53 protein-coding genes (2 of these 53 only partly in view) are annotated in these 56,459 nt (G+C 59.9%); 20 read left to right on the top strand and 33 right to left on the bottom strand.

The annotated features are described in order from the left end of the window. Positions 1-217 carry the 5' end (the start) of an alpha/beta fold hydrolase gene (locus AC1DM5_RS07050; protein WP_477818888.1) on the bottom strand. 620 nt of this gene lie to the left of the window's left edge, so the window shows 217 of its 837 coding nt (coding positions 1-217); it begins with the start codon at positions 215-217; its stop codon lies beyond the left edge, outside the window. Between the two features lie 505 nt (positions 218-722). Between AC1DM5_RS07050 and AC1DM5_RS07045 the strand changes: the two genes are divergently transcribed. Continuing rightward, positions 723-1,448, top strand: a complete 726-nt coding sequence (locus AC1DM5_RS07045) for a response regulator (protein WP_477818543.1) — start codon at positions 723-725, stop codon at positions 1,446-1,448. 21 nt (positions 1,449-1,469) lie between these two features. On the opposite strand, the gene AC1DM5_RS07040 is transcribed toward AC1DM5_RS07045, so the two are convergent. Both AC1DM5_RS07040 and AC1DM5_RS07035 read right to left on the bottom strand, forming a co-directional pair. After that, positions 1,470-2,651, bottom strand: a complete 1,182-nt coding sequence (locus AC1DM5_RS07040; RefSeq protein ID WP_477818542.1) for an adenylate/guanylate cyclase domain-containing protein — start codon at positions 2,649-2,651, stop codon at positions 1,470-1,472. Between the two features lie 142 nt (positions 2,652-2,793). Beyond that, positions 2,794-3,195, bottom strand: a complete 402-nt coding sequence (locus tag AC1DM5_RS07035) for a response regulator transcription factor (RefSeq protein ID WP_477818541.1) — start codon at positions 3,193-3,195, stop codon at positions 2,794-2,796. A gap of 764 nt (positions 3,196-3,959) precedes the next feature. Here AC1DM5_RS07035 and AC1DM5_RS07030 point away from each other — a divergent pair. The 3 genes from AC1DM5_RS07030 to AC1DM5_RS07020 all read left to right on the top strand — a co-directional run bounded on the left by AC1DM5_RS07030 (position 3,960) and on the right by AC1DM5_RS07020 (position 7,067). Next, a complete protein-coding gene (locus AC1DM5_RS07030) occupies positions 3,960-5,444 on the top strand; it encodes a cyclic nucleotide-binding domain-containing protein (RefSeq protein WP_477818540.1) in 1,485 nt (494 codons plus the stop codon). 68 nt (positions 5,445-5,512) lie between these two features. After that, a complete protein-coding gene (locus AC1DM5_RS07025; protein WP_477818539.1) occupies positions 5,513-6,439 on the top strand; it encodes a LysR family transcriptional regulator in 927 nt (308 codons plus the stop codon). Between the two features lie 148 nt (positions 6,440-6,587). Beyond that, the gene (locus AC1DM5_RS07020; RefSeq protein WP_007825658.1) at positions 6,588-7,067 is read left to right on the top strand and encodes a carboxymuconolactone decarboxylase family protein; all 480 of its coding nucleotides are present in this window, start codon (positions 6,588-6,590) and stop codon (positions 7,065-7,067) included. Positions 7,068-7,199: 132 nt separating this feature from the next. Here the strand turns inward: AC1DM5_RS07020 and AC1DM5_RS07015 are convergent, their stop codons facing one another. Next, positions 7,200-7,886, bottom strand: coding sequence for an MgtC/SapB family protein (locus AC1DM5_RS07015; RefSeq protein ID WP_477818887.1), 687 nt, complete (start codon positions 7,884-7,886; stop codon positions 7,200-7,202). 90 nt (positions 7,887-7,976) lie between these two features. Beyond that, positions 7,977-8,909, bottom strand: a complete 933-nt coding sequence (locus AC1DM5_RS07010) for a hydrogen peroxide-inducible genes activator (protein ID WP_477818538.1) — start codon at positions 8,907-8,909, stop codon at positions 7,977-7,979. A 191-nt stretch (positions 8,910-9,100) separates the two neighbouring features. Here AC1DM5_RS07010 and katG point away from each other — a divergent pair, with 191 nt between their 5' ends. Both katG and AC1DM5_RS07000 read left to right on the top strand, forming a co-directional pair. Then, positions 9,101-11,284, top strand: a complete 2,184-nt coding sequence (katG, locus tag AC1DM5_RS07005; RefSeq protein ID WP_477818537.1) for a catalase/peroxidase HPI — start codon at positions 9,101-9,103, stop codon at positions 11,282-11,284. Between the two features lie 377 nt (positions 11,285-11,661). Beyond that, positions 11,662-13,467 (top strand): diguanylate cyclase, encoded by a 1,806-nt coding sequence (locus tag AC1DM5_RS07000; protein WP_477818536.1) that lies wholly within the window; start codon positions 11,662-11,664, stop codon positions 13,465-13,467. Positions 13,468-13,492: 25 nt separating this feature from the next. Here AC1DM5_RS07000 and AC1DM5_RS06995 read toward each other — a convergent pair whose 3' ends face one another. The 4 genes from AC1DM5_RS06995 to AC1DM5_RS06980 all read right to left on the bottom strand — a co-directional run bounded on the left by AC1DM5_RS06995 (position 13,493) and on the right by AC1DM5_RS06980 (position 16,839). Then, positions 13,493-13,693 carry a hypothetical protein gene (locus AC1DM5_RS06995; protein WP_310382623.1) on the bottom strand — a complete coding sequence of 67 codons (201 nt, stop codon included), beginning with the start codon at positions 13,691-13,693 and terminating at the stop codon, positions 13,493-13,495. A 141-nt stretch (positions 13,694-13,834) separates the two neighbouring features. After that, a complete protein-coding gene (locus tag AC1DM5_RS06990) occupies positions 13,835-14,854 on the bottom strand; it encodes a quaternary amine ABC transporter ATP-binding protein (RefSeq protein ID WP_477818535.1) in 1,020 nt (339 codons plus the stop codon). Continuing rightward, positions 14,847-15,734: an ABC transporter permease gene (locus tag AC1DM5_RS06985; RefSeq protein ID WP_477818534.1), complete on the bottom strand. Its 888-nt coding sequence runs from the start codon at positions 15,732-15,734 to the stop codon at positions 14,847-14,849. The genes AC1DM5_RS06990 and AC1DM5_RS06985 overlap by 8 nt, the downstream gene beginning before the upstream one ends. Before the next feature lie 106 nt (positions 15,735-15,840). Continuing rightward, positions 15,841-16,839, bottom strand: coding sequence for an ABC transporter substrate-binding protein (locus AC1DM5_RS06980; RefSeq protein ID WP_477818533.1), 999 nt, complete (start codon positions 16,837-16,839; stop codon positions 15,841-15,843). Between the two features lie 490 nt (positions 16,840-17,329). On the opposite strand from AC1DM5_RS06980, the gene AC1DM5_RS06975 reads away from it, so the two are divergent. The 9 genes from AC1DM5_RS06975 (at position 17,330) to AC1DM5_RS06935 (ending at position 27,262) form a co-directional block, all read left to right on the top strand. Next, positions 17,330-18,118 carry a GntR family transcriptional regulator gene (locus AC1DM5_RS06975; RefSeq protein WP_477818532.1) on the top strand — a complete coding sequence of 263 codons (789 nt, stop codon included), beginning with the start codon at positions 17,330-17,332 and terminating at the stop codon, positions 18,116-18,118. Next, the gene (gene kduI, locus AC1DM5_RS06970) at positions 18,108-18,944 is read left to right on the top strand and encodes a 5-dehydro-4-deoxy-D-glucuronate isomerase (RefSeq protein WP_477818531.1); all 837 of its coding nucleotides are present in this window, start codon (positions 18,108-18,110) and stop codon (positions 18,942-18,944) included. The genes AC1DM5_RS06975 and kduI overlap by 11 nt, the downstream gene beginning before the upstream one ends. A gap of 5 nt (positions 18,945-18,949) precedes the next feature. Continuing rightward, positions 18,950-19,705, top strand: coding sequence for a 2-dehydro-3-deoxy-D-gluconate 5-dehydrogenase KduD (gene kduD / locus AC1DM5_RS06965; RefSeq protein ID WP_477818530.1), 756 nt, complete (start codon positions 18,950-18,952; stop codon positions 19,703-19,705). 87 nt (positions 19,706-19,792) lie between these two features. After that, entirely contained in the window at positions 19,793-20,476 is a 684-nt protein-coding gene (locus AC1DM5_RS06960; RefSeq protein ID WP_477818886.1) for an amino acid ABC transporter permease, read from the top strand. 8 nt (positions 20,477-20,484) lie between these two features. Then, on the top strand, positions 20,485-21,138 hold the full coding sequence (locus AC1DM5_RS06955; RefSeq protein ID WP_477818529.1) for an amino acid ABC transporter permease: 654 nt from the start codon (positions 20,485-20,487) through the stop codon (positions 21,136-21,138). Continuing rightward, entirely contained in the window at positions 21,122-21,850 is a 729-nt protein-coding gene (locus tag AC1DM5_RS06950) for an amino acid ABC transporter ATP-binding protein (RefSeq protein ID WP_477818528.1), read from the top strand. Before AC1DM5_RS06955 ends, AC1DM5_RS06950 begins: the two co-directional genes overlap by 17 nt. A 207-nt stretch (positions 21,851-22,057) precedes the next feature. Continuing rightward, positions 22,058-22,852: a transporter substrate-binding domain-containing protein gene (locus AC1DM5_RS06945; protein ID WP_477818527.1), complete on the top strand. Its 795-nt coding sequence runs from the start codon at positions 22,058-22,060 to the stop codon at positions 22,850-22,852. A 228-nt stretch (positions 22,853-23,080) separates the two neighbouring features. Further along, complete coding sequence (locus AC1DM5_RS06940; RefSeq protein WP_477818526.1) at positions 23,081-26,707, top strand: hydantoinase B/oxoprolinase family protein; 3,627 nt, start codon at positions 23,081-23,083, stop codon at positions 26,705-26,707. A gap of 24 nt (positions 26,708-26,731) precedes the next feature. Further along, complete coding sequence (locus AC1DM5_RS06935) at positions 26,732-27,262, top strand: winged helix DNA-binding protein (protein WP_477818525.1); 531 nt, start codon at positions 26,732-26,734, stop codon at positions 27,260-27,262. A gap of 197 nt (positions 27,263-27,459) precedes the next feature. Here AC1DM5_RS06935 and AC1DM5_RS06930 read toward each other — a convergent pair whose 3' ends face one another. From AC1DM5_RS06930 to AC1DM5_RS06910, 5 genes are read right to left on the bottom strand one after another with little or no spacing between them, the layout of a single operon-like run. Beyond that, positions 27,460-28,974 (bottom strand): ABC transporter substrate-binding protein, encoded by a 1,515-nt coding sequence (locus AC1DM5_RS06930; RefSeq protein WP_477818524.1) that lies wholly within the window; start codon positions 28,972-28,974, stop codon positions 27,460-27,462. Positions 28,975-28,993: 19 nt separating this feature from the next. After that, complete coding sequence (locus tag AC1DM5_RS06925) at positions 28,994-30,703, bottom strand: dipeptide ABC transporter ATP-binding protein (RefSeq protein WP_477818523.1); 1,710 nt, start codon at positions 30,701-30,703, stop codon at positions 28,994-28,996. Further along, on the bottom strand, positions 30,700-31,551 hold the full coding sequence (locus AC1DM5_RS06920; RefSeq protein WP_477818522.1) for an ABC transporter permease: 852 nt from the start codon (positions 31,549-31,551) through the stop codon (positions 30,700-30,702). The genes AC1DM5_RS06925 and AC1DM5_RS06920 overlap by 4 nt, the downstream gene beginning before the upstream one ends. Further along, entirely contained in the window at positions 31,548-32,486 is a 939-nt protein-coding gene (locus AC1DM5_RS06915) for an ABC transporter permease (protein WP_477818521.1), read from the bottom strand. Before AC1DM5_RS06915 ends, AC1DM5_RS06920 begins: the two co-directional genes overlap by 4 nt. 51 nt (positions 32,487-32,537) lie before the next feature. Then, positions 32,538-33,428, bottom strand: a complete 891-nt coding sequence (locus tag AC1DM5_RS06910) for a proline iminopeptidase-family hydrolase (protein WP_477818520.1) — start codon at positions 33,426-33,428, stop codon at positions 32,538-32,540. Between the two features lie 123 nt (positions 33,429-33,551). Here AC1DM5_RS06910 and AC1DM5_RS06905 point away from each other — a divergent pair, with 123 nt between their 5' ends. Together AC1DM5_RS06905 and AC1DM5_RS06900 are read left to right on the top strand one after the other, a co-directional pair. Continuing rightward, entirely contained in the window at positions 33,552-34,334 is a 783-nt protein-coding gene (locus AC1DM5_RS06905) for a LuxR family transcriptional regulator (RefSeq protein ID WP_113182765.1), read from the top strand. A gap of 54 nt (positions 34,335-34,388) precedes the next feature. Next, entirely contained in the window at positions 34,389-35,303 is a 915-nt protein-coding gene (locus tag AC1DM5_RS06900; protein ID WP_477818519.1) for a proline iminopeptidase-family hydrolase, read from the top strand. 41 nt (positions 35,304-35,344) lie between these two features. Here AC1DM5_RS06900 and AC1DM5_RS06895 read toward each other — a convergent pair whose 3' ends face one another. From AC1DM5_RS06895 to AC1DM5_RS06855, 9 genes are all read right to left on the bottom strand, one after another. Beyond that, positions 35,345-36,256 carry an ABC transporter permease gene (locus AC1DM5_RS06895; RefSeq protein ID WP_477818518.1) on the bottom strand — a complete coding sequence of 304 codons (912 nt, stop codon included), beginning with the start codon at positions 36,254-36,256 and terminating at the stop codon, positions 35,345-35,347. Next, positions 36,253-37,353, bottom strand: a complete 1,101-nt coding sequence (locus AC1DM5_RS06890) for an ABC transporter permease (RefSeq protein ID WP_477974791.1) — start codon at positions 37,351-37,353, stop codon at positions 36,253-36,255. Before AC1DM5_RS06890 ends, AC1DM5_RS06895 begins: the two co-directional genes overlap by 4 nt. After that, on the bottom strand, positions 37,350-38,873 hold the full coding sequence (locus AC1DM5_RS06885) for an ABC transporter ATP-binding protein (protein ID WP_477818516.1): 1,524 nt from the start codon (positions 38,871-38,873) through the stop codon (positions 37,350-37,352). Before AC1DM5_RS06885 ends, AC1DM5_RS06890 begins: the two co-directional genes overlap by 4 nt. 3 nt (positions 38,874-38,876) lie before the next feature. Next, positions 38,877-39,977 (bottom strand): BMP family ABC transporter substrate-binding protein, encoded by a 1,101-nt coding sequence (locus AC1DM5_RS06880; RefSeq protein WP_477818515.1) that lies wholly within the window; start codon positions 39,975-39,977, stop codon positions 38,877-38,879. Positions 39,978-40,000: 23 nt separating this feature from the next. After that, positions 40,001-41,380: an amidohydrolase gene (locus AC1DM5_RS06875; RefSeq protein ID WP_477818514.1), complete on the bottom strand. Its 1,380-nt coding sequence runs from the start codon at positions 41,378-41,380 to the stop codon at positions 40,001-40,003. 1 nt (position 41,381) lies between these two features. Continuing rightward, the gene (locus AC1DM5_RS06870; RefSeq protein WP_477974790.1) at positions 41,382-42,041 is read right to left on the bottom strand and encodes a glutathione S-transferase family protein; all 660 of its coding nucleotides are present in this window, start codon (positions 42,039-42,041) and stop codon (positions 41,382-41,384) included. Then, positions 42,038-42,883: an aromatic ring-hydroxylating dioxygenase subunit alpha gene (locus tag AC1DM5_RS06865; protein WP_477818885.1), complete on the bottom strand. Its 846-nt coding sequence runs from the start codon at positions 42,881-42,883 to the stop codon at positions 42,038-42,040. The genes AC1DM5_RS06870 and AC1DM5_RS06865 overlap by 4 nt, the downstream gene beginning before the upstream one ends. After that, entirely contained in the window at positions 42,883-43,524 is a 642-nt protein-coding gene (locus tag AC1DM5_RS06860; protein WP_477818512.1) for a Rieske 2Fe-2S domain-containing protein, read from the bottom strand. Before AC1DM5_RS06860 ends, AC1DM5_RS06865 begins: the two co-directional genes overlap by 1 nt. Positions 43,525-43,674: 150 nt before the next feature. Next, the gene (locus tag AC1DM5_RS06855) at positions 43,675-43,959 is read right to left on the bottom strand and encodes an acylphosphatase (protein WP_081928525.1); all 285 of its coding nucleotides are present in this window, start codon (positions 43,957-43,959) and stop codon (positions 43,675-43,677) included. Positions 43,960-44,150: 191 nt separating this feature from the next. On the opposite strand from AC1DM5_RS06855, the gene AC1DM5_RS06850 reads away from it, so the two are divergent. Beyond that, entirely contained in the window at positions 44,151-44,708 is a 558-nt protein-coding gene (locus tag AC1DM5_RS06850; RefSeq protein ID WP_477818511.1) for a DsbA family protein, read from the top strand. A 138-nt stretch (positions 44,709-44,846) separates the two neighbouring features. On the opposite strand, the gene AC1DM5_RS06845 is transcribed toward AC1DM5_RS06850, so the two are convergent. The 4 genes from AC1DM5_RS06845 to AC1DM5_RS06830 all read right to left on the bottom strand — a co-directional run bounded on the left by AC1DM5_RS06845 (position 44,847) and on the right by AC1DM5_RS06830 (position 49,250). Continuing rightward, positions 44,847-45,476, bottom strand: a complete 630-nt coding sequence (locus tag AC1DM5_RS06845; RefSeq protein WP_477818510.1) for an outer membrane protein — start codon at positions 45,474-45,476, stop codon at positions 44,847-44,849. Between the two features lie 235 nt (positions 45,477-45,711). Then, entirely contained in the window at positions 45,712-47,055 is a 1,344-nt protein-coding gene (locus tag AC1DM5_RS06840) for a sensor histidine kinase (protein ID WP_477818509.1), read from the bottom strand. Beyond that, entirely contained in the window at positions 47,052-47,726 is a 675-nt protein-coding gene (locus tag AC1DM5_RS06835; RefSeq protein WP_477818508.1) for a response regulator transcription factor, read from the bottom strand. The genes AC1DM5_RS06840 and AC1DM5_RS06835 overlap by 4 nt, the downstream gene beginning before the upstream one ends. A gap of 231 nt (positions 47,727-47,957) precedes the next feature. After that, the gene (locus AC1DM5_RS06830) at positions 47,958-49,250 is read right to left on the bottom strand and encodes a DUF763 domain-containing protein (RefSeq protein ID WP_477818507.1); all 1,293 of its coding nucleotides are present in this window, start codon (positions 49,248-49,250) and stop codon (positions 47,958-47,960) included. Between the two features lie 217 nt (positions 49,251-49,467). Between AC1DM5_RS06830 and AC1DM5_RS06825 the strand changes: the two genes are divergently transcribed. After that, positions 49,468-50,049 (top strand): BA14K family protein, encoded by a 582-nt coding sequence (locus AC1DM5_RS06825; protein ID WP_477818506.1) that lies wholly within the window; start codon positions 49,468-49,470, stop codon positions 50,047-50,049. Between the two features lie 188 nt (positions 50,050-50,237). Next, a complete protein-coding gene (locus AC1DM5_RS06820; protein ID WP_477818505.1) occupies positions 50,238-50,789 on the top strand; it encodes a hypothetical protein in 552 nt (183 codons plus the stop codon). On the opposite strand, the gene AC1DM5_RS06815 is transcribed toward AC1DM5_RS06820, so the two are convergent. The 6 genes from AC1DM5_RS06815 to AC1DM5_RS06790 form a co-directional block, all read right to left on the bottom strand. Further along, a complete protein-coding gene (locus tag AC1DM5_RS06815) occupies positions 50,786-51,409 on the bottom strand; it encodes a response regulator (RefSeq protein ID WP_113320115.1) in 624 nt (207 codons plus the stop codon). The genes AC1DM5_RS06820 and AC1DM5_RS06815 overlap by 4 nt on opposite strands. A 1-nt stretch (position 51,410) precedes the next feature. Then, entirely contained in the window at positions 51,411-52,799 is a 1,389-nt protein-coding gene (locus AC1DM5_RS06810) for a sensor histidine kinase (protein ID WP_477818504.1), read from the bottom strand. Between the two features lie 58 nt (positions 52,800-52,857). Continuing rightward, positions 52,858-53,028, bottom strand: coding sequence for a hypothetical protein (locus tag AC1DM5_RS06805; RefSeq protein WP_477818503.1), 171 nt, complete (start codon positions 53,026-53,028; stop codon positions 52,858-52,860). Between the two features lie 403 nt (positions 53,029-53,431). Further along, positions 53,432-54,409, bottom strand: a complete 978-nt coding sequence (locus AC1DM5_RS06800) for a glycosyltransferase (RefSeq protein ID WP_477818502.1) — start codon at positions 54,407-54,409, stop codon at positions 53,432-53,434. A 121-nt stretch (positions 54,410-54,530) separates the two neighbouring features. After that, a complete protein-coding gene (locus AC1DM5_RS06795; protein WP_477818501.1) occupies positions 54,531-55,274 on the bottom strand; it encodes a glycosyltransferase family protein in 744 nt (247 codons plus the stop codon). After that, positions 55,267-56,459, bottom strand: the 3' portion of a protein-coding gene (locus tag AC1DM5_RS06790) for a glycosyltransferase family 2 protein (protein WP_477818500.1). It continues 301 nt past the right edge of the window; only the last 1,193 of its 1,494 coding nucleotides appear in the window; its start codon lies beyond the right edge, outside the window — the gene reads right to left on this strand; its stop codon occupies positions 55,267-55,269. The genes AC1DM5_RS06795 and AC1DM5_RS06790 overlap by 8 nt, the downstream gene beginning before the upstream one ends.

Raw genomic sequence — 56,459 nt, 5'->3', positions numbered from 1 at the left:
CGTGGCCGTCGCTGACCTGGCTGGAGCGGCCGTGACCACGGCGGTCATGCGCAATGACGCGATAACCCTTGTCGAGGAAGAAAAGCATCTGGTTATCCCAGTCGTCGGCGCTGAGGGGCCAGCCATGGTGGAAAACGATCGGTTGAGCGTCCTTCGGACCCCAGTCCTTGTAGAAGATCTGGACGCCGTCTTTCGTGGTGACGTATTCATTGCTCATGGCATGTTCTTCCTTCGATTTCTTCGGCTCATCGGCCATTGCAGGTGGGGAAAATTTCAATGTTGCGGCAGCGACTGCAAGTGTAATCGCTCCCGTCATCGTATCTCGGCGCGTTGGCCGGAAATTTTGCGGGTTCATATGAGTCTCCTTATTCCGAGATGCTTGATAGGCGTCGCGAAATGTTTGTTTTGGGAGGAATATTGCCGCCTTGTCAGGCCTGATAAGGCTATCTTTTATATGGCCTGTGAGAAGCTATACTTCCGTTTCATTCACGGCTGTCCGTGCGCCTGAATATCAGGCTTGAGCGTCAAGGGATTTGAAGGCGGCGTTTCAGCAACACCGTAAACCTGCAGATTTTCCGGTGAAACCTAAACGGACGTTTGATCGTCCGGCAGGCGCTCTTCGACTATGAACGGAGAGGGGCGCCATCAACGACAAACTCATCGCAAGCCATTGTTATATCTGGCTGAGCTATGCCCCGCGGCGTTGCCAGACGGAGAAGCCCATGCAGCATGTCCTCGTTGTCGATGACGATCCCTCTGCGCGCAGTCTCATCAGTGATTTTCTCATGCAACAGGCGTTTCGCGTCACTGCCGTCAGCAATGGGGATGAACTGCAGAGCATGCTCTCGACGGACATGATCGATGCACTCGTCATCGATCTGAATCTCAAGGGAGAGGACGCCCTGGAGATCGTGCGGCAGCTGTCGACACTCTCGACGGCGCCCATCATCATCACCAGTGCCGACCGCGTCGAGGAAGCCGACAAGGTGCTGGGATTCGAACTTGGCGCAAGCGACTATATCACCAAGCCTTTCGGTCTGCGAGAATTCCTGGCACGACTGAAAGCGGCCATGCGGGTGAGGCCCACGCCCGAGACCGGCCGGGAGCGTCGGACCTATATGTTTGGCGGCTGGACGCTCGCCATGCGCCAGCGGGCACTTACACGGCCGGAATTCGGCGAGACGAAGCTGACCGCCGCCGAATTCAATCTCCTGGTCGCATTCCTGAACGCGCCGAAACAGGTCCTGTCCCGTGAAAAGTTGCTTGCGGCGAGCCGCGTCCATTCGCAGGAGGTCTTCGATCGAAGCATCGATGCGCTGGTTCTGCGCCTGCGACGCAAGCTGGAAACGGAACCGTCAAACCCGAGACTCATCAGGACGGCACGCGGAACCGGCTATATTCTGGATTGCAGCGTGACGGTGGATGAGCGCCCGAGGCTTAAGAAATAATCGAAACTTCGCCATCTGATGTCAGAGCCCTGTCGGCGGAAGGCGGAGCGCATGTACCTCGACCGGCTGTTCGAAGCCTCTGAGGTTGTAGGTACCCAGGCATTCCGTCTGATCCGCGCAGCCCGCGATCCGCACGAAGTCTGCTGATATCAGGACAGGGCGCTGCAGTTCTTTCGTCAGAGTTTCAAGACGGGAGGCAATGTTCACGGCGGGACCGATCACGGTAAAATCCAGTCTCTTCTTGGAGCCGATATTGCCATACATCACCTCTCCAAGATGAATGCCCGTGCCGTAGCGGACCTCGTGTCCGAGAGCTGTTCCCTGGAGCCCCTTGATCGCCTCTTGCGCCTCAAAGACGGCCTGCAGGAGATCAGTACAGGCGTCAGCCTGCTCAAGGGGAAAGACGGCCAGCAATCCATCCCCCATGAACTTGAGGATTTCGCCACCATGCCTTTCGATCGGATCGGCGATGGCATCGAAATACTGGTTCAGGATGGAAATAACCTCATCGCGTGGTCTGCGATCGGAGAGCTTCGTGAAGCTTCTGAGATCGCAGATCATAATCGCGGCATTTATCGACACGCCGCTTCCGCGTGTCGTTGCGCCGTCCAGAATCTGTTCCCCGGCGTGAGGGCCGACATAGGTTTGCAGCAGCGTCAGCGCCAGCTGGTTCTTGAGGCGAATTTCGCCGACTAGTGAAAACAGCGGAAGGATTTCCCGGAAGAACGCTATTTCCTCGTCCGTGAATCCGCCGAGCTCGCTCGTCGAAAACGTCGCGAGGTGTCTCTTGCCCTGGGTATGGTCAAGAGGCCAGGCGAGGTAATCGGTATGGCCTTCCTCCTTCAGTTCTTCGAAGACGGGAAATTGATGCGGTCCGTGGATCTGAAGCCGCTGCCGGATTTCCACGCCGCTTTTGATGACGACACGAAACGGACTTCTGAGGAAGGCGTCGGTCGCCTCGACATCGTAGCCGATCGTCATGATATCCGCGTGCCTGTGATCCTTGACCCAGACAACGCGCGTTCCGAGCCACTGGGGATGATGAACGCGAAGATGGAGACTAGCGCGGCTGAGGGCGACGCCACAAGCAACAAGACGATCACAGAGTTGCAGAAATATGGGCTCGATCTGCAGCTCGTCTCTCACGCCTGAGATCAGCCAGTTCACGAGGGAATGGCGGTTGGCGCTGTCAAGCTTATGCATTTTTGCTCCTCGTTCATCACCAGCGCTCCTGCCGGGGCTGAAGCTCGGAGCCCTGATGTTGCTGCCGCGCAGATGGTGAGCATAGTGACGAATGGTTTCGCAGTCCCGAGCGAAATTGATTTGGATATATGGCTGGCCGGGATCAACGCTTTCCAGCAGAGGCTACGAATTCCATCAGGTCTTTGGAGCTCAGCGGTTTTTCCAGAAACGCAGCTGCGCCCGATGATCTTGCAGCTGCTTCCGTGCGGTCGTTGGCAAAAGACGTCATTATGCAAACCGGCGGACCGCCATCCCGGACCACGGCTGAGAGCAGGTCAAGGCCGCTGGTTCCAGGCATTCTTACATCCGCCAATATGCAATTCACATGATGCATGTCGCCAGAATTGAGGAAGGCGTCCGCGGATGCATAGGTCCGGCTTTCAACGCCGGTCGCTTCGAACAGATCCTTCAGCGATTCCAACAGAAACTGATCGTCGTCTATGATCGCGATCGTCGTTTTTTGCCCGGATTGCATAAGACCTCTGACAACATTGAGCCGGTTCATCCGGCATTTTGAGGATATTGGAACGCCCTATAAATCGTTGGCATCGGTGGAACACATCGTCTCTCAAGATGGGGTATGGATCTACTCGTCAGGCCCCGGACATCGTTGATGCCAATGGAAGCCCTACGACTGTGTGTTTCCCCGTGAGACAGCCTCCAACTCTGCATCCTATGGTAACAACTAATAGGCGCCTTTCAACTAAACCGAAGTTTATCTCCCGCTAGGGATTCGCTCCAGGTGGCTCAATCAAAGGTTCTCCTGCTCTGGCGCCGGAAGCGTAATTGAAAATCCGCGACGATATCAGCCAGGTTTAACCGCAACGGTATCGATAATTGTTGCTTGGGCCGATCGGCAGCGATGGTCCAACGGATTCGCACGTTAAGGCTGTCGAACAATGGATGGCAGGTTTGGTGTCAAGCCCACTCTTGTTTTAGTAGCCAGGCAGGCTGGCGAGTGACTATGCTACGCGTCGTGCACACCAAAGGCCCGATCATGCTTCGCCTTTATGGCAGTCGATTTCCCGGAAACGCGTGGAAAATCAGTATTCTACCGAATCGGCTGAAATTACCGCTCGAACTCAGAAGCCTCGATCTCGATGTAGGCGAAACCAGAACGCCCGCAGCCGGCTTTCCGAGAATCCGGCGTCGGGCATAGCCCGACAGGAGTGAACTCAAAAGCTGTCTCTTTCCAACTGGCCGGTCGCTGCCTTCCAAGCGGCGACGGGTGGTGTGTTTCCTTGCAATTTTTGTCGATGAGAAAACCGGATGCCGCAGGAAATTGTTTCGTTCGTCGTCTTGCTGGATGTCCTGGGCATAGCGGGCATCGTCGTATGGCATCTGCAGGGGCGTTCCCGGCCAAATGCACGCCTGATCGTGCAGATCGCCTTCTTTGCCGCGATGACGATCGTCCTCCTGCTGGCAGGGATTGTTCCGTTTCGGTTTGACCCGCCGCATCTGGAAAGCATGAGCGCACTTTTTGTCTCTGCTAAGATCCTCTGGTGGGTTCATCTCTCCTGGGCCGTCATCGGCTTCCTGCGCATCTACATTGTGCTGGATGGCAGGCCGCGAGAAGCAAGGCTCATTCAGGACCTTTTGATCGCGGTGGTTTATCTCGGTGTCGCCCTGTCGGTCATGGCTTTCGTCTTCGGGGTTCCGATCGGCACGTTGCTCGCGACGTCAGGCGTCATCGCCGTCATCCTTGGTCTTGCCTTGCAGAATACGCTGGGAGACGTGTTCTCCGGGATCGCTCTGACGCTTGGACGTCCCTATGTCATCGGCGATTGGATTTTGCTCAGTGACGGCACGGAAGGGCGGATCGTCGCCAGCAACTGGCGCTCGACGCATCTGCTGACGGCTGCTCACAATATCGTCGTCTTGCCGAACAGCGTGCTTGCCAAACTTGGGCTGACCAATATCAGCCAACCGGATGAAAACCACCTGATTACGCTGTCGATCCGGATTGTTCCGACACGCATGCCGCACATCATCCTCGGCGTCATGCAAACGGTGCTGGATAGCTGCAATTCAATCATCAAGGATCCGCCGCCAGCCGTTTCGCTTGTCGGCATCGATGCCAGTGCGGTTTATATCGAACTCTATTTTCAAGTCACCAGTCCGCTGCGGCGAGGCATCGCGCGCAGTGAGGTCATCGATCTTGTATACCGTCACTGCAAGTCCAGCGGACTTCAGCTTGCGATGCCGCTCAGCAAGGTCGTCACGTCAGACGAGTCCTCCGCACAGAATGCATTGGTCTCCAGCGCAGGTCCGGCGCAAAGTCTGATCGAAGCGATCCCCGTTTTCTCTGTACTCACAGCCGACGAGATGACGACGCTTGCGGCATCTGCGGCCAAGCGCACTTTTGCTCCCGGTGACGAGATCGCAAAAGAAGGAGACTCTCTTGCCAGCCTCATGATCATCCGGGCAGGCATCGTTTCGATGCGGCGGGATGGCAGGGAGACTGCGCGCCTGGCGCCCGGCGATTTTTTTGGCGAAGGGGGCTTTCTTGCCGGGATTGGCGAGAGCCATGCGCTTCGGGCGGTAACACGGGTGACCGTCTATGAAATCGGCAAGGAGGCTTTTGCACCGCTCCTGTACGAGCGTCCCGAACTCGCAGAAGACCTTGCGGCAAATCTCGCCTATCGGGAGGCATTGAGCGAGAATATCGGCAATCACGCCATGCAGCATGACCACAGGCGGTCCTATCTGCTGCAAGCCATCCGATCCGTATTCCGCAACCATGCACATGAGTGACCATTGCGGTGCCGCAGCCGATATCCGGGCGTTGCTGCCTATCTGCAGGTCGAATTCGTGGAGGCGAGATGGGCAATTTGCTGGGCGAAACCGCGGGGCTGGTAGCTTTTGTCCGAACCGTGGAAACGGGATCCTTCAGTGCTGCGGCGCGCAGCCTGCAGACAACGCCCTCGGGCGTATCGAAAAGCGTTTCCCGGTTGGAAAACCTGCTGGGGGTGAAGCTTTTTCGTCGTTCGACACGTATCCTGACGCTGACGCCTGACGGAGAAACCTTCTTCGGAAATATTGCGCCACTTCTCCGGCAGATCGAGGAATCATCGGATGTCTTTCAAGCGGATCGCGGCGCGACCGGCCATTTGCGCGTAAGCCTGCCAAGCGAGCTTGCGAGGCTGCTCATGCCGCCCATCTTCACGCGTTTCCTGCCGCAGCATCCCGGCATAACGCTCGATCTCGGGACGACGGATCGCCACGTCGACCTGATCCGCGAAAACTACGACATCGCCTTTCGCGTCGGCAAAGTCGCGGGAAGCGACCTGATGATGCGAACGCTGGTGCATCTGGAAATGGCTCTGGTTGCGTCTCCTGCCTTTGTCGAAACGTGGGGACGGGTGAGGTCGGTGGAGAGGCTGCGCGAAATTCCTTTCGCGCGATATGCGATCGACGGCCACCCATATCCCATTCACTTTGCCGATGGCGCGACGATGACACCGACGGGCCAGGTGGACCTCGACACGGCGACGGCGATCCGAATTGCGGCATTGAGTGGGGCAGGTGTTGCTTATCTGATGAAATGCATCGTTCAGGAGGAACTGGATCGAGGGGAACTGATCCAGCTTCTGCCCGACCTTGAGCTGGAGACGATGCCATTCCAGGCTGTCCACGCTTTCGGTCGAATGCCGACCTACCGGCTGCGCCTCTTTTCGGAATTCATCGAGACCGAAATCCGGAAACATGCATCGCGGAAAGCAAGCTCGCGGTCAGCGACGGGTGACTGATAAGGCCGCCCCTATGTCGGGCTCATCCCCCAACCGATGGTTAGCTACCGTTTCTCGTCGTGCTTGTTACTCATTTTATGACCGCATGCAGGCGCTTGCATTGGCGGTCGGCTCCCCAAATCAGCAATTTTTGAAGGACGAGGATGACATGACGCAAAGACTGAACTACGCCCAACTTTCGCCGGAACTCGTAAAAAAGTTCACCGCCTTTACCATGGAACTGAAAGAAAGCTCCATCGAGCAGACGATCAGGGATTTGGTCGAAATTCGCGCATCCCAGATCAATGGCTGCAGCTTCTGCGTGGACATGCATTCCAAGGAAGCAAAGATCCACGGTGAGCGCGAACTCCGTCTCTATCATGTCGCCGCCTGGCGTGAATCGACGCTGTTCAGCCCGCGCGAACGTGCAGCGCTTGCCTGGACCGAAGCGGTCACCAAGCTCTCCGACACCGGCGTTCCGGACGAACTCTACGAGAAGGTCCGCGGCCAGCTTTCCGAGAAGGAAGTTTCCGATCTGACCTTCCAGGTCATGGCCATCAACGCATGGAACCGGATCAGCGTTGCGGTCAAGGCCGTGCCGGGTTCTGCAGACAAGCTTTACGGCCTGGACAAGGCCGGGCTGGTATAAAAATCGATCGACCGATATCGCGGTCGCATGGGAATGCGGCCGCGGCGGACTTGATCCCGTGTGACTGCTGCCGGCGTCTTTAGTGACGAAAGGCGAAAATATCAGCCGGTGGTACCGCTTGAAGCTCGCTTTCTACGCCGTCGTGGCGCGATATTCGAACCGGGTTACATGGAAGCTTTTTTCCAACGATGCAGCAATTTGAACGGCGCCTGGAACGCCTCGGACAGACTTCCACCTGATCTCGTAGATCAGTTCGCGATGCCCGTCGTCGATATCCCGCAGCCCCGTGAAGGTCGCCTCGGAAAGTTCAGGAGCCACCGCCTTCACGTCAGGAATTCCTGAACCGCTCTCCAGTCTGATTGATACCGTGCCCTTCTGATTGCCTGATATCCATCGGTCCACACGCTTCAGCGGTGAAAGGATCAGGACAGCGAGGACGGTAACGACGGAGCCTACGGCGATCTGCCCGCCGCCGAAACACAGGCCGATTGCCGTTATCAGCCATAAGGTCGCCGCGGTGGTGACGCCGGTTGCGATGTCGCCGCGTCGCAAGATCGCGCCTCCGCCGATGAAGCCCACGCCGGTGAGGATGCCGAGCGGGAAGCGCAGTATATCCATCGAACCGTTTACGCTTTGGCTCGTCGCCAGGAGGATATTCGCCTGGATCATCGAAAGGCAGGCGGCGAGCCCAACGAGGATGGTCGTGCGCAATCCCGCGGGATGTCCGCCTCGCTCCCTGTCGAGGCCGATGAATGCGCCGGCGATGACCGTTGCTGCCAGACGGAGCCCAATTTCTGTCCAGTTCGGTGTTATGGGCATCAGTTCGATCAGACCCAACTCAGCCGCTCCCCTGTTACTAGTGCGGGAAGCTAGGCGCGGCTGGCGGACCGGCCAGTGGAGCAGCTAAAATCACCCTTCGATACCGGGTCGTGCGGGATCGGCATACTGATGCAGGCTTGCGGCCGAGTGGCGGATAACCTCCGAAATCTGTAGCAGTTGTTTGACCAGAGGTGTCGAATTGCGCCAGATGATACCGATCGTTCTTAAGGGCTGGGGTCTGCGGAACCGGGAGATGGAAACATCGGCCGAGCGCGTCTCCACCGGCACCGCCATTTCCGGGATCAGGGTGACACCGATGCCGGCGCTGACCATTTGCACCAGTGTCGAGAGCGAGCTGCCCTCCATGATTTCCCGTGGGCGCGTCGATTGTATGCCGCAGAAAGACAGGGCCTGATCACGAAAGCAGTGGCCTTCTTCCAAAAGAAGCAGGCGCATTTCGCGCAAGGCTTCGGGTTCCGGCACGGGCTTGCCTTCGTCTTCGCGGTGCCGGACCAGGAGGAACTCCTCTTCAAACAGCTTGATCTCGGTTAACGACGGTTCCGATACCGGCAATGCGACGACGGCTAGATCAAGCTCGCCCTGCGCCACTTCATGCACCAGTCTCGCCGTCAACGTCTCGCGCACCTGTATCTCAATGTTGTCGAAGGTCCTGTTCAGATCGCTGATGATCGCCGGCAACAGATAGGGGGCTATGGTCGGAATGATCCCGATTCTCAGCCGCGTCAGCAACCTGTCCTGTGACGCGCGGGCGAGGTCTCCAAGTTCGTCAACGGCACGCAGAATATCGCGAACCCTGAGCCCAAAGAGTTGCCCGAAGGCGGTCAGCCTGACCTCCCGCGCACCGCGTTCGAAAAGATTCCCGCCCAACTCCTCTTCAAGCTCCTTGATCTGCATGGACAAAGCGGGCTGCGAAATCGCGCAGGCATCGGCCGCATGCCGGAACCGGCCATGACGTGCCAGGGCTTCAAAATAACGAAGCTGTTTCAGTGTAACGTTGGTCATAAGGTGAACTTATCGCGCTCATCAGTAAATCCAACTTAAAATTATCATACGCTTCCGATAAAAAGAAATGAGAGGGAGGATGCGTGCCGACTCCGGTTGAACCGGGGTGAGGTGCAGGCACGCAATCAGGCCCAATAGTTTAACGGACAAGGCGGCTGTCGAATGGTCGCCTGGAGCAACAGGAGAAAACTATGGACCAGAAACCTGACAGCGCGGGCAAATGTCCCGTGGATCATTCGGGAGCACGTAGCAGAGGCAATCGCGACTGGTGGCCGAACCAGCTCGACCTGCAGATGCTTCACCATCATTCCGGTCTTTCCGACCCGATGGGCAAGGATTTCGACTATGCCGAAGAGTTCAAGAAGCTCGATCTCGACGCAGTGAAGCAGGATCTTCATGCGTTGATGACGGATTCGCAGGACTGGTGGCCGGCAGACTTCGGCCATTACGGCGGTCTGTTCATCCGCATGGCCTGGCACAGCGCCGGCACCTACCGCATCACCGACGGCCGCGGCGGCGCCGGTCAGGGCCAGCAGCGTTTTGCACCGCTCAACAGCTGGCCTGACAATGTCAATCTCGACAAGGCTCGCCGCCTGCTCTGGCCGATCAAGCAGAAATACGGCAACAGCATTTCCTGGGCCGACCTGCTGATCCTCACCGGCAACGTCGCGCTCGAATCCATGGGTTTCAAGACCTTCGGTTTCGCCGGCGGCCGTGCCGACGTTTGGGAGCCGGAAGAGCTCTACTGGGGTCCGGAAGGCACCTGGCTCGGTGACGAGCGCTACAGCGGCGAACGCGAGCTGGCAGAGCCCCTTGGCGCCGTGCAGATGGGCCTCATCTATGTCAACCCGGAAGGCCCGAACGGCACTCCCGATCCGCTCGCATCCGCTCGCGACATTCGCGAGACCTTCGCCCGTATGGCGATGAATGACGAAGAAACCGTGGCGCTGATCGCCGGCGGCCACACCTTCGGCAAGACGCACGGCGCCGGCGATCCGTCGTTTGTCGGTGTCGATCCCGAAGGTGGCGAGATCGAGGCCCAGGGCCTCGGCTGGACGAGCAAGTTCAACAGCGGCGTCGGCCGCGATGCCATCGGCAGCGGCCTGGAAGTCACCTGGACCCAGACACCGACCCAGTGGAGCAACTACTTCTTCGAAAACCTCTTTGGTTTCGAGTGGGAGCTGACCACGAGCCCTGGCGGTGCCAAACAGTGGGTGGCGAAGAATGCGGAAGCGTCCATTCCGGATGCTTTCGATCCTTCGAAGAAGCAGCTGCCGACCATGCTGACGAGCGACCTGGCACTGCGCGTCGATCCGATCTACGAAAAGATCTCGCGCCGCTTCCTGGAAAATCCGGCTGAATTCGCAGACGCCTTTGCCCGCGCCTGGTTCAAGCTCACCCACCGCGATATGGGCCCGAAGGTCCGTTATCTCGGTAAGGAAGTTCCGGCAGAAGACTTGATCTGGCAGGATGTCATCCCGGCCGTCGATCATCCCCTCATCGACGACAAGGATATCGCCGATCTCAAGGTCAAGGTCGCAGCCTCCGGTCTCTCCGTTCAGGAACTGGTCTCGACCGCGTGGGCGTCCGCTTCGAGCTTCCGCGGCTCCGACAAGCGCGGCGGCGCCAATGGCGCGCGCATTCGCCTTGCGCCGCAGAAGGACTGGGAAGTCAATGAGCCGGCACAGCTCGCCAAGGTTCTTGGCATCCTCGAAGGCATCCAGAAGGACTTCAATGCTGCCCAGACCGGCGGCAAGAAGGTCTCGCTCGCCGACCTGATCGTGCTTGCCGGTGCAGCCGGTGTCGAAAAGGCGGCCAAGGCCGGCGGCCAGGACATCGTCGTGCCGTTCACGCCGGGCCGCATGGACGCATCGCAGGAACAGACGGATGCTGCTTCCTTCGCAGCGCTTGAGCCGCGTGCCGATGGTTTCCGCAACTACGTGAACAGCAAGCGCCTGCAGTTCCTGAAGCCGGAAGAAGCCCTCGTCGATCGCGCCCAGCTACTGACGCTGACCGCGCCTGAAATGACCGTCCTCGTCGGCGGCCTGCGTGTGCTGACGGCCGGCAAGCCGGAACATGGGGTCTTCACCGCGCGTCCGGAAGTGCTGACGAACGACTTCTTCGTCAACCTGCTCGACATGGGCACCGTCTGGGCTCCGCTCGCCGGCAAGGACGGCGTTTACGAAGGCCGCGACCGCAAGACCAATGCGGCCAAGTGGACCGGCACTCGCATCGACCTGATCTTCGGTTCGCATTCGCAGCTTCGCGCGCTTGCGGAAGTCTACGGCCAGTCCGATGCCAAGGCGAAGTTCGTGAAGGACTTCGTCGCCGTATGGAACAAGGTCATGAACGCTGATCGTTTCGATCGCGTCTGATTGGAAAACTTGTCTGGACGCGGCGTCTCCGCCGCGTCCAGACGTCAAATACAGGTGAACATCGCTGTTTGCTTGTTACGCACTCGATGGTCCATTGCAGCTGGCTCAGCCAGGCTCATGAAAATTACCTCTTGAAACAAATCCGGTAGAGGGCCGCCAACAGGCCGGATCAGTTACACAAAACTGATTGATTGAGACCATTCGATATCGACCGCACCGCGCTGCGATTGGCAAGAGCCGTGCCCGCCGCCGCTACGCCATTCTGCAGCTATTGCTCGATTCAGATTTTCGCACTTTTCGCAAACCGTATACTGCAACAGTATTATGTTAGAAGTTTCTTTAATTCCCCTTCAATCCGTTTTCGCTATCATGGCCATATGAGAATAAGCACCATCACCAACTGGGCCTACGGTATAACCGTTATCCTCACGGCACTTTCGGCTGTTGCTTTCATCATGTCGTCGCGTAGCGCCGACGACGAAAGGCGTGCGGTTGAGGAACATCTCGCTCTCGATACGCTGACCGAACAGCTTGAGATGGGTGCCGAAGTCTCCAGCGATGAAGCAAGGCTCTACGTCATGCGCGGCGAACAGCGCCACCTTGATGCCTTCAAGGCGGACGAGGAGACCGAACGGCGGCGCGAAACGGCGGCCGAGCAGATCGCGGCAAGGGACATATCTGTCGTCGAGCGGAATATTATCGAGGGCATGGACAAGCAGGCTGAGGCACTTGACGCGGTAGAAGCCGCCGCTGTCGATTCTTTCCAGAAGGGGGACAGACAGACAGCGCAGCAAACACTTTTCGGGGCGGAGCACGAGCGGTTGCAAACGGCTCTCATGGAGTCGGCCGGGCATCTGCGCGATATCACGGCGACACGCACTGGAGCGGCACTCGACGATGCACGCCGGCGCAGCGACCAATGGAACCTTGCCGCCAAGATCATGCTGGCGATGACCGGCTTGCTCTTCCTAGCGGTACTCTACTTTATCCTGCGCCGCCGCGTGGCCATGCCTCTGGTGCGCATGACCGGCATCGTTACCCGGCTCGCGAGGCAGGATTACGCGGTCGAGGTCCCTGACGACCACCGCCGCGATGAAATAGGCGAGATGAACGAGGCCATCCAGATCTTTCGCGAAAACGGGCTTGAGCGTGAACGCCTGGATGCGGAGCGGCGGGCTGACCAGCATACCAAGGATCTCATCCTGCAGATGATGCATCGCCTCCAGGCTTGTGAAAATCAACATGAGCTGGCCGATGTCGTTGCGCGCTTCGCGCCGCAGATCTTTCCAGGCATTGCCGGAAGTCTTTATATCCTCAACGAGGATAAGTCCGCTCTCGCGCAAGCCGGCACGTGGCTGGAGCCTGTCAATGCGCAGGCGGCCTTTCCGGCCAATGCCTGCTGGGCTCTGCGGCGCGGCCGCCCGCATATGAGCGGCACTGGTGACGGCGATGTATCCTGCCAGCATGTCGAGGGGAGTGGTGTTGCGGCCTCCTGTTTCCCGTTGACGGCGCAGGGTGATATGATTGGTCTTCTCTATCTCGAGGAGCGTCACGGGCAGATGCCGGTGCTGGACAATGTCCGCCTCTATCTGGAGTTGATCGCCGAAAATGTCGGATTGGCGATCGCCAATCTGCAGTTTCGTGAAAAGCTGACTGATCTTGCTATCCGCGATCCGTTGACCGCGCTCTTCAATCGCCGTTTCCTCGACGACATGCTGCATCGGCGTGGGCGCGACAATGGCGAAGAGCCACTCACCTGCCTGATGATCGACATCGATCATTTCAAGCGTTTCAACGACCAGTTCGGTCACGATGCCGGCGACATGGTCATGCAATATGTCGGGCAGGTCCTGCGCAGCGCTGTCGCCAATATCGGCAATGCATTCCGTTTTGGCGGGGAGGAATTTACCATTCTGCTGCCTGACTGCAGCGAGGAGCATGGTTTCGAATTCGCTGAAAAATTGCGTGCGCAGATCGGCGGCGCGGCACTTTCATACTCAGGTCAGATCATTGGCGCAGTGACGGTATCAATCGGTGTGGCGGTATCACCTGCAGAAGGCGCAGTCGATACGCTGGTCAGTCGCGCCGACGCGGCCCTTCTCGACGCCAAGGCCAAGGGCCGTAATAAAACTGTTCTTGCAAGCAATTTGAGCAGGCGACCGCCGGAAACGCTACGCGCCTGATATCAGCAAAGAGGCGATACGCCGGTCAGTTGCCGGTGACGCCATGCGGCGCATGTTCGGCGATCTCGCGGGCTGCGCCATAATCGCGCTCGTGGGCTGAGCGGAAGCGATGTTCGGTGCGGCCAGTCAGATCACGATAGTAGCGGTCGGTCATGCCATCGGCATAGGTGCCGGTATCGGCGTCGAAGTCTTCAGTCGACGGCTTGATCGAGAAAAATTTGAACATCTTCGAGGTCCTCCACAGCGTGCTATCAACATCCGGACGTGTCGTTCGGTTCCTTCTCCAAGATGATTATAATGAAAAAATTAACCATGTTTAAACAAACGGCATGTGTTTGGCCGCATGCCGCCTGATTGCTTAAGATTTTCATGCCTGATGCAAAAGCAGCGCCAGCAACTGCTGCAGTGAAACGCCGCCCAGCGGCCGCCCCTCCTGTGACATGACAGCCGCAGAGGAGACGTTAGCGCGAGACATTTCGCGCAATGCTCCTTCGATATCCATATCTTCGGAAAGCTGCAGCTGGCTTTCGACGGCGATTTGCTTCGCGACGGCACCGATCTTGATGACCCGGCCGCGATTGACCTCCTTCACGAAGGCGGCAATGTAATCATTGGCGGGGTTGAGGACGATTTCAGCCGCCGAACCCTGCTGGATGACCTCACCGTCGCGCAGGATGGCGATTTTCTCTCCGAGTCGGAGAGCTTCGTCGAGATCGTGGGTGATGAAGACCACCGTTTTCTTCAGGTCCTTCTGCAGCTCGAGGAGGACGGTCTGCATGTCGACGCGGATCAGCGGATCGAGCGCCGAATAGGCTTCATCCATCAGCAGGATTTCGGCATCATTAGTGAGTGCCCGCGCCAGGCCGACACGCTGCTGCATGCCGCCGGAGAGCTGGTTCGGATAGTGCCCATCAAAGCCCTCCAGGCCGACGCGCTTGATCCAGGCATTGGCCCGTTCCTCACGCTCCGCCTTCGCGACGCCCTGGATTTCCAGACCGTAGACGGTGTTCTGCAGCACATTGCGATGCGGCAACAGGCCGAAACGCTGGAAGACCATGGCGGTCTTCCGGCGGCGGAATTCGCGAAGCTGCAAGCCATCCATGCGGCAGACATCCTCGCCGCCACAGAGGACTTCGCCCGAAGTCGGGTCGATCAGTCGGTTGATGTGGCGGATCAGTGTCGATTTGCCGGAGCCGGAAAGCCCCATGATGACGGTGATCTTGCCGCCGGGGATGGTGATGTTGATGTCTTTCAGCCCCAGCACATGACCATGCACTTTGTTGAGCTCGGTCTTCGACATGCCCTTGCTGACGGCTTCCACATAGTCGCGGCCGCGCGGGCCGAAGATCTTGAAGAGGCTCCGGATCTCGATCGAATTACTAGCCATGCACGATCTCCCGGTGCTTCTGGAGTCGCAGGCCATAGGCCTGGCTGATCCGGTCGAAAATGATGGCAATGCCGACGATTGCGAGACCGTTGAAGACGCCGAGGGTGAAATACTGGTTGGAGATGGCCTTGAGAACCGGCTGGCCAAGCCCTTGAACGCCGATCATGGAGGCGATGACCACCATGGCGAGCGCCATCATGATTGTCTGGTTGATGCCGGCCATGATGGTTGGCAGCGCCAGCGGCAGCTGGACGTTGCGAAGCTTCTGCCAGCTCGACGAACCGAAGGCATCAGCTGCCTCCAGCACATTCTCGTCCACCATGCGAATGCCGAGATTGGTGAGGCGGATCATCGGCGGCAGGGCGTAGATGACGACGGCAATGACACCAGGCACGCGACCGATGCCGAGAAGCATGACGACGGGGATCAGGTAGACGAAGCTCGGCATGGTCTGCATGACGTCGAGGATCGGATTGACGATCTTCTGCATCGCATTCGACCGTGCCATCAGGATGCCGAGCGGCAGGCCGATCACGATCGAAAGCACAGTACAGACGAAGATCATCGACACGGTCTTCATCGTATCCTGCCACATGTCGAAATAGCCGATGACGAGAAGCGTCAGAACGCAGCCGACAACGACCTTCCAGCTGCGGCTGGCAAACCAGGCAATGGCGGCAAAAACAATCAGAATGATTGGCCAGGGTGTGCCGGTCAGTAGCCGTTCGGCCCAGATAAGAAAACTCTGCAGCGGGCTGAAGGCCGCTTCGATGCTGTCGCCATAGGCGCGTGTGAAGGCACGAAATCCTTCATCGACGCTCTTCTTCAGCTCGCGCAGCACGTCGTCATTCATTGTCGGAAATTTCCAGAGCCAATCCATAACGGTTCCCCAAAATAGATAGTGGCGGCGGCCGATTGTTGTTTTGGCCGTCGCGCCGAAGGATTGTCTGGGCAGCGGCAAGGCTGCCCATGTCATGTCTGAATGATTAGAGCGAAGCCTTGATCTTTTCGGCCGCTTCCGGGGAGACCCAATCCTTCCAGAGGGGTTCGTTATTCTTCAGGAAGTATTTCGCGCCGTCTTCGCCGGTTGCCTGATTGTCGGTCATCCAGGCGATCAGCTTGTTGACGGTGTCATTGGTCCAGGCGCGCTTCTTCAGGTAATCGATGGCAGGGCTGCCGCGATCGGCAAAGCTCTTGCTGATCAGCGTCTTCACGTCATCGGCCGGCCAGGCATTCGGCTTGGGATCGGCGCAATCGGCAATCGAGGTGCAACGCTTCCATTCGGCCGCGTCATATTCCGTGCCGTATCCGAGCTTGACCATCTCATATTTGCCGAGCAGGGAGGTCGGTGCCCAATAATAGCCGACCCAGGGCTGCTTGCCTTCATAGGCCTTGGCGATCGAGCCATCGAGGCCTGCTGCCGAACCGGTGTCGACAAGCGTAAAGCCGGCTTTTTCAGCGCCGTAGGCCTTGAAGAGCTGCGCGGTGACGACAGTGCCACCCCAGCCCTGTGGGCCATTGAAGACAGCGCCCTTGCTCTTGTCCTCTGGTGCCGGGAAGAGTTCGGGATGCTTGAGAAGATCAGGGATGGTCTTAACGTCGGGATGGGCGTCGGCGATGTATTTGGGGATCCACCAGCCCTGGATTGCGCCATCGGAGAGGATCTTGGCGCCTTCGACGACCTTGCCGCCTTCAAGGCCACGCTTCACCAGTTCCGGCTGAAGGCTGACCCAGGCTTCCGGAGCGATATCCGGTTCGCCTTTTTCTGCCATGGAGGTCAGGGTAGGGACGGTATCGCCAGTGACGATTTCGGCCGTGCAGCCGTATCCTTCCTCAAGAATGATCTTGTCGAGGCTTGCGGCCACTTCCGCGGACTGCCAGTTCATGCTCGCGATCGTGACATTACCGCAATCGGCTGCAAAAACGCTGCCGCTCGCGAGCATCGTGCCGGCTGCGAAGATGGTGGATGCCAAAAGTACTTTCATTTTTTTGTTCCCTCTGGTCGCGGTGCATCCTTAACCCGGGCGCCGGCGGCACCGCGTGCGCCGACCCCCTGCATTGAGCCTGCTTTAGGACCGCAACGGCCATTCTGGTTGCGTCAGAAAATGGCGTATTAGAGCCTTCTTTCAAGGCTGTCTTAAATACGGCGTCGCTGACGGAATGATGGTGTGGCCTAGTCGCGCCTTGGTTGCGCGTTTCGTTCTAAGGGGCCATCGGCCAAGAGTTCAGACCACCATTCGATTGCGACGGATGGTCCGCGAGAATCGCTTCGAACAGATCGCGTAACACCGTCGTCCTCTGTGCACTTGGCAGATTTCCCACCTCGGCTTCGTTTTCCACAACTGTAAAAAACGGCTCATCGACACGCTTGCCAGAAGTTGGATACTAATATATTACTTTTTATCAGGCCAAATGGAGGCGGTCCTTGATGATGTCAAACACTCGATTGCTGATCTGCCTCTTGGAAGGAATGCGATGAATTCGCCCTCCGGAATCGCGCGCAAGAAGCGCTCCCTGCAAGGGGTCACGGTGCTTTCGCATCAGCGGGCGGCTGCCCCGCGGGCAGCAACGCTGGTCTACAGCGCGCTTCTCGACGACATCGTTTCGCTGCGCCGCAAGCCGATGGAGTTGTTGAACGAGAAGGAGCTCGAGGCGCAGTTCGGCGTCAGCCGGACGCCGATCCGTGAAGCTATCATCCGGCTTGCTGATGACGGCCTCGTCGACGTCTTTCCGCAATCCGGCACTTTCGTCTCCCGCATTCCGCGCCGCGCGCTTTACGAAGCGATCCTCGTGCGCAAGGCGCTGGAGGACACGACGGTTTCGATTGCGGTCGAGAAGATGACGCCGGCAGGCCTGCTTGCGCTGGAGCGCAATCTCGCTGATCTGGATGCCTGCCACCGTGACGGCGATGTCGCGGCCTTCCACGTCATCGACAATGATTTCCACCAGCTCATCAGCAATATCGCCGGCTTTCCCGGCATCTGGGCGATCATCCAGCAGGTCAAGGTTCACAGCGACCGCTACCGCCTGCTGACGCTGCCGCAGCAGGGTCGTCTGACACGCGTCATCGAGGAACATGCCGCGGTCATCGATTGCATGCGAACCGGCGACAAAGACGGGGCGAAGGCTGCCATGGAGTTCCATCTCGGCAAGCTGCTGCACGAAGTCGAAAAGGCCGAGATGCTCGACCCAGCCTATTTCATTGAGGATGCCCCGCACGCGTCGGCATCCGGAGGAGAGAAGGACAATTCCAATGCAGATTGACGTACGACACGCCTCCCACCCCGAAGCTGTCAGGGGCTTCGATACGGAAACGCTGCGGCGCCACTTCCTGGTCGAGACGGTTTTTGTGCCTGGCGAAATCAGGCTCACTTATTCGCATTACGACCGCATGGTCATCGGCGGAGCCGCGCCGCTCGGCACGTCACTCGTACTCACGGCGCCAAAGGCGATCGGTCAGGACACGTTTCTGGCGGAGCGTGAACTTGGCGTGCTGAATGTCGGCAATTCCGGCCGCGTGGTCGTCGATGGTACGATCTACACTCTGGCGAAATATGACTGCCTCTATGTCGGCAAGGGTGCCGTCGATATCAGTTTCGAAAGTGCGGAGGCTGCCGATCCGGCAAAATTCTATCTGGTCTCGACGCCGGCCCATGCAAGCCACCCGACCGTGCTTCTGACGCGCGAAACGGCGCGGCATCTGACGCCGGGCGAGGCGGCAACCGCCAACAAGCGTTCGATCTATCAGTATATCCATCCAGAGGTCTGCCAGTCCTGCCAGCTGACCATGGGCTTCACCAGCCTGGAGACCGGCAGTATCTGGAACACCATGCCGAGCCATACGCATGACCGGCGCATGGAGGCCTATCTTTATTTCGACCTCGATGCCGATCAGCGTGTCTTCCATTTCATGGGTGAGCCGCAGGAAACGCGCCATATGCTCGTCGCCAACGAGCAGGCGATCATCTCGCCGCCCTGGTCGATCCATTCGGGTGCGGGCACCAAGAATTACAGCTTCATCTGGGCGATGGCCGGCGACAACAAGAGCTTCACGGACATGGATCACATCGCCATCGGCGATCTGAGGTGATGGCGATGCAGGCTCTTTTCGACCTTTCAGGAAAAACTGCCGTCGTCACTGGTGCCAATACCGGCATCGGGCAGGGCATCGCCGTCGCGCTGGCAGAGGCTGGTGCTTCGATCGTCGCAGTCGGCCGTTCGTCGATGGATGAGACCGATGCCTTGGTGGCGGAGACGGGAGCGACATTCCACGTCATCAAGGCCGATCTCGGCACGATCGAGCCGGCCAAGCCGATCGTTGCGGAGGCGCTGGAGCGCTTCGGGGCGCTCGATATCCTCGTCAACAATGCTGGCATCATCCGCCGTACCGACGCGATCGACTTCACCGAGGAAGACTGGGACGCGGTGATGAACGTCAACCTGAAGACGGCCTTTTTCCTGTCTCAGGCGGCTGCCCGTCACATGCTCGAAAAAGGGCGCGGCAAGATCATCAATATCGCCTCGCTGCTCTCCTTTCAGGGCGGCATCCGCATCCCGTCCTACACGGCCTCGAAGAGCGGCCTTGCGGGTCTGACCCGGCTGCTCGCCTGCGAATGGGCGGGCAAGGGCGTGAACGTCAATGCCATCGCTCCCGGCTATTTCGTGACCAATAACACGACGGCGCTCCGCGAAGATGCCGATCGCAATGCCAGCATCCTGTCCCGCATCCCGGCCGGCCGCTGGGGCGAGCCCGGCGATATTGGCGGTGCCGCCGTGTTCCTGGCGTCAGCTGCATCCGATTACGTGCACGGCACGGTGCTGCCGGTCGATGGAGGCTGGCTGGCGCGCTGACGCGACAGCCGGGAGGAGACATGACGCTTTCCTGCGGGAAAGCGAGGCTGCGTCAGTGGAGTTGGCGTGGCCGGAATGGAGGAGGACATGCAGTACCAGTTCGATTTTTCGGCCTTGCTGCCCTATTGGAGCGATTTCCTATCGGGCGCGCTCGTCACGATCGAGATCACCGTCTTTTCGGTGCTCATCGGTCTGGTGATCGGCGTTGCCTGCGCTATCGCCCGCCGTTCGGATATCGGGCCGCTGCGTACCCTCGTCAGCATTTATGTCGAGACCGTGCGCAACACGCCTTTCATCGTGCAGATCTTCTTCATCTTCTTTGGCCTGTCCTCGGTCGGCATCCGTCTGCCGATCATTGCGGCCGCCGTTTTCGCCATGGTCATCAACGTCGGGGCCTATACGGCCGAGATCGTGCGCGCCGGCATGGATTCCATCCATCCGAGCCAGATCGAAGCGGCTGAAGCGCTGGGCCTGTCGAAGCTGCAGATCTATCGCGACATCATCCTTCTGCCGGCGATCGAGCGTGTTTATCCGGCACTCTCCAGCCAGTTCATCCTGATGATGCTGTCGACTTCGATTGCCTCGCAAATATCGGCCGAGGAGCTGACGGGTGTCGCCAACAACATCCAGTCGAACACGTTTCGATCGCTGGAGACCTACATGGTGGTCGCCGTTCTCTACATCGCCATCACCTATCTGATGCGGGCAGGCTTCTACGGCCTCGGTCTCATCGCCTTCCCGCGCCGTCGCCGGCTCGGCACGTCGCTCTAGGGGTCGCCATGCTCGGTGGGTTTTCCTTCAATCACCTGATCTATCTGCTGGACGGCCTTGTCTGGACGGTGGTGCTGTCTGCGCTCGCCTTCCTGCTGGGTGGTATTGCCGGCTTCTTCGTGATGCTGTGCCGGATCTCGCGATTCCTGTGGGTACGGCGTGCAGCGCTCATCTACATCCAGATCGTTCAGGGCACGCCGCTCCTGATCCAGATGTTCATCCTCTATTTCGGCCTTGGGGTCATCAATATCTCTGTGCCGCCGCTGGTCGCAGCCGGCCTCGGCATGATGATCTATTCGAGCTCCTATCTCGGAGAGATCTGGCGCGGCTCGGTCGAATCCATTTCTCGCACGCAGTTCGAGGCGGCCGAATGCCTCGGCCTGACGCGCTGGCAGGCGCTGCGGGATGTGATCCTGCCGCAGGCGCTCCGGATCGCCACGCCGCCGACGGTCGGTTTCCTCGTCCAGCTCGTCAAGAACACCTCGCTTGCCTCTGTCGTCGGCTTTCTGGAGCTGACGCGTGCAGCGCAGGTCATCAACAATTCCCTGTTCCAGCCCTTCCTGGTCTTCGGCATCGCAGCGCTTCTCTATTTCGCTGTCTGCTACCCGCTGTCGGTCTGGAGCCGCTCTCTCGAGAGGAAGCTCAATGTCGGCCGCCGTTAAACTCACCAATGTCGTCAAGCGCTTCGGCGCGCTGGAGGTTCTGAAGGGCGTCTCCTTCGAGATCAATGCCGGCGAAGTGGTGGCGCTGATCGGCCAGTCCGGCTCCGGCAAGAGCACGGCGCTACGCTGCATCAACCGGCTGGAGACGATCCAGGACGGCTCGATCGAGGTTTGCGGCCATCGCGTCGAAGATCCGAAGCTCGATCTCCGGACATTGCGCCGCGATATTGGCATGGTGTTCCAGAGCTACAATCTCTTCCCGCACATGACGGTCGCGGAAAACATCATGCTGGCACTGCGCCGCGTGAAGGGCATGCGCAAGGATCAGGCCTTGGAGATCGCCAAGCAGGTGCTCGCCAAGGTCGGTCTCTCTGAGAAGATCGATGCCTATCCGGAGCAACTGTCCGGTGGCCAGCAGCAGCGCGTCGCAATCGCCCGTTCGCTCGCCATGCAGCCGAAGGTGATGCTGTTCGACGAGGTGACCTCGGCGCTAGACCCGAAGCTGACGGGCGAAGTGCTGCGCGTCATGGAAGATCTCGCCCGCGGCGGCATGACGATGATCGTCGTCACCCATGAGATGGGCTTTGCCAAGCGCGCCGCCAACCGCGTCATCTACATGCATACCGGCAAGGTCTGGGAGACGGGTGGCGCCGACATCCTGAGCAATCCGCAGACGCCCGAACTCAAGGAGTTCATGGCTGCAGAGCTATAGAGCAATTCCAGCAAAAGTGCGTAGCGGTTTTGCGTCCGGAATTGCGTGAAAACAAAGAGATGGAGCATTCCGCGGTTCCAGAAAACGGAATGCTCCAACCCCGCCAATTGCGGGAGGGAACGGCCTGTCCCGGATGAGCCGGCGCAGGTTTCAGAGGAGGCCCGACAGAGAGCGGGCAGAGGCAATCAGGTAGAGGAGACTTGGAGTATGCCGAAGACAATGATTTCGAARCTGGCACTGTTGGCGGGCGCRGGCCTGCTGGCGCTGGCAAGCGTTGCCTATGCCGATGTGCTCGACAATATCAAGAAGGCCGGCAAGGTGCGCATTGCGGTCGCGATGGGCATTCCGGAATATTCTTTCGTCGATGAGAACCTCAAGCCGACCGGCTCTGACGTCGAGACCGCGAAACTGATCGCCAAGGATCTCGGTGTCGAGTTGGAACTGGTGGAAATCACCAATGCTGCTCGTGTTCCCTCGGTCCAGACGGGCAAGGCCGATATGGTCGTCTCTTCGCTCGGCATCACCGAGGAGCGCAAGAAGGCGATCGACTATTCCGTTCCCTATGCGACGCTCGCGCTCGTCGTCGCCGCTCAGCCGAGTGTTGAGATCAAGGGTTATGCAGATCTCGATGGCAAGCGCATCGGCGTTACCCGCGCCACGACCAACGACCAGGACATCACGGCCAATGCAAAGGGTGCGGATATCGTCCGCTTCGAGGACGACGCGACGCTGATCACATCCGTCGTCTCGGGTCAGGTCGATGTCCTCTCCAGCCAGTCGGCTGTCATCAACGGCATCAACAAGAAGATGGCCGATCACCCGCTGCAGGTGAAGTTCACGCAGAAGGAAACCAACCTCGGTATCGGCATTCCGAAGGGCGAGGCCGGCCTCAAGACCTGGCTCGACCAGTGGGTGAAGACCAATTTCGACAACAAGGTACTGCGCGATATCTATCGCAAGTACCACAATGCCGAACTGCCCGACGATCTGACCTCTCGTTGATCAAACGGGAAGGGCGGCGTTTGAGGGTTGGCCCTCAAGAACCCGTCATTCATCTCAATTTTGTCGCCGCGGTCCTCCGGCCGCGGCGTTCGATTTTATGCGTCTGAATGTCGGGCCAGTCCCACTCCCTCCACTCATCGATACCTTCGGTGGCTTTCTCCTCCATAAAACGTTGACGATTTGTCGATAATTTCTTATTGATATCGGAAACGAACGGTGGAGGCGATTTTGTCGGGCACTACGGCTGGTAGCTGGGACTTCTGGATCGATCGTGGAGGCACCTTCACGGATATCGTCGGACGCGACCCGTCCGGTGCCCTGCATGCCCGAAAGGTGCTGTCTGAAAACCCGGAAGCCTATCGCGACGCCGCCGTCCACGGCATTCGCCTGCATCTCGGTCTGACCGCTGGTGAACCTGTCCCGGCGGGGCTGATCGGCGAGGTGCGTATGGGAACCACCGTCGCCACCAATGCGCTTCTGGAGCGCAAGGGCGAACATCTGGCGCTGGTGACGACAAAGGGTTTCCGTGACGCACTGCGCATCGGCTATCAGGAGCGCAAGAAGATCTTTGCGACGGAGATCGTCAAGCCGGAAGCGCTCTATCAGGATGTGGTCGAGCTCGAAGAGCGTGTACTGGCTGACGGTACCGTCGAGACAAAACTCGATGAAGCCGCGACCGAAGCAGCACTCCGCGATCTGCGAGGCAAGGGTTACCGCGCCGTCGCTATCGTCTTCATGCACGCCTATAAGTATCCTGATCACGAGGCAGCTGCTGCGCGCATTGCCCGCGCCATCGGCTTCGAACAGGTTTCCGTCAGTCACGAGGTCTCGCCGCTGATCAAGCTGGTCGGCCGTGGCGATACGACCGTTGTCGACGCCTATCTTTCGCCGGTGCTTGGCCGCTATGTCAGTCAGGTCTCGGACGAACTTGACGTGGCGCGCACGGGGGCGCGCGTCATGTTCATGATGTCCTCGGGCGGCCTGACGGCAGCCGATATGTTTCAGGGCAAGGACGCGATCCTGTCCGGCCCTGCCGGCGGTGTGGTCGGTCTTGCCAAGACCGGCGAGCAGGCTGGTTTCGGCCACGTGATCGGCTTCGATATGGGCGGCACTTCGACTGACGTCGCGCATTTCGATGGCGAATATGAGCGCGCCTTCGAAACGGAAGTCGCTGGCGTTCGCGTCCGCGCGCCGATGATGCTGATCCATACGGTGGCTGCCGGCGGTGGTTCGATCCTGCATTTCGAGAGCGGCCGCTTCCGAGTTGGGCCTGATTCCGCCGGCGCTTTCCCAGGCCCCGCCTGCTATCGCAATGGCGGCCCGCTCGCGGTGACCGATGCCAATGTCATGGCTGGCAAACTGCTGCCCGATTTCTTCCCGGCGATCTTCGGCCCGAACCAGGATCAGCCGCTCGATGTCGAGGCGGTGCGGCAGAAGTTCGCCGCGCTGGCAGCCGAGATCGGTGACGGGCGCAGCCCCGAAGAAGTGGCTGACGGATTCATCCGCATTGCCGTTGCCAATATGGTCGAGGCGATCAAGAAGATTTCCGTCCAGCGCGGTTATGACGTGACGCGTTATGCGCTCAACTGCTTTGGTGGCGCTGGCGGTCAGCATGCCTGCCTTGTCGCTGATGCGCTCGGGATGAAGAGTATCCTCCTGCATCCGATGTCCGGTCTTCTGTCTGCCTATGGCATGGGTCTCGCCGATATCCGCTCCACGCGTCAAAAGGCGCTCGGTGTGCCGCTCGATGCGGCTGCTCCCGCAGCGATGACCGCGCTTGGCAGGCAATTGCAGGGCGAGTGTCAGCCGGAGCTGGTGGCGCAGGGCGTCGCGGCCGGCAAGATCAAGACGGTGCTGCGCGCTCATATTCGCTATGCCGGCACCGATACGCTGCTGGCGGTCGAGGCACTGTTCCCGCAGGCTGATAACGAGACGCGCCTTCGCAAGGAATTCGAGATCCTGCATAAGCGTCGCTTCGGCTTCGTCGCCGAGGACAAGCCGCTGGTCGTGGAAGCAGTCGAGGTCGAATGCATCGGCGGTGCGGCCGCCGAAATCGACGTCGATCGCGGCGAGGCCGGTGATGGCGAGGTTTCGGCCATCCGGCGAATCCAGTTCCATTCGCAGGGTGAAAGCCATGATGCGGCGGTCGTCCTGCGCGATCACATCCTTCCCGGCCAGACCGTCACCGGGCCGGCCATCATCATCGAGCCAAACCAGACCATCGTCGTGGAAGATGGCTGGCAGGCGAAGCTAACGACGCGCGATCATATCGTACTGACCCGCATCAAGGCGCTGCCCGAGCGCACGGCGATCGGCACCAAGGCCGATCCGGTCATGTTGGAGATTTTCAACAATCTCTTCATGTCGATTGCCGAGCAGATGGGGGTGACGCTGCAGAATACCGCCTATTCCGTCAACATCAAGGAACGGCTCGATTTTTCCTGCGCCGTTTTCGATGCGGACGGCAATCTCGTCGCCAACGCGCCGCATATGCCAGTGCATCTCGGCTCCATGGACGCGTCCGTCGCGACCGCAATCCGTGAAAATCCGCTCATTCATCCGGGCGACGTCTTCCTGATCAACGCGCCCTACAATGGCGGCACGCATCTGCCTGACCTCACCGTCTGCACGCCTGTCTTCGATGATGCCGGCACGCGCATCCGCTTTTGGGTCGCGAGCCGCGGTCATCACGCTGATATCGGCGGCATTTCGCCGGGCTCGATGTCGCCGCTCGCGACACATATCGAGGAGGAGGGCGTCTATATCGACAATTTCAAGCTTCTTGATCGCGGCAAATTCCGGGAGGACGCTCTTGTCGACCTGCTCACCGGCGCGCGCTATCCGGTGCGCACGCTGGCGCAGAACGTCAACGACCTGAAGGCGCAGGTTGCCGCCAATGAAAAGGGCGTGGCGGAACTGAAGAAGATGATTGTGCATTTCGGCGAGGACGTAGTCGACGCCTATATGGGCCATGTGCAGGACAATGCCGCCGAAAGCGTGCGTCGCGTGCTCGACCGCCTGCCGGACGGCGAATTTTCCTATGAGATGGATCAGGGCTGCAAGATCGTCGTCAAGATTTCCATCGATCGGGAAAAGCGCGAGGCGACAGTCGATTTTACCGGCACGTCGGCGCAGCGCCCCGACAATTTCAATGCGCCGGCGCCGGTGACGCGCGCTGCCGTGCTCTATGTCTTCCGTGTGTTGGTCGAGGCGGATATTCCGATGAATGCCGGCTGCCTGCGGCCGATCCGCATCGTCATTCCCGAGGGCACGATGCTGACGCCGGCCTATCCGGCGGCCGTCGTCGCCGGCAATGTCGAAGTCAGCCAGGCCGTTACCAATTGCCTGATCGGCGCCGTCGGCGCCATGGCCGCGGCACAAGGCACGATGAACAACCTGACCTTCGGCAACGACAAGTACCAATATTACGAAACCATCTGCTCCGGCGCGCCGGCCGGTCCTGGCTTCAACGGTGCGGATGCCGTGCATACGCATATGACCAATTCGCGCCTCACCGATCCGGAAATTCTGGAGAGCCGTTTCCCTGTCGTGCTCGAGGATTTCCATATCCGGCCGAACTCCGGCGGCCGCGGTCAGTGGCATGCCGGCAACGGCACGCAACGCACGATCCGCACGCTCGAGAAGTTGGAATTTGCCATTCTATCCGGCCATCGCCGCGTCGCGCCTTTCGGTCTAAAGGGTGGCGAAGACGGGCAGACCGGCCGCAATTATGTTCGCCGCAATGACGGTACGATCGATGAGTTGATCGGTGCTGCCCATACGGTGCTGGAAGCGGGTGAAGCCTTTACTGTCGTGACGCCAACAGGCGGCGGATATGGACCGATAGATGCTTGAGCATTTGGGATGAAAGGGCGTTCAATGGAAGAATCGAAAGACCAAAAGGCTCCCCGCGACCTGATCGTCTCGTCGGCCCATCTGGCGCTCGGCAGCTCGCCGGCTCTTTCGGAGCTCGAATACGGATCGGTCCTCTTTTCTCACGCCTTTAATCGCTGGATGGTGCGCTGCATGGCGGCCGCCGGGGTGCCGAGCCTGTCGCCGGTGGAGATCCTCATCATTCACTCGGTCCGCCATCGCGACCGGCCGAAGACATTGTCCGACCTCTGCCTCGTGCTCGATATCGAAGACACCCATGTCGCCAATTACGCGGTAAAGAAGCTTGATGCCGCGGGGCTGGTCAAAACCGGAAAATCCGGCAAGGAGAAAGTCATTCAAGTTACCGACAAGGGTCTGGAGGCGCTGACGCGTTATTCGGAAATCCGTGAGCGGCTGCTGGTCGAAGCGACGAAGGTGTCGGGCCTATCGCAGGACGATCTTTCCGGCATTGCCTCCCATTTGAGAGCCTTATCGGGCTATTACGAGCAGGCGGCGAGGTCAGCGGCAACCTTATAACTGGAACCGTCGAGAGCAAAAACGCCGCCGTTCTGGCGCGCATGAGATCGACGGGCGAAAGCGAGCCGCTTCCATAGGCTTGCCCAATCTCGGCCACCCTTATGAATGCGGATTTCATCCGTCGTCATTCCCGATTGCTCGTGAAAACAATACTCCGCCGCTTTCAGGGCGGCGGAGCATGGTAGCGAGGTTCAGGCTCAATTCTTGACCGTGTCTTCCAGGAAGAAGCGGCCGAGTGGGTTTTGGTAGAAATTGTCGATGTTCTTGCGCGCCACGTTGATATACGGGCTATAGTAGAGATCGATCCAGTTGACATCGTCCTTCGCCGTCTTCTGCAGGTCGATATACATCTGCTCGCGCTTCTTGGGATCAAGTTCCAGGCGGGCCTTGGCGACCAGTTCCTTCACCGCTTCGTTCTTGTAGTTGGTCAAGTAGTTGTTGTTGGAATCGTGGCCGAGCACGAAGGTCGTCTTCTGGTCCGGGTCGAGAATGTCGTTGGTCCAGTAGTTGACCGAGATGTCGTAATCGCCGGCGACCGTCATGTCCCATTCCTGGCTGGGATCGACCTTCTGCAGGTTGGCGGTGATGCCAGCCTTGGCGAGCTGCTGCTGCAACAGCACCGCGGTCTGTTCATCCACCTCGTCGCCGGCGCGGATCAGGTAGTTCAGCGTCAGGTTGGAGACACCGGCATCGGCCAGCAGCTTCTTAGCCTTTTCCGGATCATAGGGGCGCTTCAGGTTGTCGGCGTAGTAATAGAGAGCGCCCTTCGGAATGTAGGAATTGGCGACCGTGCCCTGACCGAAGGTGACGGCATCGACGATCGCCTTCTTGTCGATTGCCAGATCAAGGGCCTGGCGTACTTCCTTCTTGCCGAGATCGCCATGCGCATGGTTGATCAGCAGATGGTCTTCACGCGTCGACGGGTCGATCAGCACTTTGAGGCCCGCATCCTTCTTCAGTTCCTCGACACGTGAGAAAGGCACGAAGATGGCCGCATCGAGCTGGCCCGCCTGCACGTTCAGCATGCGGGTATTGTCGTCAGGCACAGAGATCCATTCGACGCCGTCGAGCTTCACGCGGTCCGCCTGCCAGAAATTCGGGTTTTTCTTCAGGATGACGCGGTCGCCGCGCCGCCATTCATCGACGACGAAGGCGCCGGATGCGATCGGCTTTTCGGCATAGGCATCGGCGCCCATGGATTCGATGCCGGCCTTGGAAATGACAGAGGCATTCGGCAGCGCCAGCGTCGACAGGAAAGGTGCCGAGGGATTCTTGAGCTTGATCGTCAGCGTGTGTGGATCGGTCGCGACGGCGGTGTCGATTACCTTGTAGGAGTCGCTCCAGAGCGAGCCTGCGTCATCGCGGATGCGCAGCAGGCTGAAGGCCGCATCTTCCGCCGTCAGCGGCGAACCGTCGGAGAATTTTGCGTCGCGGATCTTGAAGACATAGGTCAGTCCGTCGTCGGACACGGTCCAGCTTTCTGCAAGGCCGGGCTCCAGCTTGGTGCCGGTCTTGTCGACGCGGATCAGCACGTCGTAGACGTTGGAAAACACCCAGTTGTCGATGTTCTGCGCCGTCTTGATCGGATCGAATGTCGTCGAATCCTCGCGCCGGCCGATGGTAAGCACGCCGGCGGCTTCGGCGTAGGATGCACTGAGCGTCAGGCCCGCAAGAAGCGCTGCAAGCCCGATTGATTTCCATCTGGTGATCATGCGTTCGTTCCCTTCGTTGTTATGGCATGCGTTTGACGGGTAGTGCCGGCATCAATTGCAGCTCGTCTTCCGAGTTCGCGCCGCTCAGAAGCGGCTTGTCCGGATCGATGTCGGGAATGGCGGCAATCAACGCCGCGGTATAGGGATGTTTCGGCCGCGCAAAGACCTCTTCCGACCGGCCTTCCTCGACAATCTCCCCGCGGTACATGACGACGACGCGTTCGCAGAGATTGCGCACGATCGCCAGGTCATGGGCGATGAACATCAGCGTCAGGTTCATCTTTGCCGTCAGTTCGCGGAAAAGCGCGATGATCTGCGCCTGGATCGTCACATCCAGCGCGGCGACACATTCGTCAGCGATGATGAGCTTCGGATCGACTGCGAGCGCCCGGGCGATGCCGGCGCGCTGGCACTGGCCACCGCTCATGCTGCGGGGCTTGCGATTGGCAAACTCCCGCTCCAATCCGACAAGATCGAGCAATTCGCCGATCCTCTCTGGAATGGCCGATGCCGGCACCTTGCCCTGCACCTTCAGCACCTCGGCAAGCATCTGCCCGATCGTGAGGCGCGGATTGAGTGCGTTATAAGGATCCTGAAAGACCATGGCCGTCTCACGCCGCAGCTTTGCGAGTCCGGCACCCCGCTGCTGCGCGAGATCGATCCCGTCGAAGGACACATGGCCTGAGGAGATCGGCGTCAGCCCCAGCACGGCGCGTGCGAGCGTGCTCTTGCCGCTGCCGGATTCGCCGACGATGCCGATGGTTTCGCCTGGCATGAGTTGCAGGCTGACGCCGGAAACGGCGCTCACCGTCTTGGCACTGCCCTTGAACAGGCTGCCGCCAACCTTGAAACGCACATGAAGGTCGTCGATTTCAAGAAGCGGCTTGGTCGATGCAGCGGAAGACACGACCTGCGGCTCCAGCATTGGCGCCTCGTCCGGCATGGAGGGGTGGCTGTTGATCAGATTGATCGTGTAGGCATCCTGCGGCCGGGAGAGGATCGTCCGTTTCGGCCCCTGTTCAAGCAGCTTGCCGTTGCGCATAACGGCGATGCGGTCGCAGGTCTGCGCGACGATGCCGAGATCGTGGGTAATGAGGATGATCGACAAGCCACGCTTTTCTCGGATCTCCAGCAAGAGTTTCAGGATCTGCGCCTGGATCGTCACGTCGAGTGCGGTCGTCGGCTCGTCGGCGATCAGGATCTTCGGGTTGCAGGAGAGTGCAACGCCGATCATGGCACGCTGGCGCATGCCGCCGGAAAACTCGTGCGGATAGCTGTCATATTGGCGAACGGGATCCGGAAAGCCGACCTGTGTCAGGATCTCGATGGCCGCCGCCCGTGCTTCCTTGGCGCTAAGCCCCTGATGATAGCGGATGCCCTCGGAAATCTGGTCGCCGATGCGCATGACCGGATCGAGATGGCTCGTCGGGTTCTGGAAGATCATGCCGATCTCGCCGCCGCGAACTTCCAGCATCTCGGCATCGCTCGCGGTGGTCAGATCGCGCCCCTCGAGCAGGACGGTGCCGCTTTCGATCTTGATCAGAGAGGAGGGCAGCAGCCGGACAAGTGAACGGCAGAGCAGGCTCTTTCCCGAGCCGCTTTCGCCGACGAGGCCGAGGATTTCGCCCTTGGCGAGATCAAGGGAAACATGGTCGATCAGCTTTCGCACGCCACCATCGAGATGAACCTTGACCGTCAAGTCGCGGACGGAAAGCACTGAAGCGCTCATTCGTGAACTCCGAGAAGTTCGCCGAGCGCATCACCCAGCATGCTGAAACCGAAAGCAAGGCAGACGATCGAAAGGCCAGGGAAAAGCGTGATCCACCAGGCCGTGGTAATGAAACTCTGGCCTTCGGCAACCATGACGCCCCATTCGGCGAGCGGCGGCTGCACACCGAGGCCGAGATAGCTGATCGCTGCGCCGCTGAGCAGCACCAGTGTGGCATCCGACATGGAAAAGACGATAGAGCCGGCAATCGCATTCGGCAGGAGATGACGGAACATGATCCGGAAGCGGCTGAAGCCGAGGCTGACGGCAGCGACGGCGTAGTCGCTGCTTTTCAGCACCAGCATCTGCGCGCGGATAAGGCGCGCATAGGAGACCCAGCCGACCAGCGCCATGGCAATGTAGAAGCTGCTTAGGCCCGGCCCCAGGATGGCGATGATCGACAGCATCAGGACAAGGAATGGGAAGGCGAGAATGATATCGACGAGGCGCATGAAAACCGCATCGACGATGCCGCCGAAGAAGCCGGCGATGGTGCCGACCGTCGTGCCGATCAGGAACGGGAAGATAACGCCGATGACGGCGATCTGCAGATCGATGCGGGCGCCCCATATGACGCGCGAAAGTATGTCGCGGCCGAAATTGTCCGTGCCGAAGAGATGGGCGAAGGAGGGTGACTGCAGCCGCACATCGGCATTCTGCAGGATCGGATCATAGGGTGCGACCAGCGGAGCGGCGATTGCCAGAAGCAGAAAGAACAAGAGAATACCGGCGCCGATGACGAGCGTCAGCCGGTGGCCGAGGAAACGGCGCCAAGCGACGGGAGAGGGGGTAAGGGCATCGACGCTCATAGCTTCACCCTCGGATCGACAGCGACGGTGACGATATCGGCAATGAAATTGACGAGCACGGTGGCGCAGGCAAAGGTCATGGCGACGCCCTGAACGACCATGTAATCGCGCGAGAAGATGGCGCGCACCAGCAATTGACCCATGCCGGGCAGGGCAAAGACGCTTTCCACAACGACAGTGCCGCCGATCAGCCAGCCAATGTTGACGGCCAGAAGATTGATTGTCGGTACCAGCGAATTCGGCAGGACGTGGCGCCAGAAGACGATACTCTCAGGCATGCCGCGGGCGCGAGCGGCTGTCGCTACATCCGATTTCAGGGATTCGATCATCGCGGCGCGCAGGCTGCGGGTCAGCACGGTCGAGAGCGACAATGCAACGGTCAACGCCGGCAAGATGAGATGGGAGAGCTTGTCGCCCAGTGTCGTGCCATAGCCGGAGACGGGCAGGACGCCGAGTTCGACGCTGAAAAGAATGATCAGCATCAGGCCGAGCCAGAAAGGCGGAAAGCCGATCCCGAATGTGGAGATGACGCGTACTGCATGATCAGGCGCCCGGCCAGCGTTGCGAGCGGCAATCGCCGACATCGGGACGGCGATCAGGATCGACAGGATGACGCTTGTCAGGACAAGCGCGATCGTCGGCTCGATGCGCGTGGCGATCAGCGGAAATACGTCGATCTTGTAGAGGATCGACTTGCCCATTTCGCCATTCGCGAGGTTCTTGAGAAAGTAGAAATATTGCAGCCACATTGGCTGATCGAGGCCGTATTGGGCGCGGATATTGGCCAGGGCTGTCGGTGTCGCGCGCGTGCCGAGAATATTGCGGGCCGGATCGCCGGGGATCAATCGTACCAGGATGAAGGTGATGACGCTGATGCCGAAGATAACGGGCAGAAACTGGACCGGCCGGGTCAGTATGAATTTATAACGATGCATGGCGGCGCTCGCCCCCTTGTCTTCGGTGGGTTCCGATCACCTGGCCCTGCATCAGCTTGCCCTGTGCCGCGATAGAAAATCAATCAGCGCGGGATAATAATCATGCGGATTTTCATAAAACGGCATGTGGCTGGCATTGGCGAAGACCTTGAGCTCGGCATTCGGCAAAGCGAGCTTCATGCGCAGCGCGCAGGCCGGCGTCAGTTCGTCATGTTCGCCCGTGGTAATCAGCACCGGCGTCGTCACATCAGGCAGATCGGGGATGCGGTTCCAGTCCTTCAGGTTGCCGATATAGAGGAATTCGTTCGGACCCTGCATGGTCTCATAGGGACCCATGTTCCAGTCGTCGAGCGAGCGGCGCACGGGTGCCGGCCATTCCGGCAGGCGGCAGACATGGCGGTAGTTCAGGATCGTCACCGCCGCCAGATATTCCGGATGATTGTAGGTGCCCTGTGCCTCATGCTTCTGCATCATCGCGACCGTTTCCGGACCGAGGGCGGCGCGCAGCCGTTCCAGTTCGGAAATCAGGTGCGGCATGTCGGCGACGGTGTCTTCCAGGATCAGCGTCTGCAGGTTTTCCGGATAGGTGAGCGCATAGTCGATCGCCAGCCAGCCGCCCCAGGAGTGGCCGAGCATATGCACCTTGCCGAGGCCGAGCGCCTTGCGCACCATCTCGGTCTCCTCGACATAGCGGCCGATGGTCCAGAGCGATGCGTCGGTCGGCCTGTCGGAGGCGCCGGTACCGAGCTGATCAAAGGCCACCACGCGATAGCCTTTGTCGATGAGACAGGAATGGGCCTCGCGCAGATAATCGCAGGGCAGACCCGGGCCGCCATTCAGGCAGAAGACGGTCTCGCTGCCGGTTCCGAAGCTGTAGGCGACCACCTTGTAACCGTCGACTTCGATCTCATGTCGCGCCTCAGGCTCGATTTCACGCCACATTGGCCGCTCCGGCAAAGATTTTGCTTGCTCAATAATTGGGCATGGCTAAATTTTTACCTTAAACCATAGCCTTTGCCAGCTATAAGAAGTGATAGGGTGGGGAACCACCGACTGGAGCCTGCCATGCTTGACGAAATCGGAACGATCAGACGGCAATTCTCAGCCCATCAGACGCTGGACGGGCGTATCGATCAGGTTTTCGCGGCGATGAAAGAGATCGGCTTCGAGGCCCTGATCTACGACTACACGCCGGTGCCTTATGACATCGACGGGGCGATCATGATCCCGTCGCTATTGAAGCTGCGCAATATTTCCGAGGACATGCGGGAATACTGGTTCGACCGCGGCTACTTCCGCATCGATCCCGTTCAGCAGGTGGCGCTGCGCACCTCCGCTCCCTTTTTCTGGAATTATGACCGGGATGCCGACACGCTTATCAATCGCTTCATGAGCGACGACACCGCGCCGGTGACGCGCTATCTCAGCGAACGTGACATGTCGACGGGTGTCACCGTTCCCGTCCATATGCCCCGAGGCGACTATGCGACGGTGACCGGCATCCGTTTCGGTGCCAACAGCGATTTCGAGCAGCATGCGCTGCGCTACATCGCCGATTTCAACCTGCTGGCCCATGTCTTTCATGAGGCTGCCTATTCGCTTTTCGATGCCAAGGCGTTGAGCGTCGGCAAGATCCGCCTGACGGAGCGGGAGCGCGAATGTTTGCGCCATTCAGCAGAGGGCCTCTCGGCCAAGGAGATTTCGCGCATCATCGACCGCTCGGTGCCGACGGTCGTCATGCATCTCAATGCGGCTGCCAAGAAGCTTGGGGCCCGTAACCGCACGCAGGCCGTGGTTCGGGCCGCGCATTACCGGCTACTGGAAGATCGCCCATCCTATAACTTCTGATAGCTGCCTTCGCCTTTTCGGCCACGCTATGCTTTTCCATCATTGCGCTAGAGGATGGAGATGTCAGTGGCCGCAGTTTCGACGAAGGAAGCTTTTCTGCCGTTTCGCGAATACCGGACATGGTATCGCATCACCGGTTCGCTTGATTCCGGCAGACTGCCGCTTGTCGTCGCCCATGGTGGTCCCGGCTGCACGCATGATTATGTCGATTCCTTCAAGGGCATCTCGGAGCTCGATGGCCGCGCCGTCATCCATTACGATCAGCTCGGCAACGGCAACTCAACCCGGCTACCCGAGAAGGGGCCGGATTTCTGGACGCCTGCGCTCTTCCTCGAAGAACTCGATGCGCTGCTGAAGCATCTCGGCATTCAGGATCGCTATGCCTTCCTCGGTCAGTCCTGGGGCGGCATGCTGGGTGCCGAACATGCGGTACGCCAGCCGAAGGGTCTGAAGGCGCTCGTCATCGCCAATTCGCCGGCCAACATGCATACCTGGGTGGCAGAGGCAAACCGCCTGCGCGAGGAACTGCCGCAGGAGGTGCAGGACACGTTGCTGAAGCATGAGGAAGCTGGCACCATTACCGATCCCGACTATGTCGCAGCCTCGCGCGTCTTTTACGACCGGCATGTCTGCCGCGTTTCCCCTTGGCCGCCGGAAGTTGCGCGCACTTTCGCGATTATGGACGAAGACAACACCGTCTACCGCAACATGAATGGCCCGACCGAATTCCACGTCATCGGCACGATGAAGGACTGGACGATCGAGGATCGCCTGCCGCTCATTCAGGCGCCGACGCTTTTGATCTCCGGCAAATATGACGAGGCGACTCCGCTCGTCGTCAAACCCTATGTCGATCGTGTGAAGGGTTGCGAGTGGGTGCTCTTCGAGAACTCCAGCCACATGCCGCATGTCGAGGAAAACGAACTTTGCCTCGACATCGTCTCAGCCTTTCTCACCAGGCATGATTGATCGCAGTCAGCGGCCTGCGCCGTCGTGCAGGCCGCATTCTGCTATCGCTCGAATGGCTCGCCGAGCGAGGCGACGCCATTGAGTTTCAGCAGGCGGCGGTCTGCCGAGATGATGCCGAGCACGATGATCGTCACGAGATAGGGCAGGCAAGCCAAAAGCTGCGAGGGCACGTTGAGCCCGGTTGCCTGGGCGGCAAGCCCCATCAGCGATACGGCACCGAAGAGGCAAGCCCCGAGGAAGATCCGCCCCGTCAGCCAGGTTCCGAAGACGACGAGCGCAATCGCGATCCAGCCGCGGCCGGCGATCATGCCGTCCGCCCAGAGCGGCGTATAGATCGTCGACGCATAGGCGCCGGCAAAGCCGGCCATCATGCCGCCGAATGCGACAGCGGCGAAGCGTACGGCGATGACGGAATAGCCGATGGCGTGAGCGGCTTTCGGGTTTTCGCCGACGGCGCGAATGACGAGACCCACCTTGCTATAGGCAAACGTCGCCCAGATCGCGAGTGTCACCAAAAGCGAAAGCCAAACAACGATGTCCTGGGTGAACAGGCCGCCAATGAGAGGAATGTCGGAAAGGCCGGGAATAATAATCTTCGGTAACGCCTTGACGGTCAGGCTCTCATAGCTCTTGCCGAACAGTGCCGATAGGCCCTGGCCGAGAATGCCGATGGCAAGCCCCGTCGCGACTTGGTTTGCGTTGAAGCCAAGGATGATCCCGGCAAAGACAAGCGAGAGCAGGATGCCGCCGATGCCGGCTGCAAGAAAAGCGAGAAAGTGGCCGCCGCCGTGATAGACGACGATGAATGCGATGACGGCGCCGAACGCCATTAGCCCTTCGACGCCGAGATTGAGCACGCCCGCGCGCTCGACCACAAGCTCGCCCAGCGCTGCGAGTAAAAAGGGCGTCGCAGCGGCCAGCATGCCGGCCAGGATGAACTCGATGGCATTCATGATGGGCTCCTGATAGCGACAGGGCGCCAGGCAAGGCGGTAGCGGATGAATGCGACGGCGATCAGATAGGCGAGCAGCAGGCTGCCCTGGAAAACGCGGACGGCGGCGATCGGCAGATTGGCGGAGACCATGGCGTTGTCGCCGCCAATATAGAGGGCCGCCATGACGATCGATGATATGACGATGCCGATCGGATGTAGCCCGCCGAGATAGGCGACGATGATCGCCGCATAGCCGTAACCGGTCGAGATCGAGCGCTGCAGCTGGCCGAGCGGGCCGGCGACTTCGGATGCACCCGCAAGACCTGCGGCTGCGCCACCGATCAAGAGCGACAGCCAGATTGCCCAGCCCTCTTTGAAGCCGGCATAACTTGCGGCACGTGGCGCCAGTCCGCCGACCTGCAATTTATAGCCTATGAAGCTCTTCTGCATGAAGATCCATGCGGCGATCGACAGCAGAACGGCAAGGATCAACGAGACATTGACGCGCGTTCCCTCGATCAGGATCGGCACCATCGCGTCATACTGAAACATCACCGACTGCGGGAAGTTGAAGCCATTTGGATCCTTCCAGGGGCCGAGCAGCAGATAATTGAGAAGCTGCACCGCAACGAAGCTCAGCATCAGCGAGACCAAGATTTCGTTGGCATTGAGCCGGACGCGCCAGAAGGCGGTCAGCGATGCCCAAAACGCGCCGCCGATGGYGCCGAGCAGCAGCATTGCCGGCCAGATCCACTGGCCGGTCGCATCGGGCCACCAGATCGGAATAGCCGAGGCGAAGATCGCGCCGAGGACGAATTGCCCTTCGGCGCCGATGTTGAACACCTTGGCGCGGAAGCCGATCGCCAACCCCTGCGCGATCAGCAGCAGCGGTCCGGTCTTCAAAAGTACTTCCGAGAAGGATGCCCAGGAAAAGAAGGGTTCGATCAGCATCGCATAGATGACCGCAGCCGGATCACGCCCCATGACGACATAAAGGCCGAGATTGAGGATGATCGTGATGACAAGCGCGATGGGCGGGGCAAGCAGGGTGGCGGCAAGCGATGCGCGCTCCCGGCGGACGAGGGTTGGTAGGACGGCAAACAGAGGTCTGCTCATGCGATCGCTTTCTCGCGCTGCGACTGGGCGCCGATCATGTACCGGCCGATCTCTTCGGGTTTGGTGTCGCGCGTGACGAGCGGCGGGCTCAGCGTGCCGTGATGGAGGACCTGGATGAAGTCGCTAAGTTCGAACAATTCTTCCAGCTCCTCGGAGATGACGAGGATCGCCATGCCTTCGTTGCGCAGCGTGATCAGCCGCTTGCGGATTGCCGAGGCTGCGCCGATATCGACGCCCCACGTGGGCTGGGCAAGGAAGAGCAGTTTCGGCGCCAGCATGATTTCTCGCCCGACGATGAACTTCTGCAAATTACCGCCGGAGAGTGAGCCGGCTTCGGCCTCGGGGCCGCGCGTGCGCACGTCGTAGTCCCGGATGCACTCATTGGTGAAGGCGGTCGCCTGCGCCTTGTCGAGCAGGCCGCGTTTGACGAGATGCAGCGGATGGGCCGTGAGCAGGCTGTTGAGGGTGAGCGACATTTCGGGGACTGCGCCGCGGCCTAGCCGATCCTCGGGCACGAACGCAAATTCGAGCTGTCGGCGGGCCGCCGAGTCGAATGTGCCGACATCTTTGCCCATCATGAAGATCTGATCGCGTTGCTCACGCGGCAGGATCGTTTCGCCGGAGATCAGCGCGGCAAGCTCGCTCTGGCCGTTGCCCGAAATGCCGGCAATGCCGAGGATCTCGCCGGCGCGCACGGCCAGGCTGACCTGAGAGAGCGGCACGGCGAAAGGGTCGTCCGGCCTGTAATCAAGGCCGATCAATTCCAGCCGCTTCTCACCTTCGGCAAGCGGCAGCGCCGGCATGGGTTCCGGCATATCGCGGCCGATCATCATGCGGGCAAGATCATGGGCGTCATGCTCGCGCGGGTCGACATGGCCGGTCACGCGTCCACCGCGCAGGATCGTCGCCCGGTCGCAAAGCGACTGGATCTCTTCCAGCTTGTGGGAGATGAAGAGGATGGAAACGCCGCCATCACGCAGCCGGCGCAAGGTCTCGAACAGCTTCTCCACGGCCTGCGGCGGCAGGACCGATGTCGGCTCGTCGAGGATCAGCAGTTTTGGATTGGTCATCAGGCAACGGATGATTTCCACTCGCTGCCGCTCGCCGACGGAAAGCGAATGCACATGGGCGAGCGGATCGACCTCGAGGCCGAACTCGTGCCCCAGCTTGCGGATGCGCTCAGCCAGTTCGGCTTTCTTGCCCGCCACGATAAGCCTGATGTTCTCGACCACCGTCAGGCTTTCGAATAGCGAGAAATGCTGAAAGACCATGCCGATGCCGGCACGCCTTGCCTCTGCGGGAGAGGCAAGGCTGAGGGGTTGCCCGTTCCAGGCGACGGTTCCGCTGTCCGGCAGCTCGACGCCGTAGATCAGCTTCATCAGGGTCGATTTACCGGCCCCGTTTTCTCCGAGGATGGCATGGATCGAGCGGGGAGCGACGTCGAGGTCGATCTGCTGGTTGGCGTGGACCTGGCCGTAGCTCTTGGAAATGCCGCGCAGCGACAGAAGCGGGCTTGCCATGGCTTACTTCGGCAGCGGCGTCGTGACACCCTTGACGTGCCAGTCCATCGCGACGATCTGCGCGTCCGTCAGCGTCGCACCCGAAGCAGCACCTTCGCTGCCGTCGGCCTTGGTGATAGGACCGGTGAAGGGCGAGAAGCTGCCATCGGCGATCTTTGCCTCGATGGCCTTGATCTTGCTCATCGTATCGGCCGGGATTGCCGGGTTCCAGTCGACCACTTCTACCACCTTGTCGGCAACGCCGAGGAAGGTGTTGGCGCCCTTGAACGTGCCGGCGAGATGGGCATCGACCGAAGCCTTGAAGAAGGGCGACCAGTCGGTGGCGACGCAGCCGAGATAGGTCTTCTCGGCATATTTCTTCATCGAGGAGTTCAGGTTGAAGGCATAGATGCCGGCTTCCTCGCAGGCCGAGATCACCGAAGGCGTATCCTGCGCATTGGAGAAGATCACGTCGCAACCCTGCGAGATCAGGGCCTTGGCGGCTTCCTGCTCCTTGGCCGGATCGAACCAGGAATTGACCCAGACGACGGAGACTTCGATGTCGGGCTTGACGGACTGCGCGCCGAGCGTGAATGCATTGATGGAGGTGATGAGTTCCGGAATGGCAAAGGCCGAAACCGAGCCGAGCTTGCCGGTCTTGGAAACGGCCGCCGCCGCCATGCCGAGCAGGTAGGTGCCCTGGAAATATTTGGCGGCGAAGGGGGAGAAGTTCGGCGCGACCTGGAAGCCCGATGCATGCAACACGGTGACCTTGGGATTGCGGCGGGCGATCTGCAGCGCACCATTCTGATAGCCGAAGGAACCGGCGATCAGGAAATGGTTTCCGTCGGCGACCGTCTTGTTCATGATGCGGTCGGCGTCCGGGCCTTCGGCGATGTTCTCGATAACGGTGACCTTCACCTTGTCGCCATAGGCGGCCTTGATCGGATCGATGCCGGCGGCAAGTGCATGGCCCCAGCCGACATCGCCGATCGGCGAGGGCACGACGAGGGCGATGCCGAGCGGTTCGTCGGCAGCAAGTGCGGAGCGGCCGGCAAAGGCGGTGGCGAGGCCGGCAGCGGCCGCGCTCTTCATGAGCGTTCTGCGGGTCAGATTGTTGGACATGTCAGTTCCCCTCTTTTGGTTTTTCAAAATTCGACGGTCGCGAGCGCCGCTTCGGCGTCCGCAAAAAGCTTGAATTCGTCGAGGCCGGTGAATTCGCCTTCCTGCCAGACGATGCGCCCATTGATCATGGTGAGGTCAGTCGGCATGCCGATCCCGACCTTGGCGATCAGGCTCAGCGGATCGTGCCGCGTGCCGACATAATCCATCCGCCGCGTATCGATCGCGAAGAGATCGGCGGCCATGCCCGGCGCCAAGCGGCCGATATCGCTGCGTCCGAGCAGGCTTGCGCCGCCTGTCGTTGCGTAGCTCAGGAAGTCGACCGGGGGCGGAACAGGATGAGCGCGCGTCGATGCCGTCAGGCATTGCAGCATATAGGCGGAGTGAATGCAGTGCATAAGGTTCGAATTGTCGTTCGAAGCGGCCCCATCGCAGCCGAGCCCGACGCGCAGGTTTAAGGCTGATATTGCGGGAATGTCGGTGACCTCGGCGCCGACGAGATAAACCGGCTCGGGGCAATGGGAGACGCCGGTGCCGCTTGCCGCCATCTTGCGCAATTCGTCATGCGTCAGTTCCCAGCAATGGGCGTAGAAAGTGTCGGGGCCGGCAAAGCCGAGTTCAGCGCAGTAATCAACGGTGCGCATGCCGTGCCGTGCCTCCATGACAGGGCTTTCGCCTTCGCCGACATGCGTGTGCAGAAACACCCCACGGTCGCGGGCAAGTGCTACGGATTCAACGAAAGTCTCGCGGTAGCAGTTGACCGGCTGGCAGGGGGCGACCACCACCTGTCGCATGCTGAAGGGACCGCCATCGTGGTAACTGTCGATCAGCCGGGCGCAATCGGCGATGAATTCGTCCGTCGTTTCCAGCATGGCATCGGGGATCGTCGATCCCTCGGACTTCGGGAGCGTATTGCCACCGCGGCCTGCATGGAAACGCATGCCGAGCAGCTCAGCCGCTTCGAACTGTCGGTCGATGAGACGTTTTCCGGCATGACGGGGAAAGCAATATTGATGGTCGAAGGCCGTTGTGCAGCCATGCTTGATCATCTCGGCCATGGCCGTGACGGAGGAATGGTAAAAGCAGTCCTCTGTCAGCCGCGAAAAGATTGGGTAGATCCGGTCCAGCCATTCGATGACTGACAGTTTCGTCCAGTCGAGATCGGCCCGGTTGCGCACGAAGCACTGGAAGAAGTGGTGATGTGTGTTGACGAGGCCCGGATAGACGAACCAGCCGGTGGCATCCTGGACGATCGTGCCGGAAGGCAGGGGCTCCTGGGACAGGTTCGCGCCAATTGCCTGGATCGCCGAACCATTGGTCAGCACGTCCACGTTCCGGCTCACACTTGGTCCGTTGCCCTCGTTGACGATGACAGCTTCGCAGTTTTTCAGGAGGTAGCCGGCCATATCAGCTTTCCTCCTTCTTAGGATGGGGATCGGGCTTTAGCTCGTGCAGTCGRTGGATGCCGGGCATTTCGATGAAGCCGTTAATGCTGCGGATGGCACGCAGCCACAGCCGGATCGTTGGGTAGGGATCGAGCGAGATGCCGCCATCAGGTGCCAGCGCCACATAGGGGAAGCAGGCAATGTCTGCGATCGTGGCACGGTTCGATGCCAAGAAGCGCATGCCACGAAGCTGCTGTTCGAAGAGACCGGCTTCCAGCTCGCGCAATGCTGCGATCCCCTGCGTCTGCAGGGTCTCGATATTGCCGGGGCGCAGCAGCATTTCGTGCAGCCGCGCGCCGCCGAGGTTCGCCGTCAGCCGGTGCGAGAAGGAGAGCCACTGTTGAACCCGTGCCGTCTCCTCAGGCGTGCTGGTGCCCAGCCATTCCGGCGCGCTTTTGGCGGCGAGGTAAGCAAGGATGGCTGAGGATTCCGTCAGGAAGAGATCAGCATCCTCGAGGATCGGAATGGAGCCTGCTGGATTGAGCGCCAGGAGCTCAGGTCCGCGATGCTCGGCGCCGGGATGGAAATCGACCGGCCGGATGTCCAGCTTAGTGCCGAGGATCGCGGCCATCAGGCGGATCTTGTAGCAGCTCGGCGAGAGAATGTAGTCGTAAAGCTTCATTGCGCGACCAACTGTGCGCCGTAGGTATAGTTATGGCGCTTGAGCCAGCGCCGATAGGCGACCGACGTCAGATCGGCCCTGGTCGGGATTTCCATGCCGGGATCGAGCGGCAGCAGAGCAGGGATCTGGTTTTCGAGGATCGAGCGATCCTGCAGGAAGATCATCTGCTGAAAATGGATGAGGTCTGTCATGGGCGTTTCGTCATCGAAAAGGGCCATCCACGGCCACACGTCACAAAGGTCTTCCGCAAGCGGCTGCACGAACAGGGTAATGACATCCCATTCACCCGGCCGGGGAGGGCAGGTCTTGTAGAGCACTGAGCAGGTCGGTGCCGGCACGCGGTACATATATTCGGTGGTGATCCCGCCGCTTGCCGATTTGGCGGCCTGCGGCTGGTAGAATTTCACCTGCGTCGCCCAGACCTCATCCTCGTCTTCGCGGATCTCAACCTTGTAATTCTCGACTTCCGTATGGGGTTCGGCGCCGAGAATATCGGTGTGGACGAAAGGGAAATGGGCGATGTCGAGAAAATTCTCCACCGCCCGCAACGGCGAGCAGCGCACCCGTACCACGCCGACATCGACGAAGCGGCGGCCAGGCTGATCCGCCTCGGGAATGGCAAAAAGCTCCTTGGCAGGATTGCCGAGGGAAGACCAGACATGGCCGTAGCGGACACGGACCGAGAGGTTGCGCCCATCGGACGATGTCACCCGTGCATTGCCATCTGGCGTGCGCGCCACTTCGATGGGCTCGCCCATCAGAGCGGTTTTGGTCCCTGTCTCGGTCAGTTGGGAGAAGAGGCCGACCGGATACCACTCGTCGATCATCGCGCCAGCCTTCATCATGCGACCTCCTTCCGCCGCGCTTCCGCCTGGCGACGCACGGCTTCGGCGATACGGGACGCGGCAACACGGTCTGCCGAGCTGCGATCCTTCTCGATCATGACGTGAATGAGCGTGCGATCGACCTGCTCAGCCGACAGCAGCCGGACCCAGGGAAGCTCGGCGACGCGGATAAGCCCGTCCGAATCGACTTTCGCGCCAGCAGCATCTTCGAGTGCTCCAATATCCGACTCCACAGTCAGCGAGCGCAACGGCATGAGATCGTTAAAGTGTGGCGGTTGGGCCGCCGGCTCGCCAACAGCCACCCAGATGACACCATCCGATTCCTCGACCTTGTGGACCGCGACACGGATCGTTTCCGGCGGCACGAGATCGGGATGGGCGGGGATGCGAATGCATCCTCCTGCCGGAGAATAACTCCAGCCATGATAGATACAGGAGAGCGCCTCGCCGCGCACGAAGCCATGGGACAATCGCATCCCGCGATGGGGACAGCGATCCGACGATGCCGATGCGCGTCCGGACTGACTCCGCCAGAGGGCGATCGATCCTGCCGGTGCCCAGGCCGGCATCACGGTCGCCGGCGGCAGATCAGCAGAAAGGGCGACAGGCGTCCAGGAGCCGGCCGTAGTAGATGGCATAACCTATAAATCCCCAATTTTACCAAGGCTTTAGCGCTGTTGGCCGCGCACTGTCGCCGAGCTCGCGGCCTCAGTTGTCAGAGGCTTGCATAAAAAAATCGCATTGGCAACAATGATTAAATAAAGGGCAGGGGATCAATGCGGCCTGCGTTACGGTGTGTCGGCGGGATCTACAATCCTGCGCTGAATCTCATCCACCCAGACGTCGATCGGGCCAAGCGAACATCCCATTTCCAGCATGTCGATCAGCTCTACCGGCCCCGCGACCTCAAGTTCGATTCGGTCGGCGCCGGTGTGAAAGAAATCCTGGGAAAGTCCAAGCTTGTCGGCATGGCGGCGGATCCACGGGATGAACGAGGCGGCATTGACATCGCCGAGGATCGTCATTCGCTCACGCAATTCGCCCTGCCGTACCTGCATCACTGATTTACCCATCATTCTATCCGTGACGACAGCATAGCGGCTCGATGCATTTGTGAAAGAGGCGTGACAGGCCAAACGGTCTTTTGCCTTTCATGACACCGTGAATAAATAGAATGGGAAACAACCTTATCGTCAGCGACGCCGGCTGCGCCGTTGATTATGGTGGCCGGTAATATCGTTCCGCAGGACAAGAGGACATGAATATGACGACGACTTCCTGGCAGGCAGACCCACTCGTTTGGGGTTCTGGACCACCGGTTTTCGAGGCCTTTCTGGAGCCGACCTGCCCATATTCCGTCAGGACGTTCAAGAAGCTGGACGCGCTTCTGGAGCAGGCCGGTGCGGACAAGATCACAGTGAAGATCCGGCTACAATCGCAGCCATGGCATCTCTACTCCGGCGTGATCGTACGCTCTATCCTGGCGGCATCGACGCTGGAAGGCGGCAAGGAGACTGCGAAGAAGGTCATGGCGGCCGTTGCCGCCCATCGCGAGGAATTCGAGTTCGAGCGTCACGCCGGCGGCCCGAACATGGATGTGACGCCGAATCAGATCATCGAGCGTCTCGAGCGCTATAGCGGTGTTGCACTGAAGGAAGCCTTCGCCATTCCCGATCTCGACCGGGAGATCAAGTGGCACTGCAAATATGCCCGTCAGAACGGTATTCATGTCTCGCCGACATTCATGATCGACGGGCTCGTACGCCCTGAGATGAGCAGCGGCGATGATGTCGAGGCCTGGGTCAAGCTGCTGATCGGCTAGCTGTTTCGGAAAAAATGGAGAGAGCGACCTCAGGACTGGGACGTTTCTGTCAATCGCTCTCTCCCGAAGGTGCGTCATGGGGTCGGCGACGAGCACCGTCGTTTGTCAGCCCCCATCCTGGGGGGCATGTCCGTTTCGCTAGAAGCGGAAGTTGAGGCCGGCCTTGATCACATGGCTGCCAAGGTCGTCCTTGGAGGTGCCGGCGGATGTCGTCGTTTTGACATCGGGCGTCAGGACGTAATTATATTCGACCTTCGCCGACAGGCCGCCGCCAAAGCCCTGCTCTATCCCGCCGCCGAAGAGGTAGCCGGTCTTCCAGCCGCCGCCGCTCGTGACGTTCTTGCCTTTTTCGAAATCGGTCAGGGCGACGCCCGCGGTTCCGTAGACCAGCGTGCGGTCGAAGCTCAGCCCGGCCTTGGCCTTGGCAGCGGCACGCCATTTTTCCTCGAGCTTGCCGCCATCGACACGCTGCTCGCTGTTGCCGAGATAGGAGCCCTCGATTTCCGCGCCGACGATGCCCGGCCCGACCTGGAAGTTGTAGCCGGCCTGAACGCCGGCAGCGAGGCCCTTGCCGCTGGCGAATGGGTTCAGGCGGCGTGACGAAAGCCCGCCATGTGCGCCGAGATAGGCGCCGTCCCATTTGAAGACGGGCGGCTCTTCATAGGCAGGCTGGGGCGGCGCGTAAGGCGTCAGGTCAGCCGCTATTGCGGCTGCCGGGATGAATGCCGCCGTGAGGGCCAGCCAGAATTTCTTCGTTCCGATGATCACTCTTTTACTCCGTTGAACATTTCCGTCCCGGACGATCCGACGGCGGAAGGTTTCCGAATGCCGATTCCGGTCGTCCGTGGATTTTCCGGATCGCCCCGTTGCCATTGCTTTGGCCGCGGGGATGAGCGTCATTCTTGATGCGAGGGTTGCAGGCGCATTGCGGCTTTCGAGCGGGAGCGAAATTTACGGTATAATTTCAATTGATTGCGGAATTTTCTTTAAGGTTATTTTAACTTTATGAAGCCATCGGCAGCGTCATGCGGAAACAGGCGCCGCCTGATACGGAGTCGACGACGGATACATGCCCGCCGTGCCGATTGAGAATTTCCCTGACGAGGTTGAGGCCGAGCCCTGCACCGTGATCGCGCGGCTGGAGGCGATGGAAAGGCTCGAAGATGCGGTCGCGCTCATGCAGCGGAATGCCCGCCCCGTCGTCGGAGACTTCCACGATGCCGCCGCGCTCCGCGTGGACTGCAATCGAGCCTTTCCGGCCACCATGTTCTATGGCGTTTTGGATGATGTTGATCAGGGCCCGTTCGAGTGCGGCGGCATCACCGAATACGTGCTCGCTCGGCTGGGTACTCTCGAAGGAAATCTCATAGCCTTGCGCGATGGCAAGCGGCGCAAGATCCGCGACCACGTGCCGGCAGAGGGCAACCAGATCGAGGCGAACAAAGGTTGCACCGCTCTGATCGAGCCGCTGGAGGTCGAGCAATTGCTCCGCCAGCGCGGCGATGCGGCTGGTGTCGGCGAGCAGGCGGCCCCTGATCGGACTCTGCTCGATTGTTTCAACGCGCGTCTGCAGAATGGCGATCGGGGTCCGCAATTCATGGGCGGCATCCAGGATGAAGCGCTGATGGCGCTCATAGCCCTCATCGAGCCGTTGAAGCGCGCCGTTGACGGCCTTCACGAGCGGCCGGACTTCGCTGGGAATGCCCGTCTCCGGAAGACGGAATCCCCGCCTGTTGATATCGATATGTTCGGCTTGGTCCGCAACTTCCGAAAGCCCTGACAGCGCTCGCCTTACGATCAGGGGGATGGCGATGACCGTGACGATGACGAGCAGTGCCAGGATCGGGATCATTAAGAGATTGGAGAGGAAAAGCACGACAAAGGTGGCGCTGAACAGCCGCCCCTCACCAAGCACGGTAAAATCGCCCGCTGGCCCGGATTCCCGGCGGACGACCGCTGAATAGAGATAGGGTCGGACCGTATCGCGAATATCGGCGAAGCTGATCCGGTCGAGATTTCGGCTAAGCGGCTTGTATACATCGGGGACGATACCGCTCTGGATGCTCTCGCCGCTATCGTTCAGGGCGACAAACCAGAAATCCGGCACGGAGGTCCGCAGCGATGCAAGCTCTGCCGTCTCCTTCAGGATCAGGCGGCCATCCGCATCCCGCTCGATGGCGCGCGCGGCAACTCTGGCGACCTCGGGATCGACGAACACGCCGCCTTCGTCGGCGCGCACGAGGTAGGCGACGAAGGACAGACCGAAGAGAAAGAGGATGCCAACCTGGAACAGCAGCAGCTGCGTGATCAGCCGCCGTTTCAGCGAGCGCGGCTTGGGCGATTTCATGATGCCTGTCTCAGAAGATATCCGATGCCCCTGATGCCGTGGATTTCTACCCCGGCATCCGCATCGCTCAGCTTCCTGCGAAGCCGGGAGACGTGTGAATCGAGAGCATTCGACTGTATCTCGTCATCGAAGCCGTAGACCGCGTCCTCCAATGCCGAGCGCAGCACAGTTCGCCCCTGTCGCCTGACCAATGCTTCTAAAACCAGAAGCTCGCGTCGTGGCAGGTCGAGAGGCACACCAGCGATGCGGGCCTCTCTGTTATTAAGGCTGAATTCCAGTTTGCCGAGCCGCGAGAAAACCGGTGCCATGGTTGCCGGTCGTCGCAGCAGGGCGCGAATCCGCGCCAGCAATTCCTCGACCGCAAAGGGTTTGCCGAGATAGTCGTCGGCGCCCATGTCGAGACCGCTGACGCGGTCGGCAAGCGCGCCACGCGCCGTCAGCACGATGACCGGGATGGTAGAGCGAAGCGATCGCAGATACGGGATGAGCGCCAGACCGTCCCCGTCAGGCAGCTGCCGGTCGAGAACGACGATATCGTGGACGCGGTTCGCGACGGCATTTTCCGCCAGATCGAGCGTAGCAGCATGATCGACGACAATGTCGTAACGCGAAAGCGCCGTCGTCAACGCGTCCGCCATCTGCGGTTCGTCTTCCACCAGAAGAAGGCGCATAATCAAGATCCCCTCGGCAATACTCTCCCCAGCATCTTGATTGCGACTGTTGCGTGAGCATTACGGTCCATGCAAGTCGGTTGCCATCCCCTCGGCCGCGCAATTTCAGAGGACGCCAATGGAGCCGCAATGCCCGCTCGCGGCAATCCTCATCGCTTCGAGATAAGCCCGCGGGAGCAAGGCCACCTTTTCCCGCGTTGAAATGCTCGATACCGTTGGGCACGCTCGCAATCAACGGCGGCTTGTGTGGGGCCGCGCTGTTTCGTCCACTGGCATATCTTCCGTCGGCGGCTCCCAGCCGAAGACGCTTCGGCCGCCGAAGGTCGAAGATTGCCGGAATTCGCCGGCAACGATTTCCTTGAGGTCCGGGCCGGTGACGTAGCGCTCCATGCTGCGCGACTGGTCGTCGAGCCGGCGCAGGGCCTGCAGCTCCTCTTCCCGGCCGAGCTTGCCTTTCATGACCGCCGATTTCATCACATTGATTGTTTCGTCGTAGACCTTGAGCGGCACGGGGAATGGATGCCTGTCCTTGCCGCCATGAGCGATCGAAAAACGGGCCGGATCGGAAAAGCGGCAGGGCGCGCCATGCACGACCTCGGCAACGAGCGCCAGCGCCTTGACTGTGCGGGCGCCGACGCCGGGCACGAGAAGAAGATCCTCGAAATCGACGGGTCCGCGATCGGCAGCTGCGGCGAGGTTGCCGTGCAGACGCCGCATATTGACGTCGCTTTCGCGCACATCGTGATGTGCGGGCATGATGAGATGCGGCAGCATCAGCTGTTCGGTTGGCTCCGGCTCGGGTGCAGGATCGGCGGCCAGGGCAAGGGCTGACGCCTCGCGGATAATGCGGTCCGGCCCAAGCGCTGCGAGAAGATCGAGCTGATCGTGGCGGGATTTTTCCGCGCGCCGGTCGGCCAGATTGATGATCTCGCCCTGCGAGCGGCCTTCGATGGCCGCATGCGGAGAATTGACGAAGCTTTCCAATCCTTCCGAGAACCAGTGGTAGCGCCGCGCCTGACGTTTGTCGCCATTCATGCCTTGCTGGACGATCACCCAATGCCCATCATCGGCGACGATGAAGCCGTGGAGATAGAGATCGAAACCATCCTGCACGGCTGCGCTGTCCACCTTGGCGACCAGGCGGCTTGTCTTGGCCAGGCCGGCGCCGTCCAGCCCGGTGCGATCGCCGATCGCCATCAGTTCGTCCGGCGTCTTGCGTGATTGCGCGCCACGCCCGCCGCAAACATGCAGGCCGAGTTCCGTCGAGAGCGGCTTCAGCCCACGCTTCAGCGCGCCGAGCACGCTGGTCGTGATGCCGGAGGAATGCCAATCCATGCCCATGACTGCGCCGAAGGACTGGAACCAGAAGGGATGGGCAAGCCGGCGCAGAAACTCGTCACGCCCGTAGTGGTGGACGATAGCCTCGGTAATCAGCGCACCGAGCGTGGTCATGCGGTTGCCCAGCCATGGCGGCACGCGCCCTCCGTGAAGGGGGAGGTCGGCGCTGCCTGCTCTCTGCGACATGCTTCCTCTTTCTGCCTGCAATCTGCTGCGATCGACCGGATCACCCAATAGAACAGCTATCCGTCAAAATCGGGGCGATGGCAATAAATTCCTATCTCCGGAGTCCTCTCCATTACGCCAGCAGAATAAGCATCAAAAGACACGATTTTCGACCTGTCCGCGGAACCGAAGCCCGGCGTTCCTAATTTCTATCTGTACCGGGAACGGAGATCGCGTCATGAAGTCGCTTGCTGCGCCATCCATCTGTCTGGCAGTGGTCGGGACCGTCCTGGCTGGCGGTCTGGGATTTGCATCCTATGGGTTCCGCGAACCGGAACCACATCACTTCGCCAATCTCGATGCGCCGCTCTGGACGACGACACCGACACGCGTTGATCCTCGAAAGCAAGACTTCAAGCGCCTTCCGCCCCTCCGGGCCGTTGCGGATGGCGGTTCACTTTCAAAGCCCGCCAATCTCGTCGGCATTGCAGCTATCGCGCCGCCTGATGCAGCCGTGACGGGGGCGATTGAGCAACCGAAGCAGGAATGGATGGCTGGCAGCCGTCATCTCAGCCTCTGCCAGCAACGCTATCGGTCCTATAATGTGGCTGACAATACATACCAGCCTTTTGACGGCGGCCCCCGGAAGCCCTGCGTGATCGAAGACAGAGAGCTTTCCGTCGGACTACCGGCGGCGGATACAGGCCCCAACCCGCATATATCATGGTGCGCTGCGCGCTATAATTCCTATCGCGCTTGGGACAATACCTACCAGCCGTTCAGCGGGCCAAGACGTCAGTGCGTTTCTCCCGTTATCTGAGCGAAGCCGTTTTTTCTTCCTGTGAGAAGGTTGCGTCTCGAGTGGCGACCGTTGCTTGTGATCCCGGACCAAAGTCCCAGACCGCCTGGCACCTATGTCCGACCGTCTTGCAATTTCGGAACAAGCGGTCAATCTCGTGCTTCCTGCTTTTGAGCAGACACTAGGGAAGAACGACAAGGCAAGTGACGATGGCGATCTCTAAGCGCAATTTCCTGAAGGGCTGCGGTGCGAGTATTCTTGCCGTTGCGCCGTTGAAGGTCGATGTGGCGGGTTCGTTTCCATCGCTCGCCAGCCAGGTAGCCTTCGCGAAGAACGAAAATGGTAATGGCGGGGGGAATGGAAACGGCAACGGCGGTAATGGCGGAGGGAGTGGAAACGGCAACAGCGGGGGAAATGGAAGCGGCAACGGCGGGGGAAATGGTAATGGCGGTGGAAATGGCAACGGCAATGGCGGGGGGAATGGAAACGGTAATTCGGGCGGCAGCGGCAACAGCAGCGGGAGCAGCGGGAACGGCCGATCCAGTTCGAACGGTGCCGGCAGCACGAACAACGCGCCCTCGGCATCAGGAGAACGGGCGACCGAAGATACTGACGGCTCGATCGATGTCCGGCATACAAATGGAATAACCGAGACCCTTCGTGCAGGACGCTACATCATGAAGGACTCGAAAGGCCGCACGATCATCAACAGGCGGGCGACATCGGCTGACAACACACGGCTCACGCGTCTCCTGCGCTAGCGTTTTTCGCGCCACCGCAAGGCAGCTTCGGTCCTATTCGTGACGCCGAGCTTTGTCAGGATCTGAGTCATATGATGCTTTACCGTTTTCTCCTGTAGATCGAGACGCAGGCCGATATGCTTGTTTGAAAGGCCCTGCGCAACGAGATCCATCACCTCGCGTTCTCGAGGAGTAAGCGCGTCCCTGTCCGATGCCTGCCCGCTCAGTGAATATTCCATGACTTTGGCCGACATCGCCGGTGAGACGTAGCGGGCTCCCTTGAAAACAGTCCGGATCGCTTCCGCCAGACCGCGGGAACCAACACCCTTGAGAATGTAGCCCTTTGCTCCGCGTTGCAGCGCTTCGACGAGCGTATCGACTTCCTCTGAGGCCGTGAGCATGAGGATTTTGGTGTCCGGGCTTATGGAGAGGATCTCGTCGATCACCGAGAGCCCGTCCCCGGGCATCGACACATCGAGAAGCAGCACGTCCGGACGGGTATCGGCGGCGATCATTGCGGCATCAGATGTGTTGGCGCCTTCACCGACGACGACAAAATCGCTGACCTCGGAGAGGCTGCGGGTCACCCCCTCGCGGAACAGGGGATGGTCGTCCACGACGCCGACTTTGATGGACGTCATTCTATTCCTCCACTTCCATAGGCGCGAAGGTCATGATGACAGTCGTTCCGCCTTCACCGGTTTTTATGTCGAATTCACCGCCAAGGCTATCGATGCGCTCTTTGAGCCCAACAAGGCCGAGGCTCGCCGACCTCACCTGCGTCGGATCAAAACCCTCGCCTCGGTCACTGACTTCGACGCGGACGCCACCGCCGTGTGATGTTGCGCTGACGGTCTGCTCGACGCCGCCGCCATGGCGATAGGCATTGTTGAGTGCCTCCTGAATGAAGCGGTAGATGCAAATCTTGAGAGCGGGGGCAAGCTCCGGATCGTCCTCGTCAATTGTCGTATCGACGGTGGTATTGGTCTTCTCCTGGTGGGCCTCGACAACGCGTTTCACGATCTCCGTAATCGAAGCTCTCTCGATTTGCGGCAGGACCAGCCCTTTGCAGATGTCGCGGATCTCCTTCATCGCCTCGGCAAGGCTCGAACGGATCCAGGTGAGTTCCTTCTCGCGCGTCTCCGGCTGGATAGCGGCATCGATCAGCAGGTTGCTGTCGAGACGTAGTGAGGCATAGGCGATGTGCTGGGCGGGGCCGTCATGCAGATCGGCTCCAATGCTGCGCAAATAAGTTTCATTCAAGGCGGCGGCGCGCCGGGAGGACAGTTGAAGCCTGCGTTGCAGACCGCGATTTTCGGCGAGAAGTGCGGAGAGTTCGTCTACTCTGGCTTTGAGCGCTTCACGCTGGACCTCGATCGTATGGCTGCCGCGAAAGACGAGAATGGAGAGAGTGAGGAAGAAGATTGCGGTCAGGCCGGCCACGGCCAGCCAGCTCCAGAGCCGTGCCCGTGCGAGGCTGTCTTCCAGCCCTTCGGCCGTCTCATAGAATTCAAGCACGGCCACAGCCTCGCCCGACCAAGGCTGCAAAACAGGATTGTAAATTTCCATGAGCGCCCTGCCGAGACTGCGCTCCTCGGCGCTTTCGGGGTCGCTTGCGACTTCGTAACGTGCGACCAGCGAGCCCGCAAATGCCTGAGCGAGCTTGTCATTGACAGGAAATGTCTTTCCCACCAGTTCCTTTTCATTGGAATAAAGGATCGTGCCATCACGGCGCCATAGCTTGAACGACACGAGACGGCGGCCAAGCGCGCCCTGTCCGAGCGTTTCGTCGAGCGCCCGGGCGCTTCCTTCGTCGAGCAGCGATTCCGTCTGCATGTCGGGAAGCAAGGGCGCGACGACGCTATCGACGTAGAGCGCTGTCGCAGCCCCAGAATTGTGGATAACGGCATCCTCGATGAGATGGGTGACGATAAGCCCGATGACGAACATTGCGCCAAGGGAAACAAACCCTCCCATGATGAAGAATTGGGAGGCAAGGGAGCGGGCATTCCACCGTATGAGCCAGTTCATTTCCAACCTGATTTGCGACGATCCATGCAAACTATCGCATTGGCTGGACTTTTCCAGTTCACCTGGCCTGGATGACATCGACGCCAGGAACGCTTGCGGTCAACTGATCGGTGTCGCCCGACATGGCTGTGCCGAAGACATAGAGCATGATGGCAAGAAAGATGACGAGTGCCAGCAGGGATGCGTTCCACGCGCTGGAAATTCCCGGGATTTCGTTCTTGTCACCCATGACTGAACTCCTCTTTCGATGGAGGTCCGAACGGGTGGGGAGACAGCGCGTTCCGGATCTGGGACTTCAGTCCGCGCGTCATCGGACCAAAGTCCGAAGCGACCCCGACTGAGGTCCGAGCGTCGGAACAGCGAGCCCGGAGAAAGATCCAGAGGCTTTGCCGTACCTGTCATCGCGATCCTATTTGCGATGGCAGGAATTATCGCCGCACTCGTTGCTATAGGGGATCGCGATGACCGTCGCGGCGGCCAACGGAATGTGAATGCCCGCGATGACAGTTATCGCACGCCTGTGTCAAATGTCTCCCGAATTGGCAGTATCAGGCCAGTCGGTAGCCGTGCCATGAAGACGATTTGAAAGAGTATCGCTCGCGTCAATCTGGAACGGACGGATGTTGTCGATATCAACGCGACAAGGCTTGCCAGGGCGAAAGTCTTCCAAAGAACTTAGCGATGGCCGAGAGCGAGGCAGCCCGCATACGCAACAGTCTTTGCCGGCGAAGGGCATCGACGCGTGTTCCCGGTGCCTTCGCGAGCGCTGCCCTGGCCGCCCTTACGGGCTCTATCAGACTGGCGGCGACGTCCGGCAAGGCATCCACTTCCGCTTCGAGGCGCGTGAGGTAGGCGTTCAGACCATCGGCAGCGGCTTGCCGTAGCCGGCGGGTCGGAGCGTTACGAAGTCTGCGCGTTGCCCAGCGCAGATGTTCTTCGGCATGCCGGTGCAGTGCCTGCGGATGCTTGTAGGCCCTGTGGTCGCCAAGCATGTCGGCGACAAATGCCACTTCTCCGAGTTCGCCGCAGCGCCACCAGAGCTCCATATCCTGCAGATACTGCCAAGCGGGATCCCAGCGGCCGGCCTTGAAGAAGACATCCGTGCGGATCGTTGCGCCCGGCATCGCGACCATATTGTTGAGCAGCAGCAATTCCCGAAACGCCTCGCCGCTGTTGCTGTAACTCCACCCGAAGCGGTGGCCGGGAATGGGATCACCCTCATAGGTGATCTGCCGGAAGCGGCCGTGGATCAGGGCAGGATGGCGCATTGCCGCGCGCCCGATGGCGCGTAACGCCCCCGGCGCGAGACGGTCGTCGGCATGCAGGGTGACGAGGTAATCGGCGTTTGCTCCGGCTGTATAGGCACGATTCCAGTTGTCCGTGCGCGGTACGGTGTCTCGGTGCAGGGCCGGCTTCAGCAATGGAGATGAGTAGGATGCGATCATTTCCCGACTGCCGTCCGTGGAGCCGTTGTCGCAGATATGGACCTCGAAGTTCGGATAATCCTGTGCCAGAGCGCTGTCTAGCGCCTCCGCAAGTGTCTCAACATTGTTGTAGCAGGGTATGATAATGGCGAGAGAGGGTAATTTGCTCGATGTCCCGGCTGTCATGATGAACTCCCGTTTACTAGGTCCCCTGATCCCACGAACGCGTGTCGAGGGGATCGTTAGCAAGGCTCCGCCCGTCCCCGTCGAAGTGGAACGGCATCAGTATTTTCCCCTATCCTAGACGCTAGCCGGCAAGGGTCACGTCTGCGATCTTGACATCGAACACGTCGCGCGCCGGCAGCGTCCGGACATCGAAGCCGTGTGCGACCACGCCGTTCAGCATCGGGCAGACAAAGAGCAGGCCGTTATGCGAGAGGCGCGACCGGTTCTGCAGGCTGTGGGCCAAAGCCAGATGAAAAACGGCGACGTTGCGGAAGGCATAGACGCCTGCCGATGCATTCTCGGAGATGACGACCTTTTCCCTCGCTTCCAGCATCCGGCCATCATTTCCAAGCCTGATATAGCTGTATTGCGGATGGCGGGAGGCAAATGTGAGTGCCAGACCGCCGAGATTGGGATCGGCGGCAAAGATTGCGGCAATATCCGCATCGCTGTCGAACATGATATCGCAGAGATCGACGACAACGGGCGCATCGGGAAAAGCGACGAGTGCCACACCGGCCGCAGCGCTCCAGGCAGCGCCACCGCTCATTTCAGACAGCCAGACGATCCGCGCTGTCGGATAGCGTGCCAGCAATGTTTCCCGAGCGTAGCGCCGTGATGCAGGCCTGTCCCGCAGCACGAAAACAGGCACAGCCGCACCACTCCACCAGGGACGCGCCCCCAGCGTGGCGGCGAGCAATGTCGTCTTTCCTACCGGCATTTCCGCCTTCACCGAGCCGTCAAGCCGCTCAAAATCATTCCCTGCCATGGGAATGATGACGTTCAGCGGTGCGGTCGCGCCCGGGCTGGTTCCGACGTCATGCATAGGCAGGCTCACGGCCCTGCAGATATTCGGCCAGATCCTCGGGCGTACCAAGCCCGTGCATGTTCCTGACGTCGATCTCGTAAACCCCGATACGCGCACCGTTACGGATGGCGTAATTATAGGCCGGGCAGACATAGAACTCGTTGTTGGTCCGGTCGTTGTGCACCATCATGTCGAGCGCGCCCTTCATGAAATCACCGGCGCGGCGGAAGAAGTAGATACCGACCGTTGCCAGTTCGGAGATCGGCTGCTTTTCGGCAACCCTGAGCACGAATCCTGCCGCATCTGTTTCGGCGAAAGACCATTTCGGGTCGCGCTTTGGATCGCGAAACACGAGGATCGATCCGTCGAGATCGCGCGACATGCAGTCATCGATGAAATCGACGATACGCATGTCCACCACCTGGTCGGAATTGGCGATGAGAAGGGGAGCCTCCTCGTCGAGATGCTGGCGCGCCAGCAGAACAGTGCAGGCGGTGCCTTCGGTGAGCTGATCGACCGAAACGACCCCCACGCCCTGCGAGCGAAGTTCGGCCACCGCATCCGCCTGGCTGTCCAGATGTTCGCGCAGCAGCAGGACCGTCGGTTGTCCACCCGGCGGCAGGGTGTTTTCTAGCACATGCTGGATCATCGGCCGTCCAAGCACGTCGATGAAGGGCTTCGGGCGGGTAAAGCCGACCTTGGCGAAGCGGCTGCCCCGGCCGGCGGCCGGCACCACCAGTTGCACGGGTCGTGCGGCCTGTGCGGAAGACAGGCGGCGGACCCCGTTGACCTCGAAATTCTCGATCATTTTCGGGTTGTAGAAGCTGTGGTAGCGGTCCGCGGGAACGCTTGCGGAAACGACGCGGCCGCCATCCAGGATCACCTCGTTTAGCGACGAGCTGACATAATAGCGGTCATCCACCGTCACCCCGTGCCTCAAGGCGGCAGTCGCGGCCTTGAAGAAAATCTGGGCCTCACGGAAATAATAGAACCCAGCGATCGCCTTGTTGCTGATCACCTCCTTCTCGGAGGTGCGATTGACGAGACCGTCGTCGCCGAGCGTCACATAGGACCAGCGGGGGTGGATCGTCTCGAAGGTGATGACGCCGGCATCCGCCTTGGCTGCCTCGAATTCCGCAATTACGGATGCAAGCCGGGTGTCGATGATCTGGTCGCTGTTGGCAATCACCAGCGGCTCGGTGG

Source organism: Rhizobium sp. 01T437 (assembly GCF_056398505.1).
Note: the sequence above shows the minus strand (reverse complement) of the source record. Positions and strands in the feature narration are given on the sequence as shown.

What these genes read in the sequence shown, in the direction of transcription:
- AC1DM5_RS07045 (WP_477818543.1), top strand. Translation starts at nt 723, where the DNA reads ATGCAGCATGTCCTCGTTGTCGATGACGATCCCTCTGCGCGCAGTCTC.
- AC1DM5_RS07040 (WP_477818542.1), bottom strand. Translation starts at nt 2,651, where the DNA reads ATGCATAAGCTTGACAGCGCCAACCGCCATTCCCTCGTGAACTGGCTG.
- AC1DM5_RS07035 (WP_477818541.1), bottom strand. Translation starts at nt 3,195, where the DNA reads ATGAACCGGCTCAATGTTGTCAGAGGTCTTATGCAATCCGGGCAAAAA.
- AC1DM5_RS07030 (WP_477818540.1), top strand. Translation starts at nt 3,960, where the DNA reads ATGCCGCAGGAAATTGTTTCGTTCGTCGTCTTGCTGGATGTCCTGGGC.
- AC1DM5_RS07025 (WP_477818539.1), top strand. Translation starts at nt 5,513, where the DNA reads ATGGGCAATTTGCTGGGCGAAACCGCGGGGCTGGTAGCTTTTGTCCGA.
- AC1DM5_RS07020 (WP_007825658.1), top strand. Translation starts at nt 6,588, where the DNA reads ATGACGCAAAGACTGAACTACGCCCAACTTTCGCCGGAACTCGTAAAA.
- AC1DM5_RS07015 (WP_477818887.1), bottom strand. Translation starts at nt 7,886, where the DNA reads ATGCCCATAACACCGAACTGGACAGAAATTGGGCTCCGTCTGGCAGCA.
- AC1DM5_RS07010 (WP_477818538.1), bottom strand. Translation starts at nt 8,909, where the DNA reads ATGACCAACGTTACACTGAAACAGCTTCGTTATTTTGAAGCCCTGGCA.
- katG (WP_477818537.1), top strand. Translation starts at nt 9,101, where the DNA reads ATGGACCAGAAACCTGACAGCGCGGGCAAATGTCCCGTGGATCATTCG.
- AC1DM5_RS07000 (WP_477818536.1), top strand. Translation starts at nt 11,662, where the DNA reads ATGAGAATAAGCACCATCACCAACTGGGCCTACGGTATAACCGTTATC.
- AC1DM5_RS06995 (WP_310382623.1), bottom strand. Translation starts at nt 13,693, where the DNA reads ATGTTCAAATTTTTCTCGATCAAGCCGTCGACTGAAGACTTCGACGCC.
- AC1DM5_RS06990 (WP_477818535.1), bottom strand. Translation starts at nt 14,854, where the DNA reads ATGGCTAGTAATTCGATCGAGATCCGGAGCCTCTTCAAGATCTTCGGC.
- AC1DM5_RS06985 (WP_477818534.1), bottom strand. Translation starts at nt 15,734, where the DNA reads ATGGATTGGCTCTGGAAATTTCCGACAATGAATGACGACGTGCTGCGC.
- AC1DM5_RS06980 (WP_477818533.1), bottom strand. Translation starts at nt 16,839, where the DNA reads ATGAAAGTACTTTTGGCATCCACCATCTTCGCAGCCGGCACGATGCTC.
- AC1DM5_RS06975 (WP_477818532.1), top strand. Translation starts at nt 17,330, where the DNA reads ATGAATTCGCCCTCCGGAATCGCGCGCAAGAAGCGCTCCCTGCAAGGG.
- kduI (WP_477818531.1), top strand. Translation starts at nt 18,108, where the DNA reads ATGCAGATTGACGTACGACACGCCTCCCACCCCGAAGCTGTCAGGGGC.
- kduD (WP_477818530.1), top strand. Translation starts at nt 18,950, where the DNA reads ATGCAGGCTCTTTTCGACCTTTCAGGAAAAACTGCCGTCGTCACTGGT.
- AC1DM5_RS06960 (WP_477818886.1), top strand. Translation starts at nt 19,793, where the DNA reads ATGCAGTACCAGTTCGATTTTTCGGCCTTGCTGCCCTATTGGAGCGAT.
- AC1DM5_RS06955 (WP_477818529.1), top strand. Translation starts at nt 20,485, where the DNA reads ATGCTCGGTGGGTTTTCCTTCAATCACCTGATCTATCTGCTGGACGGC.
- AC1DM5_RS06950 (WP_477818528.1), top strand. Translation starts at nt 21,122, where the DNA reads ATGTCGGCCGCCGTTAAACTCACCAATGTCGTCAAGCGCTTCGGCGCG.
- AC1DM5_RS06935 (WP_477818525.1), top strand. Translation starts at nt 26,732, where the DNA reads ATGGAAGAATCGAAAGACCAAAAGGCTCCCCGCGACCTGATCGTCTCG.
- AC1DM5_RS06930 (WP_477818524.1), bottom strand. Translation starts at nt 28,974, where the DNA reads ATGATCACCAGATGGAAATCAATCGGGCTTGCAGCGCTTCTTGCGGGC.
- AC1DM5_RS06925 (WP_477818523.1), bottom strand. Translation starts at nt 30,703, where the DNA reads ATGAGCGCTTCAGTGCTTTCCGTCCGCGACTTGACGGTCAAGGTTCAT.
- AC1DM5_RS06920 (WP_477818522.1), bottom strand. Translation starts at nt 31,551, where the DNA reads ATGAGCGTCGATGCCCTTACCCCCTCTCCCGTCGCTTGGCGCCGTTTC.
- AC1DM5_RS06915 (WP_477818521.1), bottom strand. Translation starts at nt 32,486, where the DNA reads ATGCATCGTTATAAATTCATACTGACCCGGCCGGTCCAGTTTCTGCCC.
- AC1DM5_RS06910 (WP_477818520.1), bottom strand. Translation starts at nt 33,428, where the DNA reads ATGTGGCGTGAAATCGAGCCTGAGGCGCGACATGAGATCGAAGTCGAC.
- AC1DM5_RS06905 (WP_113182765.1), top strand. Translation starts at nt 33,552, where the DNA reads ATGCTTGACGAAATCGGAACGATCAGACGGCAATTCTCAGCCCATCAG.
- AC1DM5_RS06900 (WP_477818519.1), top strand. Translation starts at nt 34,389, where the DNA reads ATGGAGATGTCAGTGGCCGCAGTTTCGACGAAGGAAGCTTTTCTGCCG.
- AC1DM5_RS06895 (WP_477818518.1), bottom strand. Translation starts at nt 36,256, where the DNA reads ATGAATGCCATCGAGTTCATCCTGGCCGGCATGCTGGCCGCTGCGACG.
- AC1DM5_RS06885 (WP_477818516.1), bottom strand. Translation starts at nt 38,873, where the DNA reads ATGGCAAGCCCGCTTCTGTCGCTGCGCGGCATTTCCAAGAGCTACGGC.
- AC1DM5_RS06880 (WP_477818515.1), bottom strand. Translation starts at nt 39,977, where the DNA reads ATGTCCAACAATCTGACCCGCAGAACGCTCATGAAGAGCGCGGCCGCT.
- AC1DM5_RS06875 (WP_477818514.1), bottom strand. Translation starts at nt 41,380, where the DNA reads ATGGCCGGCTACCTCCTGAAAAACTGCGAAGCTGTCATCGTCAACGAG.
- AC1DM5_RS06865 (WP_477818885.1), bottom strand. Translation starts at nt 42,883, where the DNA reads ATGAAGGCTGGCGCGATGATCGACGAGTGGTATCCGGTCGGCCTCTTC.
- AC1DM5_RS06860 (WP_477818512.1), bottom strand. Translation starts at nt 43,524, where the DNA reads ATGCCATCTACTACGGCCGGCTCCTGGACGCCTGTCGCCCTTTCTGCT.
- AC1DM5_RS06855 (WP_081928525.1), bottom strand. Translation starts at nt 43,959, where the DNA reads ATGGGTAAATCAGTGATGCAGGTACGGCAGGGCGAATTGCGTGAGCGA.
- AC1DM5_RS06850 (WP_477818511.1), top strand. Translation starts at nt 44,151, where the DNA reads ATGACGACGACTTCCTGGCAGGCAGACCCACTCGTTTGGGGTTCTGGA.
- AC1DM5_RS06840 (WP_477818509.1), bottom strand. Translation starts at nt 47,055, where the DNA reads ATGAAATCGCCCAAGCCGCGCTCGCTGAAACGGCGGCTGATCACGCAG.
- AC1DM5_RS06835 (WP_477818508.1), bottom strand. Translation starts at nt 47,726, where the DNA reads ATGCGCCTTCTTCTGGTGGAAGACGAACCGCAGATGGCGGACGCGTTG.
- AC1DM5_RS06830 (WP_477818507.1), bottom strand. Translation starts at nt 49,250, where the DNA reads ATGTCGCAGAGAGCAGGCAGCGCCGACCTCCCCCTTCACGGAGGGCGC.
- AC1DM5_RS06825 (WP_477818506.1), top strand. Translation starts at nt 49,468, where the DNA reads ATGAAGTCGCTTGCTGCGCCATCCATCTGTCTGGCAGTGGTCGGGACC.
- AC1DM5_RS06820 (WP_477818505.1), top strand. Translation starts at nt 50,238, where the DNA reads ATGGCGATCTCTAAGCGCAATTTCCTGAAGGGCTGCGGTGCGAGTATT.
- AC1DM5_RS06815 (WP_113320115.1), bottom strand. Translation starts at nt 51,409, where the DNA reads ATGACGTCCATCAAAGTCGGCGTCGTGGACGACCATCCCCTGTTCCGC.
- AC1DM5_RS06810 (WP_477818504.1), bottom strand. Translation starts at nt 52,799, where the DNA reads ATGAACTGGCTCATACGGTGGAATGCCCGCTCCCTTGCCTCCCAATTC.
- AC1DM5_RS06805 (WP_477818503.1), bottom strand. Translation starts at nt 53,028, where the DNA reads ATGGGTGACAAGAACGAAATCCCGGGAATTTCCAGCGCGTGGAACGCA.
- AC1DM5_RS06800 (WP_477818502.1), bottom strand. Translation starts at nt 54,409, where the DNA reads ATGACAGCCGGGACATCGAGCAAATTACCCTCTCTCGCCATTATCATA.
- AC1DM5_RS06795 (WP_477818501.1), bottom strand. Translation starts at nt 55,274, where the DNA reads ATGCATGACGTCGGAACCAGCCCGGGCGCGACCGCACCGCTGAACGTC.